This is a genomic window from Bacillus sp. 491mf, from assembly GCF_900112415.1.
Lineage (GTDB): Bacteria > Bacillota > Bacilli > Bacillales > Bacillaceae_G > Bacillus_A.
On sequence record NZ_FOLV01000019.1, the window covers coordinates 1 to 57,671 of the forward strand.

At 38.0% G+C, this 57,671-nt stretch carries 49 protein-coding genes, 3 pseudogenes and 2 riboswitches (1 of these 54 running past the window's edge); of the genes and pseudogenes, 36 read left to right on the forward strand and 16 right to left on the reverse strand.

All coding sequences use genetic code 11. The annotated features are described in order from the left end of the window. The 14 genes and pseudogenes from BM211_RS16460 to BM211_RS16525 form a co-directional block, all read left to right on the forward strand. A pseudogene (locus BM211_RS16460) lies at positions 1 to 278 on the forward strand (RNA-guided endonuclease TnpB family protein); the annotation flags it as partial. A 194-nt stretch (positions 279 to 472) separates the two neighbouring features. After that, positions 473 to 574: riboswitch (purine riboswitch) on the forward strand. Positions 575 to 684: 110 nt separating this feature from the next. Beyond that, on the forward strand, positions 685 to 1,170 hold the full coding sequence (purE, locus tag BM211_RS16465; protein WP_035437784.1) for a 5-(carboxyamino)imidazole ribonucleotide mutase: 486 nt from the start codon (positions 685 to 687) through the stop codon (positions 1,168 to 1,170). Next, positions 1,167 to 2,318, forward strand: coding sequence for a 5-(carboxyamino)imidazole ribonucleotide synthase (gene purK, locus BM211_RS16470; protein ID WP_035437782.1), 1,152 nt, complete (start codon positions 1,167 to 1,169; stop codon positions 2,316 to 2,318). The genes purE and purK overlap by 4 nt, the downstream gene beginning before the upstream one ends. Next, complete coding sequence (gene purB / locus BM211_RS16475) at positions 2,315 to 3,616, forward strand: adenylosuccinate lyase (protein ID WP_035437781.1); 1,302 nt, start codon at positions 2,315 to 2,317, stop codon at positions 3,614 to 3,616. The genes purK and purB overlap by 4 nt, the downstream gene beginning before the upstream one ends. Positions 3,617 to 3,710: 94 nt before the next feature. Continuing rightward, positions 3,711 to 4,430 carry a phosphoribosylaminoimidazolesuccinocarboxamide synthase gene (purC, locus tag BM211_RS16480; protein WP_035437780.1) on the forward strand — a complete coding sequence of 240 codons (720 nt, stop codon included), beginning with the start codon at positions 3,711 to 3,713 and terminating at the stop codon, positions 4,428 to 4,430. After that, positions 4,423 to 4,677: a phosphoribosylformylglycinamidine synthase subunit PurS gene (gene purS / locus BM211_RS16485; RefSeq protein WP_090998598.1), complete on the forward strand. Its 255-nt coding sequence runs from the start codon at positions 4,423 to 4,425 to the stop codon at positions 4,675 to 4,677. Before purC ends, purS begins: the two co-directional genes overlap by 8 nt. After that, the gene (gene purQ, locus BM211_RS16490) at positions 4,674 to 5,357 is read left to right on the forward strand and encodes a phosphoribosylformylglycinamidine synthase subunit PurQ (protein WP_090998599.1); all 684 of its coding nucleotides are present in this window, start codon (positions 4,674 to 4,676) and stop codon (positions 5,355 to 5,357) included. Before purS ends, purQ begins: the two co-directional genes overlap by 4 nt. Continuing rightward, a complete protein-coding gene (gene purL, locus BM211_RS16495) occupies positions 5,341 to 7,560 on the forward strand; it encodes a phosphoribosylformylglycinamidine synthase subunit PurL (protein ID WP_035437777.1) in 2,220 nt (739 codons plus the stop codon). The genes purQ and purL overlap by 17 nt, the downstream gene beginning before the upstream one ends. Further along, positions 7,545 to 8,960, forward strand: coding sequence for an amidophosphoribosyltransferase (gene purF / locus BM211_RS16500; RefSeq protein WP_035437776.1), 1,416 nt, complete (start codon positions 7,545 to 7,547; stop codon positions 8,958 to 8,960). The genes purL and purF overlap by 16 nt, the downstream gene beginning before the upstream one ends. A gap of 116 nt (positions 8,961 to 9,076) precedes the next feature. After that, entirely contained in the window at positions 9,077 to 10,117 is a 1,041-nt protein-coding gene (gene purM / locus BM211_RS16505) for a phosphoribosylformylglycinamidine cyclo-ligase (RefSeq protein WP_090998601.1), read from the forward strand. Further along, the gene (purN, locus tag BM211_RS16510) at positions 10,114 to 10,692 is read left to right on the forward strand and encodes a phosphoribosylglycinamide formyltransferase (protein ID WP_090998603.1); all 579 of its coding nucleotides are present in this window, start codon (positions 10,114 to 10,116) and stop codon (positions 10,690 to 10,692) included. Before purM ends, purN begins: the two co-directional genes overlap by 4 nt. A gap of 36 nt (positions 10,693 to 10,728) precedes the next feature. Continuing rightward, positions 10,729 to 12,264: a bifunctional phosphoribosylaminoimidazolecarboxamide formyltransferase/IMP cyclohydrolase gene (purH, locus tag BM211_RS16515; protein ID WP_035437773.1), complete on the forward strand. Its 1,536-nt coding sequence runs from the start codon at positions 10,729 to 10,731 to the stop codon at positions 12,262 to 12,264. Positions 12,265 to 12,462: 198 nt separating this feature from the next. Continuing rightward, the gene (gene purD, locus BM211_RS16520) at positions 12,463 to 13,728 is read left to right on the forward strand and encodes a phosphoribosylamine--glycine ligase (RefSeq protein WP_090998604.1); all 1,266 of its coding nucleotides are present in this window, start codon (positions 12,463 to 12,465) and stop codon (positions 13,726 to 13,728) included. 149 nt (positions 13,729 to 13,877) lie between these two features. After that, positions 13,878 to 14,207 (forward strand): annotated as a pseudogene (locus BM211_RS16525) (gamma-aminobutyrate permease); the annotation flags it as partial. Between the two features lie 41 nt (positions 14,208 to 14,248). Here BM211_RS16525 and BM211_RS16530 read toward each other — a convergent pair. From BM211_RS16530 to BM211_RS16540, 3 genes are all read right to left on the reverse strand, one after another. Continuing rightward, entirely contained in the window at positions 14,249 to 14,413 is a 165-nt protein-coding gene (locus tag BM211_RS16530; protein ID WP_035437770.1) for a type II toxin-antitoxin system antitoxin, read from the reverse strand. 14 nt (positions 14,414 to 14,427) lie between these two features. Beyond that, entirely contained in the window at positions 14,428 to 15,273 is an 846-nt protein-coding gene (locus tag BM211_RS16535; RefSeq protein WP_090998606.1) for an SPFH domain-containing protein, read from the reverse strand. A 199-nt stretch (positions 15,274 to 15,472) separates the two neighbouring features. Next, positions 15,473 to 15,856, reverse strand: a complete 384-nt coding sequence (locus BM211_RS16540) for a YgaP family membrane protein (protein WP_035437768.1) — start codon at positions 15,854 to 15,856, stop codon at positions 15,473 to 15,475. A gap of 193 nt (positions 15,857 to 16,049) precedes the next feature. Here BM211_RS16540 and BM211_RS16545 point away from each other — a divergent pair, with 193 nt between their 5' ends. From BM211_RS16545 to pruA, 6 genes are all read left to right on the forward strand, one after another. Then, positions 16,050 to 16,739, forward strand: a complete 690-nt coding sequence (locus tag BM211_RS16545; protein WP_090998608.1) for a heptaprenylglyceryl phosphate synthase — start codon at positions 16,050 to 16,052, stop codon at positions 16,737 to 16,739. A 12-nt stretch (positions 16,740 to 16,751) separates the two neighbouring features. Then, positions 16,752 to 18,980, forward strand: a complete 2,229-nt coding sequence (pcrA, locus tag BM211_RS16550; protein WP_141771659.1) for a DNA helicase PcrA — start codon at positions 16,752 to 16,754, stop codon at positions 18,978 to 18,980. A gap of 15 nt (positions 18,981 to 18,995) precedes the next feature. Continuing rightward, positions 18,996 to 21,005 carry an NAD-dependent DNA ligase LigA gene (gene ligA / locus BM211_RS16555; RefSeq protein ID WP_090998611.1) on the forward strand — a complete coding sequence of 670 codons (2,010 nt, stop codon included), beginning with the start codon at positions 18,996 to 18,998 and terminating at the stop codon, positions 21,003 to 21,005. A 16-nt stretch (positions 21,006 to 21,021) separates the two neighbouring features. Next, positions 21,022 to 22,197, forward strand: a complete 1,176-nt coding sequence (locus BM211_RS16560) for a CamS family sex pheromone protein (protein WP_090998613.1) — start codon at positions 21,022 to 21,024, stop codon at positions 22,195 to 22,197. A gap of 259 nt (positions 22,198 to 22,456) precedes the next feature. Next, positions 22,457 to 23,227, forward strand: coding sequence for a TSUP family transporter (locus BM211_RS16565; protein ID WP_035437763.1), 771 nt, complete (start codon positions 22,457 to 22,459; stop codon positions 23,225 to 23,227). 160 nt (positions 23,228 to 23,387) lie between these two features. Further along, positions 23,388 to 24,935 carry an L-glutamate gamma-semialdehyde dehydrogenase gene (gene pruA / locus BM211_RS16570; protein WP_035437762.1) on the forward strand — a complete coding sequence of 516 codons (1,548 nt, stop codon included), beginning with the start codon at positions 23,388 to 23,390 and terminating at the stop codon, positions 24,933 to 24,935. Between the two features lie 636 nt (positions 24,936 to 25,571). On the opposite strand, the gene BM211_RS16575 is transcribed toward pruA, so the two are convergent. The 6 genes from BM211_RS16575 to BM211_RS16600 form a co-directional block, all read right to left on the reverse strand. After that, complete coding sequence (locus BM211_RS16575; RefSeq protein ID WP_035437761.1) at positions 25,572 to 25,988, reverse strand: PH domain-containing protein; 417 nt, start codon at positions 25,986 to 25,988, stop codon at positions 25,572 to 25,574. Positions 25,989 to 26,223: 235 nt separating this feature from the next. Next, a complete protein-coding gene (locus tag BM211_RS16580) occupies positions 26,224 to 26,787 on the reverse strand; it encodes a cysteine hydrolase family protein (RefSeq protein WP_035437760.1) in 564 nt (187 codons plus the stop codon). Between the two features lie 120 nt (positions 26,788 to 26,907). Then, on the reverse strand, positions 26,908 to 27,393 hold the full coding sequence (locus BM211_RS16585; protein WP_035437759.1) for an HXXEE domain-containing protein: 486 nt from the start codon (positions 27,391 to 27,393) through the stop codon (positions 26,908 to 26,910). A gap of 177 nt (positions 27,394 to 27,570) precedes the next feature. Next, complete coding sequence (locus BM211_RS16590) at positions 27,571 to 27,765, reverse strand: DUF3926 domain-containing protein (protein WP_035437758.1); 195 nt, start codon at positions 27,763 to 27,765, stop codon at positions 27,571 to 27,573. After that, positions 27,758 to 28,939, reverse strand: coding sequence for an ArsA family ATPase (locus BM211_RS16595; RefSeq protein WP_090998615.1), 1,182 nt, complete (start codon positions 28,937 to 28,939; stop codon positions 27,758 to 27,760). The genes BM211_RS16590 and BM211_RS16595 overlap by 8 nt, the downstream gene beginning before the upstream one ends. A gap of 76 nt (positions 28,940 to 29,015) precedes the next feature. After that, positions 29,016 to 29,498, reverse strand: coding sequence for a MarR family winged helix-turn-helix transcriptional regulator (locus BM211_RS16600; RefSeq protein ID WP_035437756.1), 483 nt, complete (start codon positions 29,496 to 29,498; stop codon positions 29,016 to 29,018). Between the two features lie 232 nt (positions 29,499 to 29,730). On the opposite strand from BM211_RS16600, the gene BM211_RS16605 reads away from it, so the two are divergent. The 11 genes and pseudogenes from BM211_RS16605 to BM211_RS16655 all read left to right on the forward strand — a co-directional run bounded on the left by BM211_RS16605 (position 29,731) and on the right by BM211_RS16655 (position 43,310). Further along, positions 29,731 to 29,964: a YiaA/YiaB family inner membrane protein gene (locus BM211_RS16605; RefSeq protein WP_035437755.1), complete on the forward strand. Its 234-nt coding sequence runs from the start codon at positions 29,731 to 29,733 to the stop codon at positions 29,962 to 29,964. 144 nt (positions 29,965 to 30,108) lie between these two features. Further along, the gene (gatC, locus tag BM211_RS16610) at positions 30,109 to 30,399 is read left to right on the forward strand and encodes an Asp-tRNA(Asn)/Glu-tRNA(Gln) amidotransferase subunit GatC (RefSeq protein ID WP_020062440.1); all 291 of its coding nucleotides are present in this window, start codon (positions 30,109 to 30,111) and stop codon (positions 30,397 to 30,399) included. A gap of 15 nt (positions 30,400 to 30,414) precedes the next feature. Then, positions 30,415 to 31,872: an Asp-tRNA(Asn)/Glu-tRNA(Gln) amidotransferase subunit GatA gene (gatA, locus tag BM211_RS16615; RefSeq protein ID WP_035437753.1), complete on the forward strand. Its 1,458-nt coding sequence runs from the start codon at positions 30,415 to 30,417 to the stop codon at positions 31,870 to 31,872. A gap of 14 nt (positions 31,873 to 31,886) precedes the next feature. Continuing rightward, positions 31,887 to 33,317, forward strand: coding sequence for an Asp-tRNA(Asn)/Glu-tRNA(Gln) amidotransferase subunit GatB (gatB, locus tag BM211_RS16620; RefSeq protein WP_035437752.1), 1,431 nt, complete (start codon positions 31,887 to 31,889; stop codon positions 33,315 to 33,317). Between the two features lie 409 nt (positions 33,318 to 33,726). Next, positions 33,727 to 34,629: a diacylglycerol kinase gene (locus BM211_RS16625; protein WP_035437751.1), complete on the forward strand. Its 903-nt coding sequence runs from the start codon at positions 33,727 to 33,729 to the stop codon at positions 34,627 to 34,629. Between the two features lie 490 nt (positions 34,630 to 35,119). Further along, positions 35,120 to 36,400, forward strand: coding sequence for an L-cysteine desulfidase family protein (locus tag BM211_RS16630; protein ID WP_090998617.1), 1,281 nt, complete (start codon positions 35,120 to 35,122; stop codon positions 36,398 to 36,400). A gap of 339 nt (positions 36,401 to 36,739) precedes the next feature. Beyond that, positions 36,740 to 36,829, forward strand: a pseudogene (locus tag BM211_RS27585) (ArsR family transcriptional regulator); the annotation flags it as partial. 70 nt (positions 36,830 to 36,899) lie between these two features. Beyond that, positions 36,900 to 38,174 (forward strand): MFS transporter, encoded by a 1,275-nt coding sequence (locus tag BM211_RS16635; protein ID WP_035437749.1) that lies wholly within the window; start codon positions 36,900 to 36,902, stop codon positions 38,172 to 38,174. Positions 38,175 to 38,662: 488 nt separating this feature from the next. Continuing rightward, positions 38,663 to 40,024 (forward strand): 4-aminobutyrate--2-oxoglutarate transaminase, encoded by a 1,362-nt coding sequence (gabT, locus tag BM211_RS16645; protein WP_035437747.1) that lies wholly within the window; start codon positions 38,663 to 38,665, stop codon positions 40,022 to 40,024. A 327-nt stretch (positions 40,025 to 40,351) separates the two neighbouring features. Beyond that, entirely contained in the window at positions 40,352 to 41,728 is a 1,377-nt protein-coding gene (locus BM211_RS16650; protein WP_035437746.1) for a sigma-54 interaction domain-containing protein, read from the forward strand. Between the two features lie 172 nt (positions 41,729 to 41,900). Continuing rightward, positions 41,901 to 43,310: an NAD-dependent succinate-semialdehyde dehydrogenase gene (locus BM211_RS16655; RefSeq protein WP_371261888.1), complete on the forward strand. Its 1,410-nt coding sequence runs from the start codon at positions 41,901 to 41,903 to the stop codon at positions 43,308 to 43,310. 45 nt (positions 43,311 to 43,355) lie between these two features. Here BM211_RS16655 and BM211_RS16660 read toward each other — a convergent pair whose 3' ends face one another. The 6 genes from BM211_RS16660 to BM211_RS16685 all read right to left on the reverse strand — a co-directional run bounded on the left by BM211_RS16660 (position 43,356) and on the right by BM211_RS16685 (position 50,156). Further along, a complete protein-coding gene (locus BM211_RS16660; RefSeq protein WP_035437744.1) occupies positions 43,356 to 44,585 on the reverse strand; it encodes an aminopeptidase in 1,230 nt (409 codons plus the stop codon). Positions 44,586 to 44,680: 95 nt separating this feature from the next. After that, the gene (locus BM211_RS16665; protein WP_090998620.1) at positions 44,681 to 45,772 is read right to left on the reverse strand and encodes a polysaccharide deacetylase family protein; all 1,092 of its coding nucleotides are present in this window, start codon (positions 45,770 to 45,772) and stop codon (positions 44,681 to 44,683) included. Between the two features lie 129 nt (positions 45,773 to 45,901). Further along, positions 45,902 to 47,020: a polysaccharide deacetylase family protein gene (locus tag BM211_RS16670; protein ID WP_035437795.1), complete on the reverse strand. Its 1,119-nt coding sequence runs from the start codon at positions 47,018 to 47,020 to the stop codon at positions 45,902 to 45,904. Between the two features lie 422 nt (positions 47,021 to 47,442). Next, positions 47,443 to 48,342 carry a sigma factor regulator N-terminal domain-containing protein gene (locus BM211_RS16675; protein ID WP_090998622.1) on the reverse strand — a complete coding sequence of 300 codons (900 nt, stop codon included), beginning with the start codon at positions 48,340 to 48,342 and terminating at the stop codon, positions 47,443 to 47,445. After that, a complete protein-coding gene (locus BM211_RS16680) occupies positions 48,342 to 48,833 on the reverse strand; it encodes an RNA polymerase sigma factor (RefSeq protein ID WP_035437739.1) in 492 nt (163 codons plus the stop codon). The genes BM211_RS16675 and BM211_RS16680 overlap by 1 nt, the downstream gene beginning before the upstream one ends. Before the next feature lie 126 nt (positions 48,834 to 48,959). After that, a complete protein-coding gene (locus BM211_RS16685) occupies positions 48,960 to 50,156 on the reverse strand; it encodes a NupC/NupG family nucleoside CNT transporter (protein ID WP_090998624.1) in 1,197 nt (398 codons plus the stop codon). Positions 50,157 to 50,331: 175 nt separating this feature from the next. Beyond that, a riboswitch (purine riboswitch) is annotated at positions 50,332 to 50,433 on the reverse strand. Between the two features lie 122 nt (positions 50,434 to 50,555). Between BM211_RS16685 and rlmD the strand changes: the two genes are divergently transcribed. The 5 genes from rlmD (at position 50,556) to BM211_RS16710 (ending at position 56,978) form a co-directional block, all read left to right on the forward strand. Further along, the gene (gene rlmD / locus BM211_RS16690) at positions 50,556 to 51,932 is read left to right on the forward strand and encodes a 23S rRNA (uracil(1939)-C(5))-methyltransferase RlmD (RefSeq protein ID WP_090998626.1); all 1,377 of its coding nucleotides are present in this window, start codon (positions 50,556 to 50,558) and stop codon (positions 51,930 to 51,932) included. Positions 51,933 to 52,179: 247 nt separating this feature from the next. Continuing rightward, positions 52,180 to 53,169: a tRNA dihydrouridine synthase gene (locus tag BM211_RS16695; protein ID WP_090998628.1), complete on the forward strand. Its 990-nt coding sequence runs from the start codon at positions 52,180 to 52,182 to the stop codon at positions 53,167 to 53,169. 503 nt (positions 53,170 to 53,672) lie between these two features. Further along, positions 53,673 to 54,203, forward strand: coding sequence for a YehS family protein (locus BM211_RS16700; RefSeq protein ID WP_035437731.1), 531 nt, complete (start codon positions 53,673 to 53,675; stop codon positions 54,201 to 54,203). 121 nt (positions 54,204 to 54,324) lie between these two features. Then, positions 54,325 to 55,032 (forward strand): M48 family metallopeptidase, encoded by a 708-nt coding sequence (locus BM211_RS16705; protein WP_035437730.1) that lies wholly within the window; start codon positions 54,325 to 54,327, stop codon positions 55,030 to 55,032. Positions 55,033 to 55,472: 440 nt separating this feature from the next. Next, complete coding sequence (locus tag BM211_RS16710) at positions 55,473 to 56,978, forward strand: MFS transporter (RefSeq protein ID WP_256217132.1); 1,506 nt, start codon at positions 55,473 to 55,475, stop codon at positions 56,976 to 56,978. Positions 56,979 to 57,054: 76 nt separating this feature from the next. Here BM211_RS16710 and BM211_RS16715 read toward each other — a convergent pair whose 3' ends face one another. Then, positions 57,055 to 57,671, reverse strand: the 3' end of a protein-coding gene (locus BM211_RS16715) for a sensor histidine kinase (RefSeq protein ID WP_090998630.1). Its footprint extends 1,129 nt past the window's final position; only the last 617 of its 1,746 coding nucleotides appear in the window; its start codon lies off the right edge, out of view — the gene reads right to left on this strand; it ends in the stop codon at positions 57,055 to 57,057.

Genomic DNA, 57,671 nt, shown 5'->3' on the forward strand with positions numbered 1-57,671 from the left:
TAGTAACCGAGGAATCTTACACATCAAAAGCAAGTTTTCTAGATCATGACTTTATTCCAACGTATGGAACAAATGACCAAAATGCAACTTTTTCAGGCAAACGAATGAAGCGTGGTATGTATCGTTCTGCAAAAGGAATCGAAATCAACGCAGATGTAAATGCTGCGGCTAATATTTTACGAAAAGTAGTCCCGAATGCATGGACAAACGGGATAGAGGGGTTAGGCGTGGAACAGCTCGCTAGTGTGTTAACTCCACTGACGTTAATCGTCCGTTAGGTCGAAACGTTAGAAACTCCCACTTTAAGCTTTGCTAAGTGGGGGAGTATTCATTCTAAATCCCTTTCCTACTTGCATATACTTTCAATTTTTCTTTTGAATATAAGTAAAACACGAACGTTGTAATGCGATGGGTAAAAAACATTCGATTATTTATTGACATATTGAAATGACACCTGTTAATATAACGTTAGAAGCAATATTATATCGTACCTCATATAATCGCGGGGATATGGCCTGCAAGTCTCTACCTAACGACCGTTAATCGTTGGACTATGAGGGAAAGTCACTCGGTATTTTTCTATTCACATGAGATACTTATGCCTGAGTAGAGCACTTTCTCTCATAGTAAAAGGGGAAATGTTCTATATCAGGCTTTTTTTATTTGAATCGGGGGGATTCTAATATGAAACCACTAGTTGGAATCATTATGGGAAGCACGTCAGACTGGGAAACAATGAAGTATGCTTGTGAAATATTAGAAGAATTACGTATTCCGTATGAGAAGAAAGTTGTATCTGCTCATCGGACTCCAGATTATATGTTTGAATATGCAGAAACAGCTCGTGAACGTGGATTAAAAGTTATTATCGCTGGAGCAGGCGGAGCCGCTCATTTACCAGGAATGGTTGCTGCAAAGACAAATATTCCTGTTATTGGTGTTCCTGTTCAGTCGAAAGCGTTAAACGGTTTGGATTCATTACTATCTATTGTTCAAATGCCAGGAGGTGTACCAGTTGCGACTGTTGCAATTGGAAAAGCCGGGGCGACCAATGCAGGTTTACTTGCCGCACAAATATTAGGATCGTCTCACGATGATATATACGATGCATTAGAACTAAGACGAGAAGCAATTGAAAAAAATGTGCGAGAAGGTAGTGAACTGGAGTGATAAAAACGATCTTACCTGGACAAATAATTGGTATTATTGGCGGAGGACAGCTTGGCAGAATGATGGCAATTGCAGCAAAAGAGATGGGATATAAAATTGCTGTATTAGATCCAGTAAAGTCTTCGCCGTGTGCGCAAGTTGCTGACATTGAAATTGTGGCACCGTACGATGATTTGAAAGCGATTCAGCATTTAGCAGAGATAAGCGATGTTGTAACGTATGAATTTGAGAATATTGATTATAACTGCTTACAATGGCTTGAAAAACATGCATATTTACCGCAGGGTAGTCAGTTATTATATACAACACAAAACCGTTATACAGAGAAAAACGCAATCGTGAAAGCGGGTTTACCAGTAGCGCCGTACAGACTCGTTCAGAAGCAAGAAGACCTTTTAGATGCAATTGAAGAATTTTCCTTTCCTTGTGTGTTGAAGACGACAACAGGAGGCTATGATGGAAAAGGGCAAGTTGTACTAAAAAGTGAAGCTGATGCTCTGAAAGCGATGGAACTTGTCGATCAAGCTGAATGCATTTTAGAGAAGTGGGTTTTATTTGAAAAAGAAATTTCCGTCATTGTTACACGTAGTGTAAATGGTGAAACGAAAGTATTCCCAGTAGCCGAAAACATTCATGTAAATAACATTTTACACGAATCAATCGTACCGGCTCGTATTTCACATGTATTATCACAAAAAGGTATTCAATATGCAGAAAGATTAGCGGATGAATTAAAACTGGTGGGGACACTAGCGGTAGAGATGTTTGCTACAGCAGATGGTGACATTTATATCAATGAGTTAGCACCGAGACCGCATAATTCTGGGCACTATACAATTGATGCTTGTGAAATCAGTCAATTCGGACAACATATCCGAGCAATCTGTAATTTACCTCTTGGAGAAACATTTTTGTTAAAACCAGTTGTCATGGTAAACATTTTAGGCGAACATATAGAAGGAGTCCTAAAGCAAGTGAATAGATTAACCGGGTGTTACTTGCATTTATATGGTAAAGAAGAAGCAAAGCCGCAGCGTAAAATGGGGCACGTTAATATTTTAAATGATAAGATTGACGTTGCTTTAGAAAAAGCGCGGACGTTGCATATTTGGGACCATCAAGAACAACTGTTGGAGGGAAAAAGATGATTAGTCGTTATACACGCCCTGAAATGGGTGCGATTTGGACGGAAGAAAACAAATTTAAAGCATGGTTAGAAGTGGAAATCTTAGCTTGTGAAGCATGGGCTGAGCTTGGCGATATTCCGAAAGAAGATGTGAAAAAGCTTCGTGAACATGCATCTTTCGATATTGATCGTATTTATGAAATTGAACAAGAAACGCGTCATGATGTTGTAGCATTTACGCGTGCAGTATCTGAAACACCAACACTCGGTGAAGAACGTAAATGGGTACATTACGGTTTAACATCTACAGACGTAGTAGATACAGCTTTATCTTATATCTTAAAACAAGCAAATGAAATTCTACTAAACGACTTAGAAAATTTCATTACTATTTTAGCTAACAAAGCAAAAGAACATAAATACACAATTATGATGGGAAGAACGCACGGTGTTCATGCAGAACCAACAACATTTGGTTTAAAACTTGGTCTTTGGTATGAAGAAATGAAACGTAACTTAGAACGTTTTAAACAAGCAGCTGATACAGTTCGCGTTGGTAAATTGTCTGGTGCAGTTGGTACATTCGCGAACATTAATCCATTCGTAGAAAAATATGTTTGTGAAAACTTAGGGTTAGAAGCAGCGCCGATTTCAACACAAACATTGCAACGTGATCGTCATGCACATTACATGTCAACACTTGCATTAATCGCAACATCTATTGAGAAAATGGCAGTTGAAATTCGCGGCCTGCAAAAGAGTGAAACACGTGAAGTGGAAGAGTCTTTTGCGAAAGGACAAAAAGGTTCGTCTGCAATGCCACATAAACGTAATCCGATTGGATCTGAAAATATGACTGGTTTGGCTCGAGTTATCCGTGGTTACATGATGACTGCTTACGAGAATGTTCCATTATGGCATGAGCGTGATATTTCACATTCATCTGCGGAACGTATTATTTTACCAGATGCAACAATCGCATTAAATTACATGTTAAATCGCTTTGGTAATATCGTGAAAAACTTAACGGTATTCCCAGAAAACATGAAACGCAATATGACACGAACATATGGTTTAATTTACTCTCAGCGCGTAATGCTTACGTTAATCGACAAAGGTATGGTACGTGAAGAAGCTTATGATATCGTACAGCCTAAAGCGATGGAAGCATGGGAAACGCAAGTACAATTTAAAGAACTCGTAGAAGCTGACGAGCGTATTACAAGCAAGTTAACACAAGAAGAAATCAATGAATGTTTCAACTATGAACATCACATGCAACATGTTGATACAATTTTTGAACGTCTTGGATTGAACTAAGCTGATAATTTTATATGGCACAGAATCGTTTCGTTCTGTGCCATTCTTTATAAATATATTATTCACATTTTTCAAACTACAGGGGGCTTGCGAAATGCAAAAGCTAGAATTGCTGTATGAAGGTAAAGCAAAAAGAATTTATCGTACAGAAGCAGCAGATATGGTTTGGGTAGAGTACAAAGATAGTGCTACTGCTTTCAATGGGGAGAAAAAAGCGACGATTACAGGAAAAGGTCGTCTGAACAACGAGATTACAACTCTTTTATTCAGAAAGTTACAAGAAGTGGGAATTAAAACACACTTTGTTGAGAAAATATCAGAAACAGAACAAATCGTAAAAAAAGTAAGTATCGTTCCATTAGAAGTTGTCACAAGAAATGTGATTGCGGGTAGTCTTTCAAAACGATTAGGAATGGAAGAAGGTACTGTACTTACAGCACCAATCGTCGAACTTTACTACAAAGATGATGATTTAGGGGATCCTCTTGTAACAGAAGATCATATTCGTGTGTTAAACGTTGCAACGCCAGAGCAAGTAAGTATATTACGAGAAAAAGCTCTACAAATCAATCAAGTATTGATTGAGCATTTCGCAAGCTGTCGTGTAAGATTGATAGATTTTAAATTAGAGTTCGGTGTAACAGAAGAGGGAGAAATTTTATTAGCGGACGAGATTTCACCAGATACATGTCGTTTATGGGATGAAACGAGCAATGAAAAATTTGATAAAGATGTATTTCGCCGCGATCTTGGTAATTTAACAGATGCTTATGAAGAGATTTTAAAACGATTAGGGGGAGCTTCACATGTATAAAGTAAAGGTATATGTCACGTTAAGAGAAAGTGTATTAGATCCACAAGGAACAGCGGTAAAAGGAGCACTTCATAGTCTTTCCTTTACAGAAGTACAAGATGTTCGTATTGGTAAATATATGGAACTAGCAATTGATCAATCAGTTACAGATATTGATGCAATGGTAAAAGAAATGTGCGAAAAATTATTAACGAACGTAGTGATTGAAGACTATCGCTATGAAGTTGAGGAGGTTGTCGCGCAGTGAAATTTGCCGTAATCGTTTTTCCAGGTTCGAACTGTGACGTAGATATGTTTCATGCAATTAAAGATGAGCTTGGCCAAGATGTAGACTACGTTTGGCATAGTGAAGAAAACTTAGATCAGTACGATGCAATTTTACTACCAGGTGGTTTCTCTTACGGCGATTACCTTCGCTGCGGCGCGATTTCTCGTTTTGCAAATGCAATGAAAGGTGTACAAAAAGCAGCTGAAGCAGGAAAACCAATCTTAGGCGTATGTAACGGATTTCAAGTTTTAGTAGAGGCCGGCCTATTGCCTGGTGCATTAATTCGCAATAAAAACTTAAAATTCATGTGCCGTACTGCTGCGCTTCGTGTTGAAAATAATACAACGATGTTTACATCGCAATATGAGAAAGATGAAGTAATCGATATTCCGATTGCTCATGGTGAAGGAAACTACTATTGTGATGAAGCGACATTGAAACAGTTAGAAGAAAATAATCAAATTGTCTTTCGTTATGTAGAGAATCCAAACGGAAGCGTTTCAGATATTGCAGGGATTGTAAATGAGCAAGGAAATGTACTTGGTATGATGCCGCATCCAGAGCGTGCTGTTGATGATTTACTTGGAGGAGCGGATGGTCTAAAAGTATTTCAATCTATTTTGAAACATTGGAGGGAAACATATGTCGTTACTGCTTGAACCAAATCCAACTCAAATTAAAGAAGAACGCATTTATGCGGAAATGGGATTAACAGACGAAGAGTTTGCCATGGTTGAAAAGATTTTAGGCCGTCTGCCAAACTATACAGAAACAGGATTGTTCTCTGTTATGTGGTCGGAGCATTGTAGCTATAAAAATTCAAAGCCAGTTCTTCGTAAGTTTCCAACGACTGGTGAACGTGTATTGCAGGGACCTGGTGAAGGCGCTGGAATCGTAGATATCGGTGATAATCAAGCGGTAGTATTTAAAATGGAAAGTCATAACCATCCATCTGCAATTGAACCATATCAAGGTGCAGCGACAGGGGTTGGCGGTATTATCCGTGATGTGTTTTCTATGGGAGCACGCCCAATTGCTATGTTAAATTCACTTCGCTTCGGTGAACTACAATCACCACGCGTAAAATATTTATTTGAAGAAGTTGTAGCGGGTATTGCAGGATACGGTAATTGCATCGGTATTCCAACTGTTGGCGGAGAAGTACAGTTCGACCCATGCTATGAAGGAAATCCGCTTGTAAACGCAATGTGCGTTGGGTTAATTAACCATGAAGATATTAAAAAAGGGCAAGCGCACGGTGCTGGTAATACAGTTATGTATGTTGGTGCATCAACAGGACGCGATGGTATTCACGGAGCAACGTTTGCATCAGAGGAGCTATCTGAGGATTCCGATGCAAAACGCCCAGCGGTGCAAGTAGGCGATCCGTTTATGGAGAAGTTGTTAATTGAAGCATGTTTAGAGCTAATTCAATCTGATGCACTTGTCGGTATTCAAGATATGGGAGCAGCAGGTTTAACATCATCTTCTGCAGAGATGGCAAGTAAAGCAGGTATGGGTATTGAAATGTATTTAGACGATGTACCGCAGCGTGAAACAGGCATGACACCATACGAGATGATGCTTTCTGAATCACAAGAACGTATGTTAATCGTCGTGAAAAAAGGTAGAGAACAAGAGATTGTAGAGCTATTTGAAAAATATGATCTTGCAGCAGTGGTAATGGGAAAAGTAACAGAAGATAAAATGCTTCGTTTATTCCATAAAGGAGCAATGGTTGCAGAAGTGCCAGCTGATGCATTAGCAGAAGAAGCACCTGTTTATCATAAGCCTTCAAAAGAAGCAGCGTATTTTGCAGAGTTCCAACAAATGAAGATGGAAGCGCCAAAAGTCGAGAATTATAAAGAAACGTTACTATCTTTATTGCAACAACCAACGATTGCAAGTAAAGAGTGGGTATATGATCAATACGATTACCAAGTACGCACAAGCACAATTGTTACACCAGGGTCTGACGCAGCGGTTGTTCGTGTACGCGGAACAAATAAAGCATTAGCAATGACAACGGATTGTAACTCTCGCTACATTTATTTAGACCCAGAAGTAGGCGGGAAAATTGCTGTAGCAGAAGCAGCTCGTAATATTGTATGTTCTGGCGGTGAGCCACTTGCAATTACAGATTGCTTAAACTTCGGTAACCCTGAAAAGCCAGAAATCTTCTGGCAAATTGAGAAATCAGTAGATGGTATGAGTGAAGCGTGCCGCACGTTACATACACCTGTTATTGGTGGGAACGTATCAATGTACAATGAACGCAGCGGTGAAGCAGTATACCCAACACCAACTGTTGGTATGGTTGGGCTTGTACATGATGTAAAGCATGTAACAACGCAAGAGTTTAAGCAAGCTGGTGATCTCGTTTATGTAATCGGTGAAACGAAAGCTGAGTTTGGTGGTAGTGAATTGCAAAAGATGGTGCATGGAAAAATTTTCGGTCAGGCACCAAGTATCGATTTAGAAGTAGAAGAAAAACGTCAAAAGCAATTGTTAGCAGCGATTCAAGAAGGAATTGTACAATCAGCGCATGACGTTGCAGAAGGCGGCTTAGCAGTTGCGTTTGCAGAAAGTGCAATGGGAGCAAAGGGACTCGGCGCAGATGTGAAGTTAGCTGGAGAAGCGACAGCGATGTTATTTGCAGAATCACAATCTCGCTTTGTTGTTACAGTAAAACGCGAGCAAAAAGAAGCGTTTGAAAATATGGTAGACGCACTTTATGTTGGGGAAGTAACAACTACAAATCAATTAACAATTTGCAATGAAGAAAATGAAGTGTTGCTTACAGCGGATGTTGATGAAATGAGAACGGCTTGGAAAGGGGCTATTCCATGCTTAATGAAATAAAGGGGCTAAATGAAGAATGCGGCGTTTTCGGAATTTGGGGGCATGAAAATGCAGCACAAGTTACGTATTATGGATTGCATAGCTTACAGCACCGTGGGCAAGAAGGCGCGGGCATTGTTGTAAATAATGAGGAGAAAATCGTTGGTCATAGAGGGCTTGGTTTAATATCAGAAGTGTTTTCACGCGGTGAGTTAGATGGTTTAAACGGGAAATCGGCGATTGGACACGTTCGTTATGCGACAGCAGGCGGAGCTGAAGTTGCGAATGTTCAACCATTGTTGTTCCGCTTTTCGGATCATAGTATGGCATTAGCGCATAACGGTAATTTAATTAATGCGAAAATGCTTCGCCGTGAATTAGAGGCAGAGGGAAGTATTTTTCAAACAAGTTCGGATACAGAAGTATTACTTCATTTAATTAAACGCAATACAAAAGGTACATTAATTGAAAGTGTAAAAGATGCATTAAATAAAGTAAAAGGTGCGTTTGCCTATTTATTATTAACAGGAAACGAAATGATTGTTGCATTGGATCCAAATGGATTCCGTCCGCTTTCGATTGGAAAGATGGGAGATGCATACGTTGTCGCATCTGAAACATGTGCCTTTGATGTTGTTGGAGCAACATACATCCGTGATGTAGAGCCGGGAGAATTACTTATCATTAATGATGAAGGAATTCAGGTAGATCGTTTTACAAATGATGTAGAACATGCCATTTGCAGCATGGAGTACATTTACTTTGCTCGCCCTGATTCAAACATTGCTGGTGTTAACGTCCATGCAGCACGTAAAAATATGGGGAAATTGTTAGCAAAGGAAGCACCGGTTGAAGCAGATGTCGTAACAGGTGTACCTGATTCTAGTATTTCAGCGGCTATCGGTTATGCAGAAGCAACTGGAATTCCTTATGAGTTAGGGTTAATTAAAAATCGTTACGTTGGACGTACGTTTATTCAACCTTCTCAAGAACTGCGTGAACAAGGGGTAAAAATGAAACTTTCAGCAGTACGCGGTGTTGTTGAAGGAAAACGTGTTGTTATGATTGACGACTCGATTGTGCGTGGTACAACAAGCAAGCGAATTGTTCGTATGCTGCGCGAGGCTGGGGCAACAGAAGTGCACGTAAGAATTGCTTCGCCGCCTCTTAAGTATCCGTGCTTCTATGGAATTGACATTCAAACAAGAAAAGAATTAATCGCAGCAAATCATTCAATAGAAGAAATCCGTGAAATCATTGGAGCAGATTCTTTAACATTTTTAAGTGAAGAGAGCTTAATTGATGCAATTGGCCGCCCGTATGAAGGGAAATATGGCGGTTTATGTATGGCTTATTTTAATGGGGATTATCCGACGGCGCTTTATGATTATGAGCAAGAGCTTTTAGCAAGTATGAAATAAAGAAAAATATAGCAGCTTCTACTATAGGCTGTGTAGGAGCTCGCTTTTTCTTACAGTCACTGCCCTGTAGACGGGAGAAATTCTTTCAGTATAAAAAGACGAGGTGTATAGAAACGATGGCGAATGCATATAAGCAAGCAGGAGTAGATATTGAAGCTGGATATGAAGCGGTATCTCGCATGAAAAAACACGTGCAAACAACGATGAGAAAAGAAGTGTTAGGCGGGTTAGGCGGTTTTGGAGGGATGTTTGATCTTTCAAAATTTGCATTAGAAGAGCCGGTATTAGTATCTGGAACAGATGGTGTAGGGACAAAATTAATGCTCGCTTTCATGATGGATAAGCATCACACAATTGGTATCGATGCAGTGGCAATGTGTGTAAATGACATTGTTGTGCAAGGGGCAGAGCCGCTCTTTTTCCTTGATTATATTGCTTGTGGTAAAGCGGAACCTAGTAAAATTGAAAACATCGTCAAAGGAATTGCAGAAGGATGCCGTCAGGCTGGTTGTTCTTTAATCGGCGGGGAAACAGCTGAAATGCCAGGGATGTATTCTGAGGAAGAATACGATTTAGCTGGTTTTACAGTTGGTATTGTTGATAAAAAGAAGATTGTTACGGGACAATCTATCGAAGAGAATCAAGTATTAATCGGGCTTGCTTCTAGCGGAATTCATAGTAATGGTTATTCTCTTGTTCGTAAAGTGCTATTAGAAGATGGGAAGCTTTCACTTGATCGTATTTATGGTCGTTTAGAACTACCACTTGGTGAAGAGTTATTAAAACCAACAAAAATTTACGTCAAACCTATTTTAGAACTATTGAAGAAATATAACGTAACTGGTATGGCTCACGTTACTGGCGGCGGGTTTATTGAAAATATTCCGCGTATGTTGCCAGAAGGTATCGGAGCACAAATTGAACTTGGTTCTTGGTCAGTTCACCCAATTTTTGATTTACTGCAAGAAGTTGGTCAATTAAAGAAAGAAGAAATGTTCAATATTTTTAACATGGGTATTGGTATGGTAGTAGCGGTCAAAGAAGAAGATGCAGAAGGTGCTATGAAGCTTTTAGAAGAACAAGGGGAGACAGCTCGTATCATCGGACGCACTGTGAAAGGTTCAGGTGTTACTTTTGCTGGAGGAGCAGCATTATGAGCCGATTAGCAATTTTTGCTTCAGGAAGCGGTTCTAATTTCCAGGCGCTTGCGGATGCAGTAGAAGCTGGAAGATTAGATGCACAGCTTAGTTTGCTTGTATGTGATCAGCCGGGTGCACGTGTTATCGAGCGCGCAAATAATCATCATGTTCCGTGCTTTTCCTTTTCAGCGAAAGCGTATGAATCAAAGGAAGCATTCGAACAAGAAATAGTAAAGAAACTGCAAGAATACGAGATTGATTGGATTATTTTAGCGGGGTATATGCGTTTAATTGGTCCGACATTACTAACTGCTTATGAAGGGAGAATTGTTAATATTCATCCGTCATTATTGCCAAGCTTTCCTGGGAAAGATGCAGTTGGACAAGCAATTGAGGCTGGTGTGAAAGTAACCGGTGTAACGATCCATTACGTTGATGCAGGAATGGACACTGGACCAATTATTGCACAAGAGGCAGTAGCAGTTTCGGAAGATGATACGCGAGAAAGTTTACAAAAGAAAATTCAACTTGTCGAACATAGATTGTACGTGGATACGGTGAAATCTTTATTACATTCTAAAGTAAAGTCATAAGAGCAGCAATTCAATACAACTAGGGGTGGAGAATAAATGAAAAAGCGTGCATTAGTAAGTGTTTCAAATAAAGCTGGAGTTGTAGAGTTCGTAAAAGGATTACTTGAGCAAGGTATTGAGGTTATTTCAACAGGCGGAACAAAAAAATTACTAGAAGAAAACGGCTTACAAGTAATTGGTATTTCTGAAGTAACAGGTTTTCCGGAAATTATGGACGGTCGTGTGAAAACATTACATCCAAACATTCACGGTGGACTTCTTGCTGTACGTGATAACGCAGTGCATATGTCCCAAATGAATGAACTTGGCATTCAGCCGATTGATTTTGTTGTTGTAAACTTATATCCATTTAAAGAAACAATTGCAAAGCCAGATGTGACATTTATTGATGCAATTGAAAATATTGATATCGGCGGCCCGACAATGATTCGATCTGCTGCGAAAAACCATGAGTTCGTAACAGTTATTGTGGATCCAACAGATTACAATGTTGTATTAGGAGAGTTAAAGGAAAGCGGAGAAGTTTTAAAAGAAACAAAACGTAAATTAGCAGCGAAAGTATTCCGCCATACAGCGGCATATGATGCATTAATCTCAAACTATTTAACAGAGCAAACAGGAGAAGAGAGCCCTGAAACGTTAACGGTTACGTTTGAGAAAAAACAAGACTTACGTTACGGCGAAAATCCGCATCAAAAAGCAACATTTTATAAAGCGCCATTTGCAGCAGTTTCTTCTGTTGCTTATGCAAAACAACTACATGGAAAAGAATTATCTTATAACAATATCAATGACGCAGATGCAGCTCTTAGCATCGTGAAAGAATTTACAGAACCAGCAGTTGTAGCGATAAAACATATGAACCCGTGCGGCGTTGGTGTTGGTACGGATATTCATGAAGCATACACACGTGCTTACGAAGCGGATCCAGTATCAATTTTTGGCGGCATTATTGCGGCAAATCGTGAAATTGATAAAGCTACTGCAGAAAAACTGCATGAAATTTTCTTAGAGATCATTATTGCACCTTCTTTCTCAGAAGAAGCTTTAGAAGTGCTGCAAAGTAAGAAAAATTTACGTCTGTTAACTGTTGATATCGCGAAAGCAGAATCAGCAAGTAAAAAACTAACATCAGTACAAGGTGGTTTACTTGTACAAGAAGAAGATACATTATCATTAGATGAAGATGCAGTAACAATTCCGACAAAACGTGAACCAACAGAGCAAGAATGGAACGATTTAAAACTAGCTTGGAAAGTTGTAAAACACGTAAAATCAAATGCAATTGTTCTAGCAAAAGATAATATGACAATCGGTGTTGGTGCAGGGCAAATGAACCGCGTTGGCTCAGCGAAAATTGCCATTACACAAGCGGACGAGAAAGCACAAGGTAGCGCACTTGCATCTGATGCATTCTTCCCAATGCCAGATACAGTAGAAGAAGCGGCTAAAGCTGGCATTACAGCAATCATTCAACCAGGCGGATCCATTCGTGATGAAGAATCCATTCAAAAAGCAGACGAGTATGGCATTACGATGGTGTTCACTGGTGTACGTCATTTCAAACATTAATTGAGAAAGAAAGGAGATGACCAAAAGTCCACTTTTGGGTCATCTTCTTCTACTTTTGAATAGGGTCCAGCTCGTGTCGAAGCGCCGGTATATGTTAAAAAACGGTCGATATATTGTGAAAGCCGCCGATAAATGCACTATTTCCGCCGATATATCGCGAGGGGACAGGATATTAACTTGAATAATGGAGGATGAAATATGAATGTTTTAGTAATCGGCCGCGGTGGACGTGAGCACGCGTTAGCATGGAAATTCGCAGGGTCAAAGCAAGTAGAAACTGTATATGTAGCGCCGGGAAATGAAGGGATGAAAGATGTCGCAACACCTGTAGCAATCGATGAAAATGATTTTGACGCGCTTATTGCTTTTGCGAAAGAAAATAACGTTGGTTTAACGTTTGTTGGTCCAGAAATTCCGCTTATGAACGGAATTGTTGATCGTTTTGAAGAAGAAGGTCTTCGCGTTTTTGGTCCGAATAAAGCGGCAGCTGTGATTGAGGGAAGTAAAGCTTTTACGAAAGAGCTTATGAAAAAATATGATATTCCAACAGCGGCATATGAGACATTTACAAATTATGAAGAAGCGGTAGCATACATTGAAAAAGTCGGCGCCCCAATCGTTATTAAAGCGGACGGTTTAGCCGCTGGTAAAGGTGTAACAGTTGCTATGACGCTAGAAGAAGCATTGCAAGCTGTAAAAGAGATGCTGCAAGACGTGAAGTTTGGAGAAGCGAGCAAAAAAGTGGTTATTGAAGAGTTTTTAGATGGACAAGAGTTTTCGCTTATGGCATTTGTTAACGGAACAACTGTATACCCAATGGTTATTGCGCAAGATCATAAACGTGCTTTTGATGGGGATAAAGGACCAAATACAGGAGGAATGGGTGCTTATTCTCCAGTACCGCAAATTCCAGAATCAGCGGTAGAACAAGCAATTGATACAATTTTACATCCAACTGCGGAGGCAATGATACAAGAAGGACGTTCATTCACAGGTATTTTATATGCTGGGCTCATTTTAACAAACGAGGGACCAAAAGTAATTGAATTCAATGCGCGCTTTGGCGACCCAGAAACAGAAGTAATCTTACCTCGTTTAGAGAGTGATTTAGTTGATGTATGTAACCACGTATTAGATGGAAAAGAGCTTGTTTTAGAGTGGTCTGAAGAAGCAGTAATTGGTGTTGTACTAGCTTCAAAAGGGTATCCAGAAAGCTACGAAAAAGGCGCAGTCATTAAAGGCTTAGAAACGTTAGAAGATGTAATTATATTTCATGCCGGAACAGATGTGTTGGATGGAGAATTTGTAACAAATGGCGGTCGTGTGTTGTTTGTTGCTTGTAAGGCGAAAGATTTACAAGAGGCGCAAGATAAGGTGTATAAAGAAATCACGAAAATTGAGAGTGATGGTTTATTTTATCGAAGTGATATAGGGTACCGCGCAATTGCGAAAGTAGATTGCTAGAAGAGGATGTCCCAAAAAGTTTCATTTTTCGGTATGATTCAGCTCAGCGGATCGACTGATTGTATGTCGAATATCGTCGAGGGGTCTTTATATCGTGTCGAAGCGCCGATATATTGTGAAAAGCGCCGATATATTGCAAAGAACGGTCGATAACGGGATTTTTAACATGGATTGGAATCGCGATTTGTCATTATAGATTTCGTAAAGCATATGTGGCACAAGGGAGAGACTTAAATGAACTGAAATTTAAGGCGAAATGGTATCCGTTTGGCCCGCTGTTTACATTAGTATTATGCGTCATCGTTATTATTGGACAAGGAAGTGAATTAGTTTCTGGGGGTACGATTAACTGGTATGGACTGCTCGTATCTTACATTAGTGTGCCAGTGTTTATTATTCTTTGGTTAGGTTATAAATTTATTAAAAAGACGAAGGTTGTTCCGCTACAAGAGTGTGACTTTAGTCGAGATGATTTGTGAGATAAAGCTTAGAAAGGAAAAAGAGTCCTACTCATAAAAAGTTAGGACTCTTTCTCTTTTTTTATTTTCCCTTTTTGCTTTGCCATCTCGCGAAGTAAATACTCAATATGAGCATTTACACTTCGAAATTCGTCGTTTGCCCATTTTTCAATAACTGCGTACAATTCGGGATCGATTCGTAGTGGAAAGCTTTTCTTTTTAGCCATGATTACCTACAACCTTAGTAGAGACTTCCTGTATTAATAACTGGTTGCGCCCCTTTATCGGAAACAATTGCAACTAGTAAGTTATTGACCATATTTGCTTTTCTTTCGTCATCTAACTCAAGTACACCTTCTTCATCTAGCTTTTGAATCGAGTCTTTCGCCATTTGTACGGCACCTTCGACAATTTCTTTTCTTGCAGCTAATACTGCTTTTGCTTGTTGACGTTGAAGCATTGCATGGGCAATTTCTGTTGCATAAGCTAAGTGCGTTAAACGAGTTTCGATTACTTCTACTCCTGCAATTTCTAAACGTGCTTCCAATTCCCGTTTTAATTCTTCGGAAATTTCTTCAGAGTTTCCACGCAGTGTAACGATGTTGTCATCTTGGAAATTATCATATGGATATTTCGTTGCCACGTGGCGAATGGCTGTTTCGCTTTGAATTTCCACGAAGGCATCATAATGTTCGACACCAAAGATTGCTTTTGCGGAATCAACGACCTTGTATACAACGACAGCTGCGATTTCAATTGGATTCCCCTCTACATCATTGACTTTTAATTTCTTACTATTAAAGTTTTCTACGCGTAGGGAAACGGTTTGACGAAATGCGAACGGAATTGTTAAAAACAGGCCATTTTCACGAATGGTTCCTAAATAGTTACCGAAAAATGTAATTACTTTTGCTTGGTTTGGCTGAACAATGCCAATGCCACTTGCGAGGATTGCTGCTAATAAAAAAGAGGGAATGCCAACAACAAATAGTTCATTAATAAGACTTAATAAACCAACCCCAACTAAAACTAGAACTGCAAGTAGTCCTAAAAATCCATTGACATGAAATACTTGTTTTTCTTTCATGATCTCGCCTCCTCTTGATATAAAAATGATATCACTTTTATATCAAAGATGGCAATGGGATTTTGTTATAATTTTCGAAAAAAATAAAAATTACACAAATAGAACATTAGTTCTTATTTGTGGTAAAATAAAAGAAAACTTAGCCGCCCACTGCAGCAGCTAAGTTTCTTTGAGAGCATCTTGCATGTTGACAAATGATTCAAAGCGGTTTGGACAGAAGAGCTTTTTCAAGCTCAGCCTCGATTTCCTTATCAGAAGCATCATAACTTCCATGGCTTGTCGCCTCACCTTTGTGAGAAGTATGAGGTGCTTCTTGTTTATTAGACTGTCCATTCTTCATAAAATCCATGCCTGGCATTTTTAAATTAGAGATGTTCATATATTTACTGAGCTTGCATGCTTCTACAATAGGACAGAAACGAATGATGCCTTCTGCGATTCTCATTGCCCCAACCCAAAGCATAATTTTTGACCAAATACACCGTGGTTTTCTTACAAGCTTTGCAGTGCTGCAGCTAAGCAGAACAAAACCAATTGTAATGCGAATAAGAGCATTTATTATGCCGATGTTTTGCTTGACCAAGACATTCACTCCTTTTCATCAGCTTTGAAATAGATTATCCATTTCAAGAGTTATTTTTCCTTGGTTGCTTTTTCTATATACAATCCAACATTTGACGTAAAAAAGATGTTGCATGGAACGTGTGTCAGCACCTTATTTTTTGTTATAATGAAAGAATGTGCAAAGACGATTAGAGAAAAGAAAGGGTGTTTTCATGTACGAGATTTCACAGTGGAAACATGTATTTAAACTTGATCCGAATAAGGAGTTAAGTGATGAACATTTAGAGCTTATTTGTGAATCAGGAACGGACGCTGTTATTGTTGGCGGAAGTGACGGAGTTACAATTGATAATGTATTACAAATGCTAGTAAGCATTCGTAGATATGCAGTTCCTTGTGTATTAGAAGTTTCAACGCTGGATTCGATTACACCAGGATTCGATTTTTATTACATCCCAAGTGTGTTAAATAGTCAAAAGGTAGAATGGGTAACAGGCCTTCACCATGCGGCATTGAAAGAATTTGGGGATATTATGAACTGGGATGAAATTTTCATGCAAGGATATTGTGTGTTAAACCAAGAAGCGAAAGTAGCAAAGTTAACGGAAGCAAATTGTGAACTATCAGAAGACGATGTGATTGCATATGCGCGTATGGCGGATAAACTTCTTCATTTACCAATCTTCTATTTAGAATACAGCGGTACGTATGGAGATGCGCAGCTTGTAAGAAAAGTGAAAGCTGAGCTGCAAAGTGCAACATTATATTATGGCGGCGGAATTGCAAATGCAGACCAAGCGAAGGAAATGGCACAATATGCGGATACAGTTGTCGTTGGAAATTTAGTTTATGAAGATATAAAGAAAGCTTTAGCAACAGTAAAAGCTGTAAAAGGAGAGTAGGTGACCGAATACATGAGTAAAACAGAAAAATTATTAACAGGATTAAATCCGCAGCAACAAAAAGCTGTGCAAGCAACGTCTGGTCCATTGTTACTTATGGCGGGAGCAGGTAGTGGTAAGACGCGTGTGTTAACGCACCGCATTGCTTATTTACTTGGCGAAAAAGGTGTTGCACCGTGGAATATACTTGCGATTACGTTTACAAATAAAGCGGCGCGTGAAATGCGTGAGCGTATTGATAAACTTGTTGGTCCTGAAGCAGAGGATATTTGGATTTCAACCTTCCACTCTATGTGTGTGCGTATTTTACGACGAGATATTGATCGCATTGGTATTAATCGTAACTTTACGATTTTAGATGCAAGTGATCAATTAACAGTTGTGAAAAAAATTATGAAAGAGCGCAACATTGATCCGAAGAAATTTGAACCGCGTTCTATTCTTGCGGGAATTAGCAATGCGAAAAATGAATTGTTATCTCCAGAAAAATATGCGAAAAAAATTACAATTGCAGATCCATATGAAAAGCTGACGAGCGATGTATATACAGAATACCAAAAGCGTCTTCTTAAAAATAATGCACTTGATTTTGATGATTTAATTATGACGACTATTCAATTATTTGAACGTGTGCCAGAAGTGCTTGAGTTTTATCAGCGTAAATTCCAATATATTCATGTTGATGAGTATCAAGATACAAACCGTGCTCAGTACATTCTTGTTAATCAATTAGCAGCACGTTTTAAAAATCTTTGTGTAGTTGGTGACTCGGATCAATCGATTTATCGTTGGCGCGGAGCGGATATTTCAAATATCTTGTCATTTGAAAAGGATTATGACAATGCACAGGTTATTTTATTAGAACAAAACTACCGTTCATCAAAAAATATTTTACATGCGGCGAATGCGGTTATTGAAAATAATGCAAATCGTAAACCGAAGAAGTTATGGACGGATAATCAAGTGGGAAGTAAAATTTCTTATTACCGCGCTGCAACTGAAAAAGATGAAGCATTTTTTATTGCGAAAAAGATTCGTGATGAAATTCAAATGGGAAATCGAAAGTATACAGATTTTGCAGTACTATATCGTACGAATGCCCAGTCCCGTATGGTCGAGGAGATTTTCTTGAAATCAAATATTCCATACAAAATCGTTGGCGGTATTAAGTTCTATGACCGCAAAGAGATTAAAGATATGTTGGCGTATTTGCGTTTAATTGCAAACCCGGACGATGAAATTAGCTTTGCACGTATTATTAATGTGCCAAAACGTGGTGTCGGAGCAACATCTATTGATAAAATTATTAATTATGGTGTGCAAAATGGTCTTTCATTAACAGCTGTATTAGACGAAATTGAGCATGTCGGTGTAAGTGCAAAAATTGCAAAGACAGTAGCAGAATTTGCAAAACAGCTTCATAATTGGGTAAACATGCAAGAATATTTATCGGTAACAGAACTTGTAGAAGAAGTGCTAGAAAAAACAGGTTACCGTGATGCGCTGAAAAATGAACGTACGTTAGAATCAGAGGGTCGTTTAGAAAACTTAGATGAATTTTTATCTGTTACACAAACGTTTGAATCACAAAGTGAAGACAAGAGTCTTGTTGCGTTCTTAACCGATTTAGCACTTGTTGCTGACATTGATCGTGTAGATGAAGATCCAACTGCTGGTGAAGAAGTCATTTTAATGACGATGCACTCTGCAAAAGGATTAGAATTCCCTGTCGTTTTCATTTTGGGATTAGAAGAAGGGATTTTCCCGCATAATCGTTCTTTAATGGAAGAGGATGAAATGCAAGAAGAACGTCGTTTAGCCTATGTAGGGATCACTCGTGCCGAAGAAGAGCTGTACGTAACGAATGCTCAAATGCGAACGATATTTGGTAGAACGAGCATGAATAAAGAATCACGCTTCATCTCGGAAATTCCTGAGGAGCTTATTGAAATACTTCATGAAGTAAAACCAAAGCGCGAAACTTTTAGTGCAAAATCTAAGCCTACAACTCCAACAACAGTTCGTGCCCGTTCAGCGGTTATTCGTCCAGCTACGAAAACAACAGGCGGTGAGCAAATTGGCTGGTCAGTTGGCGATAAAGCATCCCATCAAAAATGGGGGATTGGCACTGTTGTGAGTGTGAAAGGTGAAGGCGATGGAAAAGAATTAGACATCGCGTTCCCAAGTCCAATTGGCATTAAACGATTAATGGCTAAATTTGCGCCAGTGACGAAAGTGTAAGAAAGGAATGAGGTCATGTCGAAAGAAGCAGCACAAAAGCGTATTGAAGAGCTTCGTGACATTTTAAATAAACTTAATTATGAGTATCACGTGCTAGATCAGCCATCTGTATCAGATGCAGAGTATGATCGTCATATGCAAGAGTTAATTAAATTAGAAACAGAACATCCGGAATTTTTTACAGAAGACTCGCCAACCGTTCGTGTTGGCGGAGAGATTCTTGATATTTTTGAGAAAGTAACACATAAATCCCCGATGTTAAGTTTAGGGAATGCTTTTAATGAAGGTGATTTACGTGATTTTGATCGCAAGGTACGTCAAGGAATTGACGATCAAAATGTAAGATATGTGTGCGAATTAAAAATTGACGGACTGGCGGTTTCCCTTCATTATGAAAAAGGACGCTTCATTCAAGGAGCAACTCGTGGTGATGGTACAACGGGTGAGGATATTACGCAAAATTTAAAAACGATTAAAGCGATTCCCCTGCGTTTAACAGAAGAAATGACGCTAGAAGCGCGCGGAGAAGCGTACATGCCGAAACGTTCATTTGTGAAATTAAATGAAGAAAAAGAGCAGAACGGAGAAGCAGTCTTTGCGAATCCACGAAATGCAGCTGCGGGTTCATTGCGTCAATTAGATCCAAAAATTGCAGCGAAGCGTAATTTATCTTTATTTGTATATGGGCTTACTGATTTAGAAGGAAAGACGATCGCATCGCATAGTGAATCGTTAAACCTTTTAGGAGAGCTTGGATTTAAAACAAACCCGAATCGCCGAGTTTGCGAAACAATTGATGAAGTCATTGATTACGTGCAAGAGTGGCAAGAAAAACGTCCGCATCTTGATTACGAAATTGATGGTATTGTTATTAAAGTAGACGATGTATCACTTCAAGAAAGCTTAGGAACAACAGCAAAAAGTCCAAGATGGGCCATTGCATATAAATTCCCAGCTGAAGAAGTTGTTACAAAACTGACGGGTATTGAACTAAGCGTTGGACGTACAGGTGTTGTAACTCCAACTGCTGAGTTAGAACCAGTACGCGTGGCAGGAACGATTGTCCGCCGTGCTTCCTTACACAACGAAGATTTAATTCGTGAAAAGGATATTCGCATCGGTGATTATGTTGTTGTAAAGAAAGCGGGAGACATCATTCCTGAAGTTGTAAATGTGATTGTAGACCGCCGTACAGGTGAAGAAGAAGAATTTTATATGCCAACGCATTGCCCAGCATGTGAGAGTGAACTTGTTCGTTTAGAAGAAGAGGTTGCTCTTCGGTGTATTAATCCAGCATGTCCTGCACAAATTCGAGAAGGATTAATTCACTTTGTATCACGTAATGCAATGAATATTGACGGATTAGGCGAACGGGTAATTACGCAGTTGTTTGATGCAGATTATATTCGTACATTTGCAGATCTTTATACATTAACGAAAGAACAGTTATTACAACTAGAACGTTTTGGAGAAAAATCTGCTTCAAATTTAGTACAAGCGATTGAAGCTTCCAAAGATAATTCATTAGAGCGTTTATTGTTCGGTCTTGGTATTCGTCACGTTGGAGCAAAGGCCGCTCGTACGTTAGCGGAACATTATGAAACGATGGATCACATCGTGAACGCTACAGAAGAAGAGCTGACAACTATTAATGAGATTGGTGAAAAAATGACGCAATCGATCGTTACGTATTTTGATAATGAAGATGTACAAGAACTATTACAACAATTTAAGTCATATGGTGTAAACATGACTTATAAAGGGATAAAACGAGCAGATTTAGAAAACATCGAGTCTTATTTTGCAGGAAAAACGGTTGTGTTAACAGGAAAGCTAGAAGTGATGGGCCGAAGTGAAGCGAAAAAGAAAATTGAGGCGCTTGGCGGGAAAGTCACAGGCAGTGTAAGTAAAAGTACAGACTTAGTCGTTGCAGGAGAAGCTGCTGGTTCTAAGTTAGCGCAAGCACAAAAACATAACGTTGAGATTTGGGATGAAGCGAGGTTCTTACAAGAGCTCAATAATTAAGAGGTGCAAAGTTACCATGAAAAAAGTGATATTAGCAGCGTTAAGCCTTGGATTACTTCTTAGTGGATGTAGTATAGGGCCAAAAAAAGAACAAAAAATTGTAGAAAAAGGGAATTCGAAAGATAAATCAATTATTTCGAAATACTCGATTTCTGATGATTATTATAAAACGGCAGTTCCATTTGAAAAAGGATCGGCACGAGGGTTAGCTGTGAAAGGACTAAATAGCCGTTTAGATGTTGATGAATTTGAAACAGGATTAATGCGCATTGCGCAAGAATCATATAGTACGAAAGATTATATATTTCAAGGTGGAAAGTATTTAGATAAAGATACGATACAAGCATTGATTGAGAGAAAACGTACACCTGAGCAGCAAAGTAATTTAGAAAAAGTGTTGAAGAAGAGGTTACCGAATGGTTTAAATCCAGAACTACCACCAGGAGAACCGGAAACACTAGAAGCAAGAAATCAAAAGAGTCCAATGTATTTATCGCAAATTTTAGAACAAGATTACTTGAAAATAAAAGATGAGAATCAAGCAGAATTAGGCGGAATTGTTATTGGTCTTGCGATGAATTCCGTTCATTATTTTACAGAACAACACGGCTATCCGCGTGAACAAAAAATTGATGATAAAACATTGCTAGAAGAAGGGAAAAAAATGGCGCAAGAAATCCTGCCACTTCTACGCAAGAAAGATGAATTGAAAAATGTTCCAATTACTTTTGCAATCTACAAGCAGGAATCGAAATCTTCACTTGTACCAGGTTCTTTCTTATCGTATTCAAAAGTTGATAAAGGCAGCGATAAAGTAGACGATTGGAAAGCGTTAGACGAAAAGTATTATTTATTCCCTTCTAATGACGCAGAAACGAATTATCGTGATGATGCAACAAATGTAAAGAACTTCAATGCGAAAATAGCGGAGTATTTTACAGGTGATTATACTGCAGTTGTAGGCAGAGGATTTTATAAAGACGGTCAATTAAAAGAATTGAAGCTTGAAATTCCAGTTCAGTTTAGTGGAAAGGCAGAGGTCATTGGATTTACACAATACGTAACTGGGGCCGTTATGGATTTCCCTAATTATATTAAAGTACAAGTTACAATTAAATCTGTAGACCGTCCAGAAGCAATTATTATTCGCGACGTGAAACAAGATAAGCCATTTGTTCAAGTGTTAGATTAAGAAAAGTCGTTCCTTTTATGAGGAACGGCTTTTTGTCTATAAATCCATTGTATATAAGTCACTGCTATGTAAAACATAACGTGATTTGCGCTCGCTTTTTAAACATGGCATGTGGCAGAAAATAGGCCCTAACCGCTTCTATACATGGCCAGCCGCTCTCGCCCACCTAAAAGAAAGGTGTTTTTATTATTTGTATAGTGAAAATTTTGTTATAATTTTTAATGTTGTTATATAAAAAGGGGATCGAGGGAAAGTACAGATGGAAGATTTAAGTTTGCAGGTCATTATACTACTTATTGCTTTTGGTTTTTTAGCATCATTTATTGATTCTATTGTTGGAGGAGGCGGCTTAATTTCGCTTCCGGCACTTATGTTTATAGGTTTACCGCCAGCTTCAGCAATCGCAACAAATAAGTTGGCGGCAACAATGGGTTCATTTACGAGTACAATGTATTTTATTCGTTCTAAAAAAGTAGATTTTCGCATTGTAGGGAAACTCATTCCATTCACAATCGTTGGGGCAGTTGCAGGTGCATTTGTTGTAAAGTTCATTCCACCGGATGTGATGCGTCCTCTTGTATTAGTTTTACTCGTATTAATTGCTATTTATATTATTGTAAAAAAAGATTGGGGTAGTGTATCTACTTATAAAAAAATGACGAAGGGAAAAACATTTTTATTTTATCTAGTCATTTTGATTATTGGATTTTATGATGGTTTTTTTGGACCAGGCACAGGTTCATTTTTAATTTTTGCATTTTTATTAATTGGTTTGGATTTTATCCGCGCGGCTGCCGCAGGTCGAATTTTAAATTTTGTTAGCAATATTGTATCGTTGATTACATTTTTATTTTTAGGTGCAATTCAATTTAAATATGGCTTAATTATGGGTGTATCTATGGTTGCAGGTGCATATTTCGGTTCGAGATTTGCTGTTGAAAAGGGTGTAGGATATGTGCGTATTTTATTTTTGGCAGTAACAATTTTATTAATTGGAAAGAATTTTTGGGAATATATCCATATTTCATAACATGATGCATATGCATCATGTTGTTTTTTTATTTATTATATTTAAAAAATTTTTTAATTTTAAAAATATAAGTCTAAGAATATTTGAACAAATCGAAATTATCGTGTAGAATAATATTGTATTTAATGTAAACGTTTTTTTCTAAGGGGAGGCTAAAATAATGGTAGTAGCATACAAACATGAGCCATTTACAGATTTTACAGTAGAGGCAAATAAAGTTGCATTTGAAGAAGGTTTAAAGAAAGTAGAATCTTATCTTGGACAAGACTATCCATTAATTATTGGGGGAGAAAAGATCACTACAGACGATAAAATCGTTTCTGTAAATCCTGCAAATAAAGAAGAAGTCGTTGGCCGCGTTTCAAAAGCAAGTCGTGAATTAGCAGAGAAAGCAATGCAAGTAGCGGATGAAACATTCCAAACTTGGAGAAAAACGAAACCAGAAATGCGCGCAGACATTTTATTCCGCGCAGCTGCAATCGTTCGCCGCAGAAAACATGAGTTTTCCGCAATTCTTGTAAAAGAAGCAGGTAAGCCATGGAATGAGGCAGATGCTGATACAGCAGAAGCAATTGACTTCATGGAGTACTATGGTCGTCAAATGTTGAAATTAAAAGATGGCATTCCGGTAGAAAGCCGTCCAATTGAATATAATCGTTTTTCTTACATTCCATTAGGAGTAGGTGTTATTATTTCTCCTTGGAACTTCCCATTCGCTATTATGGCTGGTATGACAACAGCTGCATTAGTGTCTGGTAACACTGTATTATTAAAACCAGCTAGTACAACACCTGTAGTAGCGGCGAAGTTTATGGAAGTATTAGAAGAAGCTGGCTTACCAGCAGGCGTAGTAAACTTCATTCCTGGTAACGGTTCTGAAGTTGGTGACTACTTAGTAGATCATCCTCGTACACGCTTCATCAGCTTCACTGGATCACGCGATGTTGGTATTCGTATTTACGAACGCGCAGCAAAAGTAAATCCAGGACAAATTTGGTTAAAACGCGTTATCGCTGAAATGGGCGGTAAAGATACAATTGTTGTTGATAAAGAAGCAGATCTTGAATTAGCAGCAAAATCTATCGTTGCATCTGCATTTGGATTCTCAGGACAAAAATGTTCTGCATGTTCTCGCGCAGTAATCCATGAAGATGTATACGATCACGTATTAAACCGTGCAATTGAATTAACAAATGAATTAACAGTAGGAAACCCAGCTGAAAAAGGCATAAACATGGGACCTGTTAACGACCAAGCTGCATTTGATAAAGTAATGAGCTACGTTGCGATTGGTAAAGAAGAAGGTAAACTTGTAGCAGGCGGTGAAGGTGATGATTCTCAAGGTTGGTTCATTAAACCAACAATCATTGCTGACGTTGCAGAAGATGCTCGTCTTATGAAAGAAGAAATCTTCGGACCAGTTGTAGCATTCTGCAAAGCAAAAGACTTTGATCATGCACTTGCAATTGCAAACAATACAGAATACGGTTTAACAGGAGCAGTTGTTACGAATAACCGTGAACATATTGAAAAAGCACGTGAAGACTTCCACGTTGGTAACTTATACTTCAACCGTGGATGTACTGGTGCAATCGTAGGTTACCAACCATTCGGTGGCTTTAACATGTCTGGTACAGACTCTAAAGCTGGTGGCCCTGACTACTTAGCACTTCACATGCAAGCAAAAACTACTTCTGAAACCCTATAAGAAGTATAGGAAAGACCTTCTCGCTAGCGAGAAGGTCTTTAATTATTTTATATACAAAAGGATATAAAAAACCCTTTTCTTTTTATGGGAGGGAGAGAGCGTCTGGCCGCGCATAGTAGCGGTCAGTGCCTGTTTCTGCCACGCCAAGCGTTTTCAAATAAAGAAGGGCAACAATCTGCATTGCCATTTTGATCTGCATGGCAGCAATTTATATGCTGGAAAAAGAAAAATGAAATGTATGGCTGAGTAGTTACCTTTTTTATGGGAGGGAGAAAGCGTCTGGCCATCATGCATAGTAGCGGTCAATGCCTTTTCCTGCCACATGCTAAGTTTTAAACAAAAGGAGCAGGCCAGTAGCGAGCGCATTGTATTCTGCATAGCAGCGACTTATGTGTTGAAAGATCAGAATCGGTCAGAGAGTGAGTGTAGGTCTTTTTTTGCTCGGCGCGTTAGAATTGACTGTATTCAACTGGAATTCGTATAGGTAAATGAACTGATATCAGCGCTTTTTCAAATATATCGGCGGAAATGCCTCGTTTATCGGCGCTTTTTCGGATATATCAGCGCTTCGACACAAGATAAAGACCGTTCGGCAGTATTCGACATGCGCGCGCAGAAAGGAACTAACCCCCTAGGTTAGTTCCTATTCTTATTTAGAAGTGGACATTTCTCTTGCATTGTTTTCATAAATAAATCGGGGTCTTTTGGCAGCGATATAAGAGCTATATCATAGTTGCTATAAGTAATTTCTACGCGCTTAAACGTCCAGGCAGGTGCAGAAAGTAAGTTGTAAGTGTATCTGATGCTCGTTATTTCATGGAGCGGAATCATAATTTTAAAGAAACCAAATACAGCAATGAAATGTGTATGTGTAATCTCGTGATAAGAATGAAATAGTGCCCATAGAAGCATAAGTATAATGAGCAGCATAATGATTCCACCTATAATGGAGCCTGTATCAGCTTCTTTTGCAAAAAAGAGAATAAAAGGTATGGGACATAATGCAATAATGAGTAGAGACAGCAGTGGATTGCGTTGAATTGAAAATTTCATGAGTTACACATCCTTATTTTGGATTGTTACGCTTAATTTTAAATAAAAACAAACAAAATAACTAGAAAGTTTTACCCGTTCGTCATATTTCTCTGTATAAATTTTATAAGTTTCCTGTATAATACAATTTGAAGGAAAATCTATGATTAGACAAGAAGACACCGCTTTCAGTTTGCTCGCTGAAAGCGGTGTTTTTTTATATATACTTTAAGAAAAATAGAAACAATTTCTTTGATTAAGTCTGAAGGGATTGTTCGCGTTGTAAAAATTCTGCCTCGCTGATTACCTCAGCATATACGCCGTTTAAAGCAGCTAGAATGGTATTGTGAATGTATACAGCCGGAATCGAAACGTTTTTAAAGATTAAATCTTTCGTTGCACACGCATCATGCACCACTGTGCATGTAAAACCAAAATCAAAGGCAGCTCGTACTGTAGCGTCGATGCACATATGGGTCATCATGCCGCATACAACGACGTGTTCAATTTGAAAATTTTGTAATTTTTCTAATAGCGGTGTTTCTCGAAAACTATTAGGAAAATGCTTCAATATGACCGTTTCCTGTTGAAAAGGACGAACTCTTTCATGGATATGTACGCCTTCTGTATTCGGAAGAAGAAACGTTGCATTTTCCTGCATGGAAACATGTTGAATATGAAAAATAGGCTGGTTTGTATCACGGAAATGTTGTAGTATGCGCTGTGCATATTCGCTTGCTTCATCGGCGTTGCGTAGTTCCATCTTTCCATCTGGAAAATAATCATTTTGGATATCTACGAGTAAAAGAGCAGTTTTCATTTCTGTTACAGCCCCCCGTTTTCAATTTTGTATTCGTTTAATTATTCCATTACTTTAGAGAGTTTTCCTTTTATAGGGTGAAGAAATTTACATAAATTTAAAACTGAATTGTTTTCGTTTTTAATTAAACGGTTTAGAAATGGATTTTCCTATTTTGAATAGAATGGGGATTAAACTTATTAATACTCCTGCTACTATAAGTGTGGATAAAAATAACTCTCTAAAAGTTAATTCGTTGTTTTTAAAAAATTGATAAAGAATGAAACTATTAATAGGAATATTCAATAACATGCCAGTTAAGAGGCCTGGTGCATATCTTTTTAACACGATACTTGCGAGTAAATGGGGAAAAATGACGTTGATAATCATTGAACTAATGAAGCCAATAAGAATATATTTAGCCAGACTTGAATTTGGAGAAAATAAATAATAAAAAGTTGAAAGGTAAGCTAAAGAAGTAATAACGATAACTGCAAAATAAAATTCGTTTTTCCCTACAGGTTTGTGGAATTTTGAGGCGTGATTTGACCACTCTGGTAACCATACTGCTTCTTCTAAATTATGTAATGTAATAGCAAATAAAAATAAAATAACCAATTCTCCCAATGGAAAAACCTCCTCTGTCCAATTTGGTTCTATTAAATAATTATTGTGTATTGCGACGTTAATGCAGTATTTTTTCAAAAATCTACCCTACAATGGAAGTCTTAATTTTGCATGAGATTAAAACTAAGAAATTTAAGTGGAGGAGACCAGGATTTTCCCTGGTCTTTTCCTATATCATTATTCAATTGTCACACGTTTTAAAGAAGTTTCCGCAGGTTGCTTCTGTTCCTTTATATAAGAAGTGAGTTCTTCCTGAAATATGTTTAATAACCCTTTTGCTCGCTGCTGAAGCGGGGCAGGTAATTCGTTTATCATATACGACCCAACCTCAATTTTCGTCCGAATCATTTTTCGTAGTAAGTCTTCACGCATGAACGACACCTCCAAATCGAATGTTGAGGACATCACCTTCAAATTTTGCACCTTGAATGGATAAATGCGTTAATGTTTTTGGTAATGTAATGTTTCGCTTTACGGAACCAGCACGGATAATCAATTCGTCACCTTTTTGATTTAAAGAGAGTTCACTTTTATCAGAGAATGGGATGGATAGCACAAAGATATATTCATCGCCGTTTTTTGTGACATACTGCGTTCGGCCGTTAAACTTTACCGCAGTTGGATCAGGATCGTGTTTAAATAAAGCATCACCGACACGTTCTAACATAGATAAGCCAACTACTTCTTGTTCAAACATAGGTGCCTCGTAAATAGGAAGCGGCTGAAAACTATCTTGAATTAATGCTTTATATTTCTTTTGCGCATCTTTCCATGCTTGAAAATATGAATCTGTTACAGTATCAGGAATGATACGATTAATCATGATGGCATCAACGTTGTAGTCATATAAATTTAAATATGTGAAGCTGCGCTGTGCTTCTTTAATCACCATTTTTTCCGGATTGACAACAACGCGAACGCTTGTTACTTCTCGGTTGGATAAAATATCTCTCATTTCACCGAGTTGTTCGAGCGTATTTGTTAATTCTTCCATAGTATCGTCGGTAGGAAGGGGGAATCCGATAAGTGGCTGTGCAACAGGACGGACAACTTTTAATACTTTACGTTTAATTGGAAATAGTTTTTCCATCCACCAGCCGAGCATATCAGGAAAGCTTAACATTGCTAATGTTTCGCCAGTTGGAGCACAATCAATAATGATGACATCATATGTTTTTTGTTTATAGTAATCTAATACACGCAATAAACTAATTAAATCTTCCATACCTGGGAACATCGTAAGTTCCTCTGTCGTAATATCGTCAGCTGCTTTTGATGTAAATAGCAATGTAATATATTTTTGCAGTTTACCCCAGCCCTTTTCCATTTCATAGATTGTATTAATCTCTTGCGCCCATAGGTTTTCACAAATTTCTTGAGGTTCTGATGAAAGTTTCATACCAAAGGAATCTCCTAAGCTATGTGCAGGATCGGTGCTCATGACTAACGTTTTTAATCCTTGTTTTGCACTTTGCATTGCTGTTGCTGCTGAAATACTTGTTTTTCCTACGCCGCCTTTACCTGTGTACAAAATAATTCTCATCATTCATATCCCCTTTGTTTCGATAGTCGAATATTACGAGAGTCGAAATATATTTTTGAATAAAAACCCGCAGAGGGGTCTATTCAATCGGAATGTTTTTAATCTTAGCTGAAGTAAGCTTTTCTTCTGGTTTTTGTGGTGATGTAGCAATATGATTCATGATCTTTTGGAAGATCTGTAGTAAAAATGCCTTTTCTTCTTCTGATAGCGCTTCTGTTACAAGGCTAAAGTAATAAGCAGCATTTTGTTTTACTTCTCCTACAAGCTCTAGACCAGCTTCCGTTAAACGAATCAATACAATGCGACGATCACTTTCACTTCGATAGCGCTCAATATATCCTTTTTTTACGAGACGGTTGACTACACCTGTTGTCGTACTCATTGGAATATCGAGAAGCTCCGCAATTTTACTCATTGTAATGTCTGTATTTCGCTCCATCCAAAGCAAGCAAAATACTTCTGTTTTTGAAAGTGATAAATCAAGGCTTACCCATTCTTCAGGATAGAAAAGCTTCTTGGCGTTATCAAGCAGTAAGTCTAAAAAATGTTCGTATTGCAGCAATTATTTCCACTCCCGTATATTTCGAGGTTCGTAATATATTTTTCATTCTATGCTCAATTGTAATAAATGTCAATTGTTTTTAAATTTTCAGACTAAATCTATTTTATTCTTTATAAAGAACTATATATATGCTAGAGTAATACAAAAGATAGGCTATTTTACATATTCCTTCATAATATGGATAATAATGCACTATCTAATAGTGAGTTGAGCAATGATAAGGGGGATAATAATGAGAAGGAGAAATACTCAAGCGTTCACATTTTTAGCATGGACTTCTTTCGTTTGTGCGCTTTCTGGTATGCTAATTGGTATTTATACGTTAGATGAAACACTTAGTGTAAAAGGCTATTATTTAATTGGTACATTATTTTTAACAATGTCTAGTTTTGTGCTGCAAAAAACAATTCGTGATAATGAGGAAGATAATGAACACCTTCCGAAGAAAGAACCAATTGAAAAGTAATAAAATGACAGGGAAGGCGAAAGCCTTTCTTTTTTTGTCCAAAAATGAGTGAAGTACGCTGTGTTGACTTGCTTGAACTACTGAAAATTTGGTATCATCAATAGTATTGTAGATTGTACGATATATTATGGAGGTGGCCTAGCCGTGTCAAGAATTTCCGTTGAGAATGTAAAGCACGTTGCCCATTTAGCGCGTCTTGCAATTACTGATCAAGAAGCAGAAAAATTTCAAAAACAACTCGATGCAATTGTTACATTTGCAGAGCAGTTAAATGAATTAGATACAACAAACGTAAAACCAACAACTCACGTATTAGATATGAAGAATATTATGCGTGAAGACGTACCTGAAAAAGGTTTACCAGTTGAAGAAGTATTAAAAAATGCACCGGATCACAAAGAGAATCAAATCCGTGTTCCAGCAGTTTTAGAATAGAGGAGGGGAATTTCGATGTCATTATTTGATCATTCTGTATCAGAGTTACATAAGAAGTTAAACAGCAAAGAAATTTCCGTTACGGATTTAGTAGAGGAATCTTACAAACGTATTGCGGATGTTGAAGATAACGTAAAAGCTTTTCTTACATTAGATGAAGAAAATGCACGTGCGAAAGCGAAGGAATTAGATGCGAAGTTAGGCGCTGAAGATAACGGTTTACTATTTGGTATGCCAATTGGCGTGAAAGATAACATCGTAACAAAAGGTCTTCGTACAACATGTGCGAGCAAAATATTAGCAAACTTTGACCCAATTTATGATGCAACAGTTGTGCAAAAGCTAAACGCTGCTGACACAATTACAATTGGTAAATTAAACATGGATGAGTTTGCGATGGGTTCTTCTAACGAAAACTCTGGTTTTTATGCAACAAAGAATCCATGGAATTTAGATTATGTTCCAGGTGGATCTAGTGGTGGTTCTGCAGCAGCAGTAGCAGCAGGAGAAGTATTATTCTCTTTAGGTTCTGATACAGGTGGTTCCATCCGTCAACCAGCAGCATATTGCGGTGTTGTTGGTTTAAAACCAACATATGGTCGTGTATCTCGCTATGGTTTAGTTGCGTTTGCATCTTCTCTTGACCAAATCGGACCGATTACGCGTACAGTAGAAGACAATGCATACTTACTACAAGCGATTTCTGGTGTGGACCGTATGGATACAACTTCTGCAAACATTGAAGTTGGAAATTACTTAGCTGGTTTAACTGGTGACGTAAAAGGCTTACGCATCGCTGTGCCAAAAGAATATTTAGGTGAAGGTGTTGGCGAAGAAGCTCGTGAATCTGTACTAGCTGCGTTAAAAGTGTTAGAAGGCATGGGCGCAACTTGGGAAGAAGTATCGCTTCCACACTCTAAATACGCATTAGCAGCATACTACTTAATCTCTTCTTCTGAAGCGTCTGCAAACCTTTCACGCTTTGATGGCGTACGTTACGGCGTTCGTTCTGATAATGTGAATAACTTAATGGACCTTTACAAGAATACGCGTAGCGAAGGCTTCGGTGACGAAGTAAAACGTCGTATTATGCTTGGTACATTTGCACTTAGCTCTGGTTACTATGATGCATATTACAAAAAAGCACAACAAGTACGTACATTAATTAAAAATGATTTTGAAAATGTATTTGCAAACTATGATGTTATTATTGGACCAACAACGCCAACTCCAGCGTTTAAAGTGGGCGAAAAAGTCGATGATCCAATGACAATGTATGCAAATGATATTTTAACAATTCCAGTAAACTTAGCAGGTGTTCCGGCAATTTCTGTTCCGTGTGGATTCGGTGCAAACAACATGCCACTTGGACTACAAATTATCGGTAAACACTTCGATGAAGCAACAATTTATCGCGTTGCACATGCGTTCGAGCAAGCAACAGATTATCATACAAAAAAAGCAAGTCTGTAAGGAGGCGAGCATAGATGAATTTTGAAACAATTATCGGTTTAGAGGTTCACGTTGAGTTAAAAACGAATTCGAAAATTTTCTCTGCGAGTCCAACAGAATTTGGAGCGGATCCAAATACACAAACAAGTGTAATTGACTTAGGATATCCTGGGGTGCTTCCAACTCTAAATAAAGAGGCAGTTAACTTTGCAATGAAAGCTGCAATGGCATTAAACTGTGAAATCGCAACAGAAACAAAATTTGACCGTAAAAACTATTTCTATCCAGATAACCCGAAAGCATACCAAATTTCTCAATATGATAAACCAATTGGGGAAAATGGTTGGATTGAAATTGAAGTAGACGGTAAAAAGAAACGTATCGGTATTACACGTCTTCATTTAGAAGAAGATGCAGGTAAATCAACGCATACAAGCGAAGGCTACTCATTAGTAGACTATAACCGTCAAGGTATGCCGTTAATCGAAATCGTATCTGAGCCAGATATGCGTACGCCAGAAGAAGCATATGCATACTTAGAAAAATTAAAGTCTATCATTCAATATACAGGCGTATCTGATTGTAAGATGGAAGAGGGTTCCCTTCGTTGTGATGCGAACATTTCCCTTCGTCCAGTTGGACAAGAGAAATTCGGTACAAAAGCGGAATTGAAAAACTTAAACTCTTTCACTTACGTACAAAAAGGTCTTGAATTTGAACAAGTGCGTCAAGAAAAAGAGCTATTATCAGGTGGTATCATCCAACAAGAAACACGCCGCTATGATGAAGCGACAAAGAAAACAATCTTAATGCGTGTGAAAGAAGGATCTGACGATTACCGTTACTTCCCAGAGCCAGACTTAGTAGAGCTTTACATCGACGATGAGTGGAAAGAGCGCGTTCGCGCTTCTATTCCTGAGCTTCCAGATGCTCGTAAAGTACGTTATGTAGAAGAGCTTGGCTTACCAGCTTATGATGCACACGTATTAACATTAACGAAAGAGATGTCTGATTTCTTCGAAGCAACAGTTGTAGACGGTGCAGACGCGAAATTAACATCAAACTGGTTAATGGGTGAAGTATTAGCATACTTAAACAAACAACAAAAAGAATTACAAGACGTAGCACTAACACCAGCTGGTTTATCTAAAATGATTCAATTAATTGAAAAAGGTACAATTTCGTCTAAAATTGCGAAAAAAGTATTTAACGAATTAATTGAAAACGGTGGAGACCCAGAAGAAATTGTAAAAGCAAAAGGTCTTGTTCAAATTTCTGACGAAGGAGCACTTCGCAAAATCGTAACAGAAATTCTTGATAATAATGAACAATCTATTGAAGATTTCAAAAACGGTAAAGACCGTGCAATTGGCTTCTTAGTTGGTCAAATTATGAAAGCTACAAAAGGACAAGCAAATCCGCCACTTGTTAATAAAATCTTACTTGAAGAGATTAACAAGCGATAATAAAGAAAAGCGGAGGTGGATGGTTCTAGCCACCAAAGTTAGACAGTAGCAGCAAAGATTAATCAGAAAAAACACCCATAAATGGGTGTTTTTCTGGGTTAATCAAACGTTTGTTTAAATGGTATTTCGTTTAAACAAACGTTTGATTAACTGACAAAGATAAGGGAAATGCTGTCATGTTAAGTTTGGTAAGATAGTTGCAAAAAGCTTCTAATAATGATAAATCTAAATTTAGAGAGAATTTTTTCATCATATGAAATAAATAGCACCTTAATGTGAAAAATGAAGTTATATAGCTTCGTGAGAGTGAAAAATGGAAGGAGGGTATGCATAGGAATGCTAAGTAAATACTTAGCGGCTATTCCTTTCCCTTTTTTGATGAATGAGGGTTTTCCTGTGCTAATATTATATGAAACGAGCAAGAATTATTTATAATCCAACTTCTGGTCGTGAGTTGTTTAAGAAAAACTTACCGGAAGTACTGCAAAAATTAGAACAAGCAGGATATGAAACATCATGTCATGCGACAACAGGTCCTGGAGATGCAACTGTGGCAGCGAGACAAGCGGCAGAGCGTAAGTTTGATGTTGTTATCGCAGCAGGCGGCGACGGTACATTAAATGAAGTTGTAAATGGGTTAGTTGGAAATGACCATCGTCCAAAATTCGGAATTATTCCAGTTGGAACAACAAATGACTTTGCTAGGGCGATTGGTGTACCTCGTACAATTGAAGAAGCCGTTGATATCATTTGTGCTGGTCAAACGGTACCTCTTGATCTTGGAAGAGCAAATGATACATACTTTATTAATATTGCAGGCGGTGGCCGCATAACTGAATTAACATACGAAGTACCAAGTAAATTAAAAACAGTACTTGGACAACTTGCTTATTATTTAAAAGGTATTGAAATGTTACCATCTTTACATCCAACATATGTAGAAATTGAGTATGATGGAAAAATATTACGAGAAGAAATTACAATGTTTTTAATTACAAATACACGATCAGTCGGTGGCTTTGAAAAAGTAGCGCCGTATGCTTCTATTAATGATGGTTTATTTGATTTGTTAATATTAAAAAAAGGATCGATTGCAGACTTAATTAAAGCAGCGACACAAGCGCAGCGCGGCGAGCATATCAATAATCCGAAAGTGCTATATACACAAGCAAATCGAATTAAAGTACATTCAACAGAAAAATTAATGATTAATTTAGATGGTGAATATGGCGGAGATGCACCGATGGAGTTTGAAAATATGTATCACTGTTTGGAATTATTTGTTCCAGAACAGCAGGAAACTACCTTGTAAGAGGTAGTTTTTTTTGTGAAGAATGGGAAACCGCCTTTTTTAGATGGGTGAGAGCGTTTGGCCGCACGTGGAAGCGGTCAGTGCCCTTTTCTACTTAAAACAAAAGGAGGAAACAAATAGCGTCCATGATGTATTTGCATAGTAAGTATATTGAAAAATTAAAAGGACTCGAAAACGCTTTGTAATCGTTTACATATCATGGTACTATTAAATTGTAATAATAATAAATTATTACGATAATTTATTATTATTACAATTTAATACAGGTGGTATTGGAGAATGAAACATTATTACAGCAATACTATCCGTTCGTTACATTTCTTTCGAAGGTAGTGGAAGAAAATTGTAAAGTGGCCAAAAATGTTATAAATATCTGAACCAACTATATACCGTTATTTATAGAAGATTAAAGATGAAAACAATTAATTGTTTGCGAAAACTTGTTCATTATTTTACATAATGAGTAGTTGAAAGACAGGAGGGGTAATTTGTGAACAAGAATAGTATGTTACGTGTGTTAGAGAAAGAATTAGTCGTTGCTTTAGGGTGTACAGAACCAGTGTCGATTGCGTTAGCCGCAGCTACTGCAAGAGATTATATGAAGGGTGACATACAGTCCATCGAAGTATTTGCAAGTACAAATGTTATTAAAAATGCAATGGCGGTTGGTATACCAGGAATGAAGGCTACGGGAATTGACTTTGTTGCTGCTTTAGGTGTGTTAGCCGGAGATAGTAAAAAAGGTTTAGAAGTGTTAGCTGGAGTTTCAGAAGAAGATGAAGAACAAGCAATCTCTTTAGTAGAAGCGGGGCAGGTGTCTGTAGAATTAGCAGATACGTCTAAAAAGCTATACATTGAAGTGAAGCTTACGACTGACGCGGGATATACAAGAGTTATTATTTATGATAATCACACATTTATCGCATTAGTAGAAGCGAATGGAGAGCTTGTTTATAAGAATGGATGTGGAAATACAAACTTTTCCACTTCTGAAGAAGAACGTGATGAACTAACGATTCCGGAAATATATGAATTTGTTACGACTGTAGATGTAATGGAATTGGCACTTGTAAAAAAGAGTATTGAACTGAATCGTAATGTGGCATTAGATGGTCTGTCGAATGAATATGGCTTACAAGTTGGAAAAACATTAAAGGCAAATGTATTAAAAGGAATTCTATCAGATGATTTAACAACTCATGCGATGGCGTTAGCAGCTGCTGGTTCAGATGCGCGTATGGCGGGTTCGACAATGCCAGTAATGGCTAACTCAGGAAGCGGTAATCAAGGGATTGCCGTAACGATGCCTGTAGTAGCTGCAGGTGAGAAATTGAATGCTTCTGAAGAAGAGTTAATTCGTGCTGTTACGTTAAGCCATTTATTAGCGATTTACATTAAAAATCAATTTGGGCGTTTGTCTGCACTTTGCGGTGTAACAGTTGCTGGTGCAAGTGCATCGGCTGCTATTACGTATTTATTAGGCGGAGATATTGAAAAGATAAAGTATGCCATCCAAAATACACTTGGAAATGTAACAGGGATGCTTTGTGACGGAGCAAAAGCAGGATGTGCGATGAAAGTAGCAACTTGTTCAAGCGCAGCTGTACAATCTGCACTGTTAGCCTCACAAGGAATGTGTATCTCTGCTACAGATGGATTTATCGAAACAGATGTTGATAAAACAATCGAGAACTTTTGCCGATTAGGAAATGAAGGTTCACCGAATATGGATAAGATCATGCTAGAGATGATGATTAATAAAAGAAAATAGTAGTGATGTATCACCGTGGATGTTATTCATAATCAAATGAAGAAAAACGCCATTCTTTCTATAGAATTATAGGAAAGGATGGCGTTTTTGTATGTAATTGCTCAAGTTTTTCCATAACCATCTAAAATTATTTTTCGGTTCATACATTTCACTTCCAGTTTTCTTTATTCCCAGCGTTAATGAATATTTGCGGAGGTGAACTTAAAAATTGAAATATCAAATCATTAAAATCTGGAGGTAGCTGAGTAGTTATGAAAACGGATGAATTGACAAAGATTTATATGTAGGATTACACTCAAACTATTCAATTAATTAATTGAATAGTTCGGGGGATTTTACATGCTTAATGAACGAAGTTTAAAAGATTTATAATATCAAGAGTTTGCAAGAGTAGGAAAAAGTTTATCTAGCCCAAAGCGGTTGGAAATTACGTTATTTACGAACTAGCTGATATAGCTGTTACGTTTTAATCAGCAAGATGTAAAGAAGGTGTTCATAAATGTTCGATAAAGCACAAGATTCAATCGAGAGTTACATAACTTCTCCAGAAAAGCTAAAAAAATTATATAGAAGAGTGTTATTCGTTGTGAGCCTATCACAGATTTTCGGCGGGGCTGGTTTAGCGGCGGGAATTACTGTAGGTGCCCTGTTAGCACAACAAATGCTTGGAACTGATGCCTATGCAGGAGTTCCAGCAGCTTTATATACTTTAGGTTCAGCATGCGCAGCTTTAATTGTAGGAAGACTTTCTCAACGTTATGGACGTCGGACAGGTCTCGCAACCGGTTTTATTGTCGGCGGACTCGGTGCAATTGGAGTTGTGATTGCAGCCATGATGAATAATATAATTCTATTATTTGCTTCTCTATTGATTTATGGTTCAGGTACAGCAACAAATTTACAAGCTCGTTATGCTGGGACTGACTTAGCGAATAAAAAACAACGAGCAACTGCTATTAGTGTTACGATGGTTATGACAACATTTGGAGCTGTTGCAGGGCCAAATTTAGTGAATATTATGGGAGATTTTGCTCTTTTTATTGGAGTTCCAGCACTTGCAGGTCCATTCATTTTATCAGCTACAGCATTTATCTTAGCAGGTATTGTACTGTTTATTATGCTTCGCCCAGATCCATTAGATATTTCCAAAAAGATATTAGCTTATAAAAAGGAATTTGAGTATGAAAATGATTCAAATCCCGTTGATAAAGCAGTAAATAAAAGAGGTCTTGCGGTCGGTGCCACAATTATGGTTCTTACGCAAATTGTAATGGTTGCAATTATGACTATGACACCGGTTCATATGAAACATCATGGTCATGGTTTAACTGAAATCGGAATTGTGATTGCGTTTCATGTAGGTTCTATGTATTTCCCCTCACTTGTCACAGGTGTTCTTGTAGATAAAATAGGTCGAACAGTCATGAGCATAGCTGCTGGTACTACATTGTTATTTGCTGGTTTATTAGCAGCATTCGCGCCGATGGATTCAATGGTTCTATTAGTACTTGCTCTTTCTTTACTTGGATTGGGCTGGAATTTTGGTTTAATCAGTGGTACAGCTCTAATCGTTGATTCTACGGATCCTTCAACACGTGCAAAAACGCAAGGAACACTCGATGTTTTTATTGCACTAGCAGGGGCTTCTGGCGGTGCTCTTTCAGGAATAATAGTAGCGAATACAAGTTATGCTACATTAGCTTTGAGCGGAGGGTTTTTATCTTTAATTCTCATACCTGTTGTGATTTGGTCCCATAAAGGCAGAGAACAATAGGGTTTTAGGATAAAGTGAAACTTTAATCAGTAGGGGGGGTTCTTCATCCCCTACTGATTATTAGTTGAACCAATCGGCTTTTACGGGCAGTTATTCCCCAGCTATCTTCCTTAGAAAAGCGGAAGCGGCTCGCTCAGAATCGCAGGACGTTGGAGCCCAAGACGGAGAGGCGCTTTTTGCCTCGTCCGAGGGGGCGAAACGACCGGAGATTCTAGCCGCTAGAGCTGGACAACGATTCTCTCTCAATCTTGAGGTGGGGGTAGTTCAATCTTAAAATATTAGTAGTTTAAAAACTTAGCCTGATGGGCGTGTAACGGTACCACATATAGATAGAAATCTTTTTGGTAAGTCATTAAAGACTTGAAATAAGTCTTTAATGACTTATTTTTGTGTCAAAACGTACGAAAACATAAGAGAATCGTACATTTATAAGTTGGCACACATCTTGCATTATAAAAAGCAAATGACTAAAAGAGGTGGAAGATATTATGAAAACAAATTTTGCGAAAGTAAATCAAAATATTCCGGGTTCAAAAGCAGCTTCATTATTTGAACGCCGTCAAAATATTGTCCCAAGAGGAGTAAGTAATGGCATTCAAACATTTGTTCAATCGGCTCAAGGGGCACTTGTGACAGATGTAGATGGAAATCAATTTATCGACTTTGCGGGGGCAATCGGTACAATTAACGTCGGACATTGTCACCCGGCCGTTACAGAAGCTCTTCATAAGCAAATCGATCAATATATCCATACAGGTTTTAACGTAATGATGTATGAGTCGTATATTGAATTGGCAGAAAAGCTAGCTACGCTCGCACCGGGTAACTTTGATAAGCAAGTTTTGTTTTTAAATAGCGGGGCTGAAGCGGTTGAAAATGCAGTGAAAATTGCTCGTAAGTATACGAAACGAACAGGGATTATTGCCTTTACAAAAGGATTTCACGGCCGCACATTAATGACGATGACAATGACAAGTAAAGTAAAGCCATATAAAAATGGATTTGGTCCATTTGCACCAGAAGTTTATAAAGCGCCATTCCCTTACGAATATCGCCGTCCAGCTGGATTAACAGAAGAACAATATGAAGATTTCATTATTGAAGAATTTAAAAACTTCTTAATCACAGAAGTTGCACCAGAAAGTATTGCTGCTGTTGTGATGGAGCCTGTACAAGGAGAAGGCGGTTTTATCGTTCCTGGTAAAAAGTTTGTAAAAGAAGTACACCGTTTATGTGCTGAAAATGGTATTTTGTTCGTTGCTGATGAAATTCAAACAGGATTTGGCCGTACGGGTAAATATTTTGCGATTGACCATTACGATGTCGTACCGGATTTAATTACGGTATCGAAATCGCTAGGGGCGGGTGTACCAATTAGCGGTGTAATTGGCCGAAAAGAAGTAATGAATGAGGCTGCGCCAGGTGAACTAGGCGGAACGTATGCTGGAAGTCCATTAGGATGCAGTGCTGCATTAGCGGTTCTTGAAGTAATGGAGAAAGAAAATTTAAATGAAAGAGCTGTGCATATTGGAAAAGTAGTGATGGATCGTTTTCAGCAAATGGCTGAAAAATATGAATGCATTGGTGATGTTCGCGGACTAGGGGCGATGTGTGCCTTTGAATTAGTGAAAGACAAAATGACGAAAGAACCGAATAAAGAACTAGCTACTAATCTTATTGCAGAAACAAATAAGAGAGGTTTGCTGCTATTGACGGCAGGTGCGTATGGAAATGTCGTGCGCGTTTTAATGCCGCTTGTGATTACGGATGAGCAGCTTGAAGAAGGGCTTATGATTTTAGAGGAGTCGCTTCAGTCTTGTTATGGGAAAGTAGATAAAGCACACGTGTAAAAACTTCTTTCTTTTAGGTGGGCGAGAGGGTCTGGCCGCGCGTAGTAGCGGTCATGGCTTGTTTCTGCCGCATGCCATGTTTAAAACATAAGGATGAAGCGAGTGAGGGTTATGTAGTGTTCTGCGAGGCCACACTTGAAGCTGTTTAAATTGCGATTTAAAAACTTGTTTGCCACTGTTCCTATGCTCCCTGTTATATAATGATAAGAAAGCATTATATAAATTGGACGTGTTTGCATATTATGCCTATTAAAAGGTAAACCCTGCGGTGTTTTGAGACAGGGTTATGAAACTTTTAAAATATTTAAACCTCAGGGAGTGACTGGGATGGTGGCGGAAAAGGAACGAGCGTTTATGGATTTGAAAGATGTATTTGAATACGCTTTTGATGAAATTTTTGTAACTGATGAGAAAGGGATTGTCGTTCGTGTAAACAGCATGTGTGAAAGACATTACCAGTTACCGGCGGAACAATTAATTGGTAAGAGTGTAAAAGAGCTGCAAAAGGACGGGATTTTTTATCCGTCAGCAACTCTTGAAGTGATTGAAAAACAGAAGCCGGTGGAAATTGTGCAAACGACAAAATCGGGAGAGTATTTACATGTTCGAACGCGACCAGTTTTTGATGATCAGGGCAATTTACGAAGGGTCATTAGCTACTCACGTGATTTAACAGAGCTTTATCAATTGCGTCAACAGGTAGAGGCGATGACTGATCAATTAAAAACGTATAAAAAAGAATTACGAGAAACATATGAACATGAAGGACTTATTTTTAAAAGTGCGGCTATGGAGAGAATAGTTGGAACAATAAAAAAGGTATCTGTAGTCGATAGTACAGTTCTTGTTTTAGGAGAGACCGGAGTTGGAAAAAGTCGATTGGTACGCCATTTACATGAACTGAGCCATCGGAAAAATGAAATGTTTTATGAAACCAATTGTGCAGCATTGCCAACGAATTTAATTGAGTCCGAATTATTCGGATATGCAGGCGGTTCTTTTACAGGCGCGCATCGTGAAGGGAAAAAAGGGATTTTAGAACTGGCCGATAAAGGAACGCTCTTTTTAGATGAAATTGGTGAAATGCCTCTTGAAATTCAAGCAAAGCTTTTACAAGTATTACAGGAAAAAACGTTTCGCTCAGTAGGCGGCAGAGAATTAAAGAAAGTAGATGTTCGCATTGTAGCTGCAACGAATAGAAATTTGCAAGAGATGGTGAAGCAGGGGACGTTTCGAAAGGATTTGTATTATCGCCTAAACGTTATTCCTATTTACATTCCTCCTTTACGTGAGAGGCAGGAAGACATTTTACCGCTCGTTTCTTATTATTTGCAGCATTTTAATGAGAAGTATGGACGCAGCGTGACATTATCTCCGCATGTGTTGCATGCATTTTTAGAATACCCGTGGGAAGGAAACAACCGCGAAATAGAAAATGTAATGGAACGTGTTGTCATTACTGCAGATGAGCTTGTGACAATGGAGGATTTACCATTATCTATGCAAAAGTCGACGATTGAGCAATCGGGGAAAAGTTTGTATGAAATGTTAGAAGATGTAGAGCGCAGTATTATTTTAAAGGCGTATAAAGTGCATGGATCAAGTTATAGAGTAGCAGAGGCGCTAAAGATTAGTCAGTCTGCGGCGACGAGGAAAATTAAGAGGTTTATTGAAGAGGAAGAAGGGTCGATGAAGCCGATTTGAGAAGACCAACATAAAAAACCTTTCTTTTTTGGGGTGGTCGAGAGCGGGTTTATGTAGTGTTTTGCGAGGCTGCGAGCATCTTGTTTTTTAGGTTACATAAAAAGGTATATCATAGTAACTATAAAGGAGGAAGAACGAAGTGGATAAAAAGGCAATGTTAGATAAGAAAGCGATGTACGTAAATGGAGAGTGGATTCATTTGCATGAGCAAATTGAAATTAACAATCCTGCTACGCAAGAGGTGTTTGCGACTGTTCCGAAGGGCGGAGTAACGGAGGCGAAGCAAGCAGTGGATGCGGCGCATGAGGCGTTTAAGACTTGGTCGAAGTTAACGGCAGCAGAGCGCGCGAACAAGTTGAAAAAGTGGTTTACGTTAATTGATGAGCATAAAGAAGAAATCGCTGCTATTATGACAAAAGAACAAGGAAAACCGTTTCCAGAAGCGCTTGGTGAAGTAAATTATGCAAATAGTTTTGTAGAATGGTATGCGGAAGAAGGAAAGCGTGTATATGGCGAAATGATTCCGGCTTCTCACCCGAATAAGCGAATCCTTGTAACAAAACAACCTGTTGGTGTCATAGCAGCAATTACGCCGTGGAACTTCCCGGCAGCGATGATTACAAGAAAAGTAGCACCTGCATTAGCGGCTGGTTGTACGGCAGTTGTGAAACCAGCAAGTCAAACGCCATTAACAGCGTTAAAATTAGCTGAACTTGCGCATGAAGCGGATATTCCTAAAGGTGTTTTAAATATTGTAACAGGAAGCGCGAAAGCAATTGCTGATACATGGATGAATGATGGACGTGTGAGAAAGGTATCCTTTACGGGATCAACGGAAATTGGCAAAGAATTAATGCGTGGTGCTGCAGAAACAGTGAAAAAAGTTTCTCTAGAATTAGGTGGTCATGCACCATTTATTGTAATGAATGATGCGGATTTAGATAAAGCTGTTGAAGCGGTAATTGGTTCGAAATTCCGTAATGCTGGCCAAACGTGTATTTGTACAAATCGCGTGTTTGTTCAAGAAGATGTATATGAAAACTTCGTAGAGAAGTTCCAAAAAGCTGTCGGAGAGTTACAGGTAGGTGACGGTTTTGCAGAAGGCACAACTGTTGGGCCACTTATTGATCAATCAGCTGTTGAAAAAGTACAAGAACATATTGAAGATGCCATTCAAAAGGGCGGAAAGGTACTGAACGGAGGCCAAAAGGTTGCGGAATTAAACGGTCACTTTGTTCAGCCAACTGTAATCGGCGAAGCGAATGATGATATGTTATGTATGACAGAAGAAACATTTGGGCCGCTTGCACCTGTTGCAAAATTTAAAACAGCTGAAGAAGTAATTGAGCGCGCGAATAACACGCCGTACGGCCTAGCAGCGTATGTCTTTACAACAAATATTAGTCAAGCATTCCAAATTAGCGAAGCGCTGGAATACGGAATTATCGGTTTAAATGACGGTCTTCCATCGGTTGCCCAAGCGCCATTTGGTGGATTTAAAGAAAGTGGTATCGGCCGTGAAGGTGGTCACTTTGGAATTGAAGAGTATGTAGAAATTAAATATATTTCATTAGGGCTATAAAAAAAATCGCATCAACGAAACCGTTGATGCGATTCTTTATGGGTATTAAAACGCCCAATTCCCTTTACGGAAGATTGGTTCATGTGTATCGTCTGCTGTAATACCATCAATATCTAGTTCGCCAGAGCCAATCATAAAGTCTACGTGTGTAATACTAGAGTTTGCACCGTTTGCTTCAAGCTCTTCTTTTGACATTGTTTTACCACCGTCTAAGTTGAAGGCATAAGCGTTACCGATTGCTAAATGGCAAGATGCATTTTCATCAAACAATGTGTTATAGAACAAAATATTTGTATTCGAAATAGGTGAATTGTGCGGTACTAATGCAATCTCTCCTAAGAATCGAGCACCTTCATCTGATTCAATTAAATGTTTCAATGTTTCTTCTCCAACTTCAGCTTTACAGTCTACAATGCGTCCATTTTCAAATGTAAGCGTAAAGTTATCAATTACATTTCCAGCGTACACTAATGGCTTTGTACTTGCTACATATCCATTTACGCCTGTTTTTAATGGCATTGTAAATACTTCTTCAGTTGGAATGTTTGCCATGAATGGGACATTTTTTTCGTTAATGCTGCCAGCACCTACCCATAAATGTTTTTCAGGAAGTTCGATTGTTAAATCTGTTCCTGGTCCTTTGTAGGATAGTGCTTTATAGTGTTTATCGTTTAAATAGTGTACTTTCGTATGTAAGTTATCGTCATGTTCTTTCCACGCTTCAACTGGATTTTCTAAGTTCGCACGAGTAGCTTGGAAAATTGCATCCCATAATTTTGCCACTTGTTCTTCTTCTGGTACATCTGGGAATACCTTCGCTGCCCATTCCACTGTTGGAACAGAAATTACACACCAGCTTACTTTGTCAGCTTGCATATATTCGCGAACTGTTTTCATCGCTTCTCCAGCTGCCCGGTTTGCGCTCGCAATGCGCTTTGGATCCACACCTTTTAATAAATCTGGATTTTCTGCGTAAATAGACATAAATGCTGCGCCTTCTTTTGCTAGTTCTTCACGTGCACGTGCTTTCCAAGCAGGGAATTCAGAAAAGGCTTCTTCTGGTGCTAAATCAAATTTTAAGCGTGATAATTGCTCATCTACAAAGTCAACGTATACATGTTTTGCTCCAGATTCATAAGCTTTTTTTGTAACAAGACGAACGAACGGAGCAGCTTCAATTGGTGCGCCAATACTTAACGTTTGTCCAGGTTGAATATTTACTCCGATATTTACCGCGAGTGAAGCATATTTTTCTAACGTTTGCTCAAATGACATATGCATTCTCCTTTATTCAAATATTTCTTATATACATAATACAGGAAAATTCTGAAATTATAAATAGAACCCGATTGCAATCGGGTTCTATTTTCTTATTTAATTGCTAACGCAAACTGTTCTACAGTCGTATTGTTATGAATACGGACACGCTTCATGCGTAATAACTCATCTGATTCACCTTTTGTAATGAATTGTCCAGGCTTTGTTGTTGTCGCAAATTGATAATATTTTTTCGTTTCTGCCACAACTTGATCATTTACATGGCCAAATGGATAAGCAATCGCAATAACAGGTTTTCCGGTAACTTTTTCGAGTTTCTCCTTCGAACCTTTTAGCTCTGCTTCATAGTTTGTGATTTTCGGTAAATCTGCATGTGTCGCGGTATGAGATTGAACAGAAAAAATTCCGGAGTTTACCATTTCTTTTATGTCAGCTGTCGATAGAGAACCTTCTGTATCGATGGAATCGGTAATCATATACTCTGTTGCAGTTGGTTTGAATTTATTATCTTTTAGTTTTTGTAAAATATGAAAAGCGTTTAAATTATTTTTCATCCCATCATCAAATGTAACGAAAATCGGCTTGTTCACTTTGTTAATATCGTCCCAGCGTTCAAATGTTAAAAGTGTATAGCCATTATCTTTTAAGTGCTTCATTTGCGCTTCAAAGTTGGCAGGGGAAACAAATAGGTCTTTAATACCGCTTCCTTCTTTATAATCATCAATCGCATGATACATTAAAATAGGTGCGTGTTGTTGAAAGACAATTGCTGATTTTGTAAGGGGAATAGTTTTTCCATCTTCTTTTACACCATTTGCCTCAATTTGATATTCTCCGCGTTTTCCTTCAAATTCTTTTAAATCGAACGGTAAAGAAAAATGATTTTCTTTTTCTTTAGAAGAAAATGTTTTGCCACTTTCCTTCCCGTCAGCGGTGCGCCAAATTTTGTATTGCACTTCTGTCAGAGGATCTTTTACATCTTTTGTATTGATAACGGTGTTTGTTGATTCATGTGTAATTGGATTCCACGAAATGGATCCTTGCGGTTGTATTTTCTCTTCTGTTTTCTTAGCTGGTTGCTGCTTTGAAATAGCTGCTTCTTTTTTCGGTTCTGTTTGAGTCGTATTACTACAGCCAGTGATGAACAGAGTAGAGAGTAGTATCGTAGAAATATATTTTTTCATAGTATAAGCGTCCTTTAATTAAATTGTATAAGAAGAGGCTGCCTTGTTCATAAAACAGCCTCACGATATATAAATTCATTTTTCCACATATAAGTCGCTGTTATGCAGTAGGAATGTGTATGTAGATCATTAATTGCGCTCTCTTACCAATGCTGTAAATTCACCGATTGTTGTTTTAGGTCCGACAAAATGGCGTTTAATTAAATATTGCTCGTTTGGTGTACCTTTTGTAAGGTGATTGCCATGATCTGTTGTTACGGCAAATTCGTAATGTTTTTTCGTTTCTGCAACAGCTTGGTCGTTATAAGAACCTACTGGATATGCAAGGGCGATGATTTTCTTACCAGTGACACCTTCGATTTTTTCTTTTGAAACGCGTAGTTCTTCATCATAATTGTTAGAAAAAGCCATCATCGCATGAGTAGATGTGTGCGATTGGATAGAGAAAATACCGGAACCTGCCATCTCTTTAATCTCATCTTTTGAAAGACGGTTTGGTGCATCCATATCATTGGCAACAATAAACTCTGTTGCTGCTGGTTGGAATTTATCATCTTTTAAACCTTGTAAAATTCTAAGGGCATTCATATTATTTTTTCGTCCATCATCTAACGTGATAAAGACAGGTTTATTGACACGATTTATATCATTCCAGCGTTCAAAAGTCAGTAGTGTATACCCATTATCTTTTAAATATTTCATATGTAACTCGAATTGTTCTGGCGGTACATACAAACCTAACTCACCGTCACCTGGTCCAGAGTATTTTTCAATTGCATGATACATGAGAATTGGTACAGACTGTTGGAATGTAATTGTAGATTTCGCAAGAGGTACTTGTGTGCCATCTTCTTTTAATCCTGTTGTTTCAATTTGATATTCTCCGCGTTTCAAATTGAAAGCTTTTAAGTGGAATGGGAAAGCAAAGTTACGTTCTTTTTCATGTGATGAAAATGTTTGTTTGCTTTCAGGGCCATCAGCAGTGCGCCAAACGTGGTATTGTACTTCCTTAAACGCATCTTTTAAATTGTTCATATAGAGCACAGTGTTTTTCGCATCAGGTGCAAAAGGTTCCCATGTTATATTCCCTTGTGTTAAGGGAACGTCGACTGTTTTCGCTTCAACTTTCTTCGTTTCCTGTTGCTTCTCGGCAGCTGCATCTTTTTTCTGTTTATCACTAGTCGCACTAGTATTGCAGCCTACGAGAATAGTAGAAGAAAGTAAAGCTAGTAGTGCATATTTCTTCATCATATCCATCCTTCTATTGTGTATTATACCCTTGTTAATCATATCACTCTCAAATGAAGAGGGGAATATACTTTTTTGGATAATTACGACAAAGATACTGAATTTTTGCAAATAATTATGAAGATGTATGTTTATTAGAAAAAGGTGATGTAAAAAAACTTTTTTTAAGGGGGACGAGAGGATCTGGCAGCGCATAGAAACGTTCAGGGCTTTTTTCTGTTCTTTAATAATAAGTAAGAGACCAAATATTCATCCCGCTATTCGTGGGCAGTAAGACCCCCACCTCAAGATTGAGAGAGAATCGAAGAAGATAGGTGGGGGATAACTGCCCGTAAAAGCCCGATTGGTGAGGGCTGATAATCAGTGGGGGATGAAGAAAGCCCCCACTGATTAAAGTTTCACTTTATCTGGTCTCTTGCTTATTATTTCTTTGGTTTAATATAAGGGACAATTTGCGCAGTAGCCCCTACAGAAGCGCCGCGAATAAAGTCTTGATTTTCTAAGGCTTTAAAGTTTTGGGTTTGACCAGTCAACATTACTCCTAAAATTTTTACTTCATCAAACTGTTTATTTTTATTTGATTTTAAAAACTTTTGAATTGTTTCTTCATCACCATCCGCGTCATACTTTTTAAGCGCATCAATAAAGCTATTGTATGCTTTTTTCGGTGAATCAGATGGATCGAATCCATAAACAGGCATACCAGCAGGTCCCTTACTTTCATCTGCAATTGGTGATGTCATATACAACCATACGACGTTTAAATTATCAGGAATCTTTGCTTGGACTTCTTGTAATGTATAAGGTCGATCAAAAGAAATCGCAACTTCCGCAACGTGATTTTCCATTTGTGAAATTGCCCCTAGTTCATTTTGCACACCATGGTAGTACTTTTGAATAGATGGGTGATAAAATTTTGCAACTTTCTTCTTAGTTTGTTTATCATACTCATAGGACCAATTGGATCCTGGTATTAACTCATTGTGATCAAGATTAACGCGAAGCCAATCATACGAACTTGTCAGTGTGCTCCATTGTACTAAATAACCATTAATATTTTTAGAACGATTCGTTACAATATTACCCCCAAACATAGAGGAATTACTCGTAACTTGAGAATTGGTTTGAATATTAGGCTCGGCAATTTCATTATGTAAAAAGAGTCGCTCGTGAAGTTTTGTAGAATTTTTCGCCGCAAAGAAATTACCAGCTTTATAAAAAATTAGTAATAGAATAGGTACAACGATAATTGAAGTAATGACGATTTTTAGTAGTTGTTTTCGTTTAGCTTTTTTTAAAGCCCCTTTTAATGAAGTGTCCATTAATGTTTTCCCTCCATTTTTGAGTGAACAAATTTACGTGCACGATATAATTTTTGCTTTACGCTACTTACTTTAATATCCAAAATAGTCGCAATTTCTTCATATGAAAAATCATAGTAATACTTTAGGAAGAAGACTTCTTTGTATTCATTTTTGATGTCTTTTAATAAATAGAAAATCTCATCTTTATTTAAAATGGCGTCAAATTCGCGGTCTGTATATTGTAGCTTTGAATAAATTCCCTCGGTTAAGTAGATGTTTTGCTGCTCTTTTTTTCTTTTTAAATCAATATATTCATTGAGTGCGACTCTAAAAAACCACGGACGTATATTGCTCTCAGTTAGATCATCCAACAGCGTGTACACTTTGTAAAAAGTGTTTTGAATGATATCTTCAGCATCTTCTTTTTTTGCTCCTTTCGCTAGTAATAGATTGAGCACTTCCTCTCCTAAATTGATAAGATAGGAGGCGAGTGTATCTTCTTTTTTCATCAGTTATCCTCCCTATACTTATACAACGAATAAATAACAATAAATGTATACACTTATAATGAATCAATTTTATAAAGAAAATAAAAAAATAGCTTCCTATTTTAAAAATAGGAAGCTATCTGCTAGTTAAATAAATAATCCTGCGATTGTCGCAGATAAAATAGAAGCTAATGTTGAAGCGCAAAGGAGTTTCCAACCAAAATGTGATACAATGCGCCCTTGTTTTTCAGATAGAGCACGAATTGTACCAACGATTGCGCCGATTTGGCTAATGCTTGCGAAGCTAATTAAGAATACCGTAACAATCCCAACTGTGCGCGGAGATAATGTTGTCATGATTTTCTTTAAATCTAAAATTGCAACGAATTCGTTTAATGCAATCTTCGTTCCCATAATACCACCAGCAGAAATAACATCATGTGCTGGAATTCCCATTAAGAAAGCAAATGGTGAAAGAATGTAACCGAAAATTTGTTGTAGTGTAATTTTATAACCAATTGCACCTGAAGCAGAAGAAATTACGAAGTTTACAACTTCCATTACACCGATAAAAGCAATCATTAATGCCGCAACAATTCCAGCTACTTTTAAACCGTCTAATGCACCGTTAATCATTGCATCAATTAAGCTGTTACCAAACATATTTTTATCGAACTTTTGGAGCTTTTCATCCTCTTGTGCTGTATCAACTGGTGTTAATAATGAACAAACGATAAGACTAGAGAATAAGTTTAGCGGCAAGGCTACTAATACGTATTTTGTATCTAACATCATCACATAAGATGCTGTGACAGAAGCTGATACAGAGCTCATTGCCGAACAGCAAATGATAAACATACGGTTTGCATTAAAATGCTGCAGGTCATTTTTAATAACAAGTAATGCTTCACTTGATCCAAAGAAGACCGAGTTTACAGCGTGGAACGATTCCACACGCGGCAGACCTGTAATTTTTGAAATCGCACCGCCAGCAACGCGAACGATAAAAGGTAAAATGCCAAGATAACTAAAAATAGAAAGTAGTGCAGAGAAAAAGACGATAATTAATAATACATTAAAGAAAAAGACAAAATCTTTATGAATGCCGTTAAATAAAAAGTCCACACCGGTCGTACCAAGTTTAATTAATTTATTGAAGACTTGACCGATAAAAACGATGATTTGCTGACCAACTTTTGTTCCAAATACAAACCAACCAATTAAAATTTGGAAAACAAGCATAATAATAATAGCGCGGAAATTTACTTTTGCTCTGTTGGTAGAGAAAGCAAAACAAATTCCTAATACGGCAAGAATACCGATAATACTCATTACATAGTGCACAAAATTTTCTCCTTTCAGATGTTTAATTAAATAGAAGAGTAAACCTCAAAGGTTTCAAGTCATACGTATGATGTCTGACCTTTAAAATAGAAATAAAAAAAGACCCATACAGATCGACTTTCTTCTATGCGAGAAAGCTAATCAATATGAGTCTTTATATACGAAAAAAAAGCTAATATTCATTAGTTTTCCCCATAGTCCAGCAATTTCCGGTTGCCAGGTAGAGACTCTCGATCCATATCATCAAGTATATATGAGGTAACATCATCCGTATGCAATTAAGTAGTAGCGTAACATTAATAAAGAATTGTCGTCAATAGAATTTTTCTTCCAATGGCTAAAGAGCGAGCGAATATGGTAAAATGTAACGCAGTGTTATGAAAAAAGAGAGGTCGGAAAATGAGTAATAAAATGACGCCACCAGTTGAAAAAACCGAGTTTATAGATGTAGTGTTTGAAGATTTAACACATGACGGTGCCGGTGTTGCGAAAGTAGAAGGCTATCCTATTTTCGTCAAAAACGGATTACCAGGTGAAGAAGCGCAAATTAAAATTATTAAAGTGAAAAAGAACTTTGCTTTTGGTCGTTTAATGAAGCTTCATAAAGAAAGCCCATATCGTAAAGATGCGGAATGTCCAGTATACAATCAGTGCGGCGGTTGTCAGCTGCAGCATCTAACATACGAAGGACAACTACAAGCAAAAGAAAAACAAGTACGCGACGTAATGCAGCGCATCGGCGGACTACATGATGTACCGGTTCACCCTGTCCTTGGCATGGAAAATCCATGGGTATATCGAAACAAAGCACAAGTACCAATCGGCGAACGTGAAGGCGGACTTGTCGCTGGCTTTTACCGCCAAGGAACGCATGACATCATTAATATGGAAACATGCTTAATCCAAGCAGAAGAAAACGATACATTAATTCAAGAAGTAAAACGCATTTGTGAAAAGCACGGCATAACAGCGTATAACGAAGAACGCCACAAAGGCACACTTCGTCACGTCATGGCTCGCTACGGACAAGTTACAGGGGAAATCATGCTTGTCTTTATCACGCGTACCGCAGAACTTCCAAACAAACAGGCAATCATCGAAGACATCACAGCGAAGTTCCCAAGCGTAAAATCGATCGTCCAAAACGTAAACAACAAACGCACAAACGTCATTTTCGGCAACGCAACAACAGTCCTATACGGATCAGAATATATTTATGACTTTATCGGAGACATTAAATTTGCGATCTCAGCACGTTCTTTCTATCAAGTAAACCCAGAACAAACGAAAGTACTTTACGATAAAGCACTAGAGTACGCAAAACTAGATGGAAATGAAACGGTCATCGACGCATACTGCGGAATCGGATCAATCTCGTTATTCCTAGCGCAAAAGGCGAAAAAAGTATACGGCGTTGAAATCGTCCCAGAAGCAATCGAAGACGCAAACCGAAACGCAGAACTAAACAACATGACAAACGTCGAATTTGGCGTAGGTGAAGCAGAAGTAGTCATCCCAAACTGGTACAAACAAGGCATCATCGCCGACACAATCGTCGTCGACCCGCCTCGTAAAGGGTGCGATGAAGCGCTATTAAACACAATCATCGACATGAAGCCAAAGCGTGTTGTGTATGTATCATGTAATCCAGCGACACTTGCTCGTGATTTGAAGGTGCTTGAGGAAGGTGGATATAAGACGCAGGAGGTTCAGCCTGTGGATATGTTCCCGCATACTACGCATGTGGAGTGTGTGGCTTGGTTGGAGTTGATATAATAGAAAAGCAGTTGATATAGAAAAATCTATACCATCTGCTTTTTTGTTTCTAAAAATACCATTCAGGATCGATTTTAGTTAAAATAAATATTGTCGATTTTAACAAATTATAAATGCCCAAATGTACTTGTATTTGATAATAATTTATTAAGCATGATATAAGTGTAAAAGAAGTGGAACACTTGGCTTTATATTTTTTGACCGAGAGTTTGAAGTTGTATCCATAGTGAGAGGATTTGAGTTAGAAATGATAGATAATTTTTGGCGTGATTTACCACGACCATTTTTTGTACTTGCACCAATGGAAGATGTGACAGATGTTGTTTTTCGTCACGTAGTAAGTGAAGCCGGTCGACCGGATGTATTTTTCACAGAGTTTACAAACTCGGATAGCTATTGTCATCCAGAGGGTATGAAAAGTGTGCGTGGCCGTTTGATTTTTACAGAAGATGAACAGCCAATGGTGGCACATATTTGGGGGGATAATCCCGAATATTTCCGTCAAATGAGTATTGGCGTGGCAGAGCTAGGATTTAAAGGCATCGATATTAATATGGGTTGCCCTGTCCCGAATGTGGCATCGAGAGGGAAAGGTAGTGGTCTTATTCTGCGTCCAGACGTTGCGGCAGAACTTATTCAAGCAGCAAAAGCGGGCGGACTGCCTGTCAGCGTGAAAACACGACTTGGCTTTAAGGAGCTAAATGAGTGGGAGGAGTGGTTAACGCATATTTTCAAACAGGATATTGCGAACCTTTCTATTCATTTACGTACAAGAAAGGAAATGAGTGAAGTAGATGCGCATTGGGAGCTAATTCCGGAAATCAAAAAATTACGTGACCGTATCGCACCAAATACGCTGCTAACAATCAATGGAGACATTCCTAACCGTCAGATTGGGCTGCAGCTTGCCCAGCAATATGGTATTGATGGCGTTATGATCGGACGAGGTATTTTTAAAAATCCTTTTGCTTTTGAAAAAGAACCAAAAGAGCATAGCAGTAAAGAACATCTTGATCTTTTAAGACTTCAGCTTGATCTTCAAGATCAATATGCGGAAGTACTGCCACGTTCAATCACAGGGCTTCATCGCTTTTTCAAAATTTATGTAAAAGGATTCCATGGAGCTGCTGAATTAAGAAATCGATTAATGAGCACGAAATCAACAGATGAAGTGCGTGCATTGCTTGATAAATTTGAAAAGAGTGTTGATGAGGCAGGGGACAGTGAAATGATGTAACTCCCAAAAGTTAGAGGGAAATGAATTACATCAACTTACGTGTATTTATTTTGTTTAGTTTCGAGTTCCTTTGCAGACGGCAACTTTTGTTTTGATAAAGTCTGTTTTCTGAAAGAAAAGGTCTTAAGAATGTAATCAACTTAACAGCACCCTTGTGTTGCCGCATACACTCAGTACATGTGGAGTGTTTGGCTTGGCTGAGTTTAAAATAAGCGTAGAGCTGGAAAAGAACAGTGTATTTGAGAAATCAAAGCACTGTTTTTTCTTTTAGTTAATGTTATGAGGGGAATCTTTTTATAAGCAGACAACAAACACGTAAGAGATCTATAGATACAATGATGGAGAAAAGTTCGGGTAAGACTATAAAACCTATCTTTAAAATGTTAAAGTATTAATTTAGCGGATAGTAGCTTAAAAGTTATACTTAACATAATAATTTAAAGCATGTTAGAGGATACACTGTGACTGCTGAATAAATAATCAACACTTTAGGAGGACTAACAATGGCAATGAGCAATAATGATATATTAAAAAGAGTAAGATATGCTATGGATATAAAAGACATAGATATGGTAGAGATATTTAAACTTGGTGGTATTGAAGTAACGAAAGAAGAAGTAGTTGATATGCTTACAAAAGTAAAGAAAAGTCCCCAACATGAAGCTGAAAATGCTGATGTAGTCGAAGATGATTACGTATTAACATGCGATATGATGATGTTAGAGTCATTTTTAAATGGATTTATTACTTTAAAAAGAGGAAAGCAAGATCCGAAACCAGGGCAACCGGCTGGACAAGCGATGCCTTTACAGAGTAATGAGAGTGCCAATAACCTTCTTCTAAAGAAAATGAAAATAGCACTTTCATTAACGAGTGAAGATGTGCTTGATATATTAGACAGCGTAGGAGTTAAGGTGACAAAAGGAGAGTTAGGCGCTCTATTAAGAAAGAAAGGTCATAAGAATTACAAAGAGTGCGGCGATAGATACGCAAGGAATTTCGTAAAGGGATTAGCTGTAAAGTATAGAGGATAAGGAATAAGCGTTGTGACATTTATGTTGAAACAGTAAATGATATAATAGATAGAGTAGGACGTTTGTAGCCTACTCTTTTTTATTTGTAAAAATAACATGAACGAATACTTTAGGTGATGAAATGATACATACATATTTAGGTGAGACAATTAATTTTCATATAAATTATAAGAAGAAAAAATCTGTACGTCTTTATGTAGATTCTTACGGGAATGTGGAAGTGCAAGCTCCGAAAGGTACACCTGCTGAATATATAATCCAGTTGTTAGAGGAGAAATGGGATTGGATTCAGAAAACACGTAAGGAAATGCAGGAGAGAGCGCGTGGTCCACAGGAAAAGGCTTATGACCAAGGAGAGGGCTTTCTGTATTTAGGAAACACGTATCCGATACAGGTTTCTCAAGATGCAACTATTGAGCAAGACAATGCAGTGTTTGAAGGAAATAAGCTACACATCTATGTGAAAGAGCTTAAGAATGAGAAAATTCAACAAGCTTTAAAGCGGTTTTACTATAAGCAGTGTAAGACGTTAGTGGAGAAGAGTATTAAAGCGCATCAAAGTAACTTTAAAACAAAACCAAGGTCCATTCGTATTACAGACAGTAGTCGTACGTGGGGAACTTGTGATTCAAATTTGCAGTTAACATTTAATTGGAAGCTGGCAATGGCACCGCCGAGGGTAATCGACTATGTAGTCGTTCACGAAATGTGCCATATGGTCCATCTAAATCATGATCGATCCTTTTGGCGCCTTGTTGGGAAGATAATGCCTGATTATAAGGAAATGGAAGACTGGTTAGCATTATCAAGCTGGAAAATGACGGTTTAGTAGTGACATTGTTGGAGAGATTGCTGTTGCACTACAGTTTTCGTTTATAATTGCTTTTTTTCTTATAACTGAACTCACAAATACCTCATGTGTTGCCACATACACTCTGCACATGTGGAGTGCGTAGCAACATTAGTACTAAGCCTACTTTCTTCCAAGAAGTGGGCTTCTCTTCATATCTACAGAAATATAAACCCATTCCACTTAAAATAACTCCAAAGACAATTCACCAACATAAAGTAAATTTCAAAACATACTTATAGTAAGTACCTGCATGCCACTACAAACGAAGTAGATTTTTGTCAGAAAAACACTTCCAAATTTTGTTATTATTCAATGTGAAAATGTTATTCTATTTGAGTGGATAGGATTGAAAAAATGGGGAATGAAGGGAGAGCATAATGGAAAAGAACAAAAGAATGCCCTTTGTAATATTAGCCATGGCATTAGGACTTTTTATGTCATCTCTGGATAACACCATTGTTTCAGCGAGCATTAGTCAAGTTATTAAGGATATTGGCGGGTTCGATAAAATGAGCTGGGTTTTTACGGCTTATATGCTTGCGGCAACAAGTACGATGCTTGTGTTTGGGAAAATGAGCGATTTATTTGGAAGAAAACTGTTTTATTTACTCGGGATCAGTTTATTTCTAATTGGCTCGGCATTATGCGGAACTGCTCAAAATATAGACCAGTTGATCGCGTATCGTGTTATTCAGGGGATAGGTTCAGGGGCTATTTTTCCGATTTCATTCACAATCATTTATTCAATTTCTACAGATCCTAAGCAAGCTGCGAAAATGTCTGGTGTGTTTGCGGGGATATTTGGTATATCCTCAGTTCTTGGACCGCAGATCGGCACTTGGATTTCCGAAGCCTCTTGGTTAGGGTGGAGATGGTGCTTTTATGTAAATGTACCTTTTGGCATTTTATCGGTTATTACTTTATTGTTTTCTTTAAAAGAATCTAAGTCAGAACATAAACCAAAAGTGGATTATCTTGGAACGATTTTATTAATTGCTTCAACTGTGTTGCTTCTTCTCGGTTTAGAATGGGGCGGGAAGGATTATGCCTGGGACTCCGTTCAAATCATTGGAATGTTTAGTGCAGCTGCTATATCGATTGTGTTGTTTATATTAGTGGAAAGAAAGGCCAGTGAACCGATTTTACCTCTTTCCATTTTTAAAAATAAAATGGTGCTTGGCACAAGTATTATTGTATTTTGTCAGGGAGCAATCATGTTCTCTGCGATTACGTATCTTCCCATTCTCTCAGTAGCTATTATTGGGAATGAAAATTCAAATAGTGTGTTAACGCCAATGATGTTTCCGATTATGATTGGTGCGATTTTAGGTGGTTTCCTTTGTACGAAAGTTCCTTTCCGTACCATTATGGTCATTTCCATGGCATTTGGAATATTTGAGGCTTACATGCTTAGTACCATCACACATGATACATCAAAATTAACAGTAACACTTGTCATGATCACAATGGGGCTGATTGTTCTTGGGCCACTTATGAGTGTTGCGCAAAATGCCGTCGCTCAATCCGTCGATATGAAATATATGGGGATTGCGTCATCGGTTGTGGGATTTTGGAGAAGTATTGGTGGTGTGATGGGAGCTGCAATTACAGCAACCATTGTGAACAATGATTTAAAAGAAAAGATGGTGGATTTTGCAGTGTCTTCTAGAATGCCGGCTGATCAAATTGAAAAATTAGCAAAACCAGAAATCTTGATGCAAAATCACACACAGATTCCTCCTCAGCTAGTAGAATTCATGAGGACGGCATTAGAAACAGCGTTGCACCGCGGTTTTATATTGGCGATAGTAGCTGGTATTATTGGATTGCTTGTTTCCTTATTTGTAGGTGGAGATCGTTATAAGGTTGAGCCAAAGGACAAGAAGGAAAAATCTGGAACAGAGGGGTTTGTTAGAGGTTAATAAGTAAATCAAAAGTGCCCCTTACGAAGAGGGCACTTTTGATTTTGGTGAACACTTCATTTGATAATAAAAAACTTTATAATATGCTCGTGCCATAAGCCGTTATATATACTTTTGTTCCCTTTCCAATTTCAGAATGTACTTCTAAGGTCGCTCCATGGAGAGTAGCAATTTGCTTAGCGATACTCATACCAAGGCCGACTCCTTCTATTTGTTCATCGGTGTTTGTTCCGCGGTAATAGCGTTCAAATAACTGTCCCATCGTTTCTTCATCCATGCCGACGCCGTTATCTTCAATACAGATTTGTAGTCCTTTTGGAGATTCAGAGACTCCAATGGTGATAGTTGTTCCGCTAGGATTATGTTTAATGGCATTAAAGATTAAGTTATCCATCATTCGCTCAAACCATTTTCTATCTGCTTCAATTTCTACTTGTTTATGAATAGGCTTAAAGTGAAAACAATAGTCTTGCAATGTTCGATCATCGGAAAATTTATTAATAATTGTTTCAAGGAGATCATTCAATTGATATGTTTCTTTAGAAAGAAGGAGATTATTATTTTTAAGCTGGAAGGTGAGTGAAAAATCCTCAATTAGGTGAAGCATGTAATCTCCTTTTTCACGAATCGTTTTTCCTATTTCCTCCAGTTCTTCTGCTGACCAATCATAATGACCACTTTCTAATAAATGTC

Excerpts from the sequence above, each read along its gene's own strand:
- ligA (WP_090998611.1), top strand. The coding sequence starts at position 18,996 with ATGTCGAAAGAAGCAGCACAAAAGCGTATTGAAGAGCTTCGTGACATT.
- purL (WP_035437777.1), top strand. The coding sequence starts at position 5,341 with ATGTCGTTACTGCTTGAACCAAATCCAACTCAAATTAAAGAAGAACGC.
- BM211_RS16565 (WP_035437763.1), top strand. The coding sequence starts at position 22,457 with ATGGAAGATTTAAGTTTGCAGGTCATTATACTACTTATTGCTTTTGGT.
- purC (WP_035437780.1), top strand. The coding sequence starts at position 3,711 with ATGCAAAAGCTAGAATTGCTGTATGAAGGTAAAGCAAAAAGAATTTAT.
- BM211_RS16560 (WP_090998613.1), top strand. The coding sequence starts at position 21,022 with ATGAAAAAAGTGATATTAGCAGCGTTAAGCCTTGGATTACTTCTTAGT.
- pruA (WP_035437762.1), top strand. The coding sequence starts at position 23,388 with ATGGTAGTAGCATACAAACATGAGCCATTTACAGATTTTACAGTAGAG.
- BM211_RS16680 (WP_035437739.1), bottom strand. The coding sequence starts at position 48,833 with ATGAAAAAAGAAGATACACTCGCCTCCTATCTTATCAATTTAGGAGAG.
- BM211_RS16660 (WP_035437744.1), bottom strand. The coding sequence starts at position 44,585 with ATGTCATTTGAGCAAACGTTAGAAAAATATGCTTCACTCGCGGTAAAT.
- rlmD (WP_090998626.1), top strand. The coding sequence starts at position 50,556 with ATGAGTAATAAAATGACGCCACCAGTTGAAAAAACCGAGTTTATAGAT.
- BM211_RS16675 (WP_090998622.1), bottom strand. The coding sequence starts at position 48,342 with ATGGACACTTCATTAAAAGGGGCTTTAAAAAAAGCTAAACGAAAACAA.
- purM (WP_090998601.1), top strand. The coding sequence starts at position 9,077 with ATGGCGAATGCATATAAGCAAGCAGGAGTAGATATTGAAGCTGGATAT.
- purS (WP_090998598.1), top strand. The coding sequence starts at position 4,423 with ATGTATAAAGTAAAGGTATATGTCACGTTAAGAGAAAGTGTATTAGAT.
- BM211_RS16710 (WP_256217132.1), top strand. The coding sequence starts at position 55,473 with ATGGCATTAGGACTTTTTATGTCATCTCTGGATAACACCATTGTTTCA.
- BM211_RS16650 (WP_035437746.1), top strand. The coding sequence starts at position 40,352 with ATGGTGGCGGAAAAGGAACGAGCGTTTATGGATTTGAAAGATGTATTT.
- purE (WP_035437784.1), top strand. The coding sequence starts at position 685 with ATGAAACCACTAGTTGGAATCATTATGGGAAGCACGTCAGACTGGGAA.
- BM211_RS16590 (WP_035437758.1), bottom strand. The coding sequence starts at position 27,765 with ATGCGTGAAGACTTACTACGAAAAATGATTCGGACGAAAATTGAGGTT.
- BM211_RS16655 (WP_371261888.1), top strand. The coding sequence starts at position 41,901 with ATGTACGTAAATGGAGAGTGGATTCATTTGCATGAGCAAATTGAAATT.
- purB (WP_035437781.1), top strand. The coding sequence starts at position 2,315 with ATGATTAGTCGTTATACACGCCCTGAAATGGGTGCGATTTGGACGGAA.
- BM211_RS16700 (WP_035437731.1), top strand. The coding sequence starts at position 53,673 with ATGGCAATGAGCAATAATGATATATTAAAAAGAGTAAGATATGCTATG.
- BM211_RS16575 (WP_035437761.1), bottom strand. The coding sequence starts at position 25,988 with ATGAAATTTTCAATTCAACGCAATCCACTGCTGTCTCTACTCATTATT.
- BM211_RS16580 (WP_035437760.1), bottom strand. The coding sequence starts at position 26,787 with ATGAAAACTGCTCTTTTACTCGTAGATATCCAAAATGATTATTTTCCA.
- BM211_RS16605 (WP_035437755.1), top strand. The coding sequence starts at position 29,731 with ATGAGAAGGAGAAATACTCAAGCGTTCACATTTTTAGCATGGACTTCT.
- gatB (WP_035437752.1), top strand. The coding sequence starts at position 31,887 with ATGAATTTTGAAACAATTATCGGTTTAGAGGTTCACGTTGAGTTAAAA.
- BM211_RS16670 (WP_035437795.1), bottom strand. The coding sequence starts at position 47,020 with ATGAAGAAATATGCACTACTAGCTTTACTTTCTTCTACTATTCTCGTA.
- gatA (WP_035437753.1), top strand. The coding sequence starts at position 30,415 with ATGTCATTATTTGATCATTCTGTATCAGAGTTACATAAGAAGTTAAAC.
- BM211_RS16535 (WP_090998606.1), bottom strand. The coding sequence starts at position 15,273 with ATGAAAGAAAAACAAGTATTTCATGTCAATGGATTTTTAGGACTACTT.
- purD (WP_090998604.1), top strand. The coding sequence starts at position 12,463 with ATGAATGTTTTAGTAATCGGCCGCGGTGGACGTGAGCACGCGTTAGCA.
- gabT (WP_035437747.1), top strand. The coding sequence starts at position 38,663 with ATGAAAACAAATTTTGCGAAAGTAAATCAAAATATTCCGGGTTCAAAA.
- BM211_RS16625 (WP_035437751.1), top strand. The coding sequence starts at position 33,727 with ATGAAACGAGCAAGAATTATTTATAATCCAACTTCTGGTCGTGAGTTG.
- BM211_RS16595 (WP_090998615.1), bottom strand. The coding sequence starts at position 28,939 with ATGATGAGAATTATTTTGTACACAGGTAAAGGCGGCGTAGGAAAAACA.
- BM211_RS16665 (WP_090998620.1), bottom strand. The coding sequence starts at position 45,772 with ATGAAAAAATATATTTCTACGATACTACTCTCTACTCTGTTCATCACT.
- pcrA (WP_141771659.1), top strand. The coding sequence starts at position 16,752 with ATGAGTAAAACAGAAAAATTATTAACAGGATTAAATCCGCAGCAACAA.
- BM211_RS16705 (WP_035437730.1), top strand. The coding sequence starts at position 54,325 with ATGATACATACATATTTAGGTGAGACAATTAATTTTCATATAAATTAT.
- BM211_RS16545 (WP_090998608.1), top strand. The coding sequence starts at position 16,050 with ATGTACGAGATTTCACAGTGGAAACATGTATTTAAACTTGATCCGAAT.
- BM211_RS16530 (WP_035437770.1), bottom strand. The coding sequence starts at position 14,413 with ATGGCTAAAAAGAAAAGCTTTCCACTACGAATCGATCCCGAATTGTAC.
- purF (WP_035437776.1), top strand. The coding sequence starts at position 7,545 with ATGCTTAATGAAATAAAGGGGCTAAATGAAGAATGCGGCGTTTTCGGA.
- purN (WP_090998603.1), top strand. The coding sequence starts at position 10,114 with ATGAGCCGATTAGCAATTTTTGCTTCAGGAAGCGGTTCTAATTTCCAG.
- BM211_RS16635 (WP_035437749.1), top strand. The coding sequence starts at position 36,900 with ATGTTCGATAAAGCACAAGATTCAATCGAGAGTTACATAACTTCTCCA.
- purH (WP_035437773.1), top strand. The coding sequence starts at position 10,729 with ATGAAAAAGCGTGCATTAGTAAGTGTTTCAAATAAAGCTGGAGTTGTA.
- BM211_RS16695 (WP_090998628.1), top strand. The coding sequence starts at position 52,180 with ATGATAGATAATTTTTGGCGTGATTTACCACGACCATTTTTTGTACTT.